This window comes from Butyrivibrio hungatei DSM 14810 (assembly GCF_900143205.1).
GTDB lineage: Bacteria > Bacillota > Clostridia > Lachnospirales > Lachnospiraceae > Butyrivibrio > Butyrivibrio hungatei.
Genome location: NZ_FRDH01000005.1, coordinates 173,015 through 230,685, shown reverse-complemented (window position 1 = coordinate 230,685; position 57,671 = coordinate 173,015). Strand labels below are relative to the sequence as shown.

Here is a 57,671-nt window from a genome sequence, read left to right as displayed (position 1 = left end):
TCGCAATAAGTTCAACACTTACCTTACCTGCATTATGTCCTTCAAGATTGGCAATCTGATATCCATCAAGGTAATAATGCATAACAGAATAGCCAACAAGATAAAACTTAAGATCAGATGTATTGTTCTTAATAAACTCAGAATAAGCCTGCTCAACTGCAGCAGAATCAAGGTTATAGATATCCTCTTCTGTAATATCGTGAGCATCTACATACTCGTAGTCGTAAGTTGTTCTGACAGTTTTAAGAACACGACCAGCAGCAGCAATACAAACATCTGTAAGATGAATATCTGTCTGCTGTTCAAGCTTTTCTTTGACAACCTTGATAGTGGATCCAACTTTACCGATATCATGGATCTGACCATCAAGCATTGCTCTTGTCTCATGTTTCTCGACACACTGGGCAATAACATTAAATTGTCCATCATTCATGTATCCGACTGTACCAACAACACTTCTGGTTCCTATATCCAGTCCGAATACAACTTTCTGATCTGCTTGTTCTAAACTAGCCATTACTTTCTCCACTCCCAAAGTTTATTATCAATCTGTTTTGCAGCATCTGACAGATCTGTACTGTTATCTATCACAAAGCTGCAATACTCCCTAAATACTTCATCACTTAGCTGATTAGCTAAGATATCAGTTATCTTTTCATCCGAATAGCCTCTAGAAGCCTTTAATCTCTCTCTTCTGGCTTCTTCAGAAGCATATACATACCACAGTTCATCAACGATCTTGTCATAACCATTTTCTATCAAAAGAGCTGCTTCTACAAAAACAAAGTCATAAACGTTATTTTTTCGTTCATTCCCTATAATATTTATAATATATGTATTTACTGCAGGATGCAAAATATTATTTACTTTTTCTAGGCTATCTTTGTCATTAAATATAGCCGCTGCCATCTTGGCTTTGTCGATCTCTCCATCATCAGATAGGATCTCTTTTCCAAGGAGCTTAACAAGCTCATCATAGGCTGGATACCCCTTCTTTTTGATCTCATTAGCTACATCATCAGAAAAGATCACAAGGCAGTTATAATTGTCCCGTATATAACCAAGAACAGTAGATTTTCCAGCGCCAACACCGCCTGTAATCCCGATTATGTTTGTTTTACCCTTAATAAGTCCCATTATCTTACTTTGCCTCGTACCAGTCTGAACCTGTGTGGCAATCAACCTCCATAGGCACAGACAAAGTAACTGCCTTTTCCATTTCTTCTGCCAACAGCTTTGTTACGGTATCCACTTCATCTGGGGCAGTCTCTATGACAAGCTCATCGTGGATCTGCAAAATAAGCTTAGACTTTAATGACAGTTCTTTTAACTTAAAGAAAACATCTATCATCGCTATCTTCATGATGTCGGCAGCAGTTCCCTGGATAGGAGCATTCATGGCAACTCTCTCGCCAAACTGCCTTAAATTAAAGTTAGAAGCCTTAAGCTCAGGAACAGGTCTTCTTCTGCCAAACATAGTCTCGCTATAGCCCTTTGCCTTTGCGCTTGCTATAACATCTTCCTGATACTTTTTAACTCCAGGATAAGTCTCAAAATACTTTTCCATATACTCTTTTGCTTCATGAGCTGATATGGAAAGATCCTGTGATAGCCCAAAAGCGCTTATACCATAAACAATTCCAAAGTTAACAGCTTTGGCATTTCGTCTCTGAAGCGGCGTTACCTCTTCAAAAGGAACATGGAACACCTTGGATGCAGTGATCCTATGGATATCCTCACCTTCATGGTAGGCATCGATAAGTCCCTTGTCCTTAGACATATGGGCAAGGATCCTAAGCTCGATCTGTGAATAATCCGCATCAGCAAAGACATAGCCATCCTTAGGAACAAAGACCTTTCTGATGAGTCTTCCAAGTTCTGTTCTCATAGGAATATTCTGAAGGTTTGGCTCTGTTGAACTGATTCTTCCTGTTGCAGTGATAGTCTGATTAAAGCTTGTATGTATCCTGTTGTCATCAGCGATAAAAGCTGCAAGTCCATCTGCATAGGTTGATTTAAGCTTAGTAAGTCCTCTGTATTCCAGGATGTCTGCAACGATCTTGTGCTCTGGCGCAAGTTTTTCAAGTACATCAGCTGCCGTTGAATAGCCAGACTTTGTCTTCTTTTCAGCTGGAAGCCCAAGTCTTTCAAATAATATCTCTCCAAGCTGCTTTGGAGAATTGATATTAAATTCAACTCCTGCAGCTTCATAGATTGCCTTTTCAAGTTCATCAATCCTTACAAGGAGCTTGTCTCCATAGGCTTTAAGCTCATCTCTTTTAACGATGATGCCTTCTTTTTCCATGGAATAAAGAATATATGAAAGAGGCATCTCTATGTTATACATAAGCCTCTCCATGCCTGTTTTGACAAGCTTAGCCCTTATAAGAGGCTCAGCATTGTAGCAGATATAAGCTATCTTGGAAGCATAATCAGAAAGCACCTTAACATCCGCATTTTCAAGTGGCTCTTTTCCAAAAAGATCAGCTCTCTTAGGGAGGGTTAACTTGAGGTACTCTTTTGCAACATCCCAAGGTTCATAGTCATTCTTAAGAGGATTGATAAGATATGCTCCAATCAGCACATCAAAGCACTTATTCCCTGACACGTCCTCATCTTTGTAACCATAGGTCCTGTTTGCAAATTCAGAAGGCTCAAAATACTTGTAGCTTTCTTTGATATCAAAACTGCAAAGGCTCATTCTCTCACTTAAGTAAGACAACTTCTTGCCAAGATAATCTGCAGTTATAAAGTTCTCAACCGGAATATATGTTACATTACTGCCATCAAAAGTAATTGAAAGACCAAGGATCTTTTCTTTATCCGTAAGGAAATAGAAAGCAGCTCTATCAGCCCTGGTTTCAAAAAGAGCTTCTACTTCATTAAGGTCAGATGTAACCTTCATAGTCATATCAAAAGAAGCTCCCTTAACTTCTCCTGATGGAGAAAGTTTTTTCAGCGCATTTTCAAGGGATTCCAAAAACTCTTTGGTCACAGCGATCTCTCCCTGACCATTTTCTTCTATGATTTCCCTGAATTTCAATATCTGAGGCTTTAATCTTTCATTTACACCATCCTCAGAAAAAGAAATACTCATATACTTATATTCACTTGTTTTTAATATTGAAATAAGCTTGAAGATACCACCATAGACACCATTTACAAAAACTCCGTCAGAGTCTGTAAAGGCTGGTGTTTTGTAAAAAGCATCACTGACCAGCTCATTACCATTAACAATTAATAGATTTTCAGACATAAACCACCAACAATAAAAAGAATTATAAAATAAACGAAAGAACTACTGTAATCACACCCAAGACTATAACAGCAAGTTCAAGGACATAGCTGGTAAACACAAGATATCTTCTGGCTTTAAGACTCTTTTTGGAATCTCTCATAAGAAGTTCAAGTTCATCTCTTAAGTTAAATGTATTACCATCCTCAAGACGCTTCATACCAACCTTAACAAGGAACTGGATAGTAAGCTCTTCTTTACATTCAGAGCAACTCTCAATATGAGAAATAAACTCAGAAAGATCCTTGTTATCAAGGTCATCATCAAGAAAAGATGGTATTAACTTTTCAATATCTTTACAAGTCATCAGCTCACCTTTTATACAATACAATCAAAGTAATTATAGCATAAAAAACACCGTATGCCCCGAAAAATCGAAGCAAACGATGTTTTTTATATATCCTCATAAGATGCAAGGCACCTATTAATTCTTAGACAATTCTTCTGTCTTTCTCTGCACAAGAGTAACTGAGATCTCCTGAAGCTTTTCATCAGTTAAGAAATACTTATTTTTAAACCAGAATATTGCAAAAACAAGTCCGATTATAGGTACGATAGTCATTGCCATTCTAAGTCCCATCTTCTGGGCAAGCGAAACACCCATTGAGTAATCGATCTCTTTTGCTGTCTCTGCAGTATCATTTGATAAAGCAAGGATCTGAAGTGAGATGGCAGCTAAAAAAGCTGAAATACCAGATGCAAGCTTAACAACAAATGTCTGCATTGAGAAGATAACTGACTCATCTCTGCGGTTATTCTTGAGATCACCGTAATCTACAGTATTAGCAAGAAATACTGTTGTAATAACTGAGAGCATTCCATTTGCTGCAAAGATAAAGAATCCAGGAATGAACAAAAGGAATACGTTATTCATTGATGTAGAAGCAAGAACAAGAAGTGAAATATAGCCACAGATTGCCATGCCCATACTGATGTAATAAATGTTGATAGACGTAAACATTTTTCTAAGGAGTGGATAAAGAATCATCATTGAAAGGATCTGAATTCCGCCTCCAAATGTTGAAAACAGTGTGTAATCACCTCTCCAGCCTGTTCCACCAAAATCATACTTAAAGAAGTAGATAACAAGGTTAGATGTGATGTAGATTGAGCAGTTAACAACAACGATAGCCACTACTACTGCCATAGCCTGATCGTTCTGGATAAGAGCCTTGAACATCTCTCCAATAGATGCTGTCTTCATATCTACTGTTGATTTCTCTTTTACAAAAATGCAACAGATAACAGTAAAGAGAACAAATAAAACAGCTATGATAATTGAAAAGTATGAAAAACCAAGTCTCTCAACTTCTCTATCGGTAATATTAGCTCCACCAAAGGCATGTCCAAGCGCTGATACGGTCATTACAGTAATGATGGTGATAATAGCTGATCCAACACCTGCACATGATCTGGCAAGAGTTGTAAGTCCTTCTCTCTCTTTGCCGCCTTCTGTAAATGCAGGGATCATTGACCAATATGGGATATCCATCATTGTGTAAGTAACACCCCATAAGATATATGTAACAGCTGCATATGTTACAAGCCCCTGACCATTAAGTGCTGGAGGTGCAGAAAACATTAGGAACAACACGATTGCATTTGTAATAGTTCCAATCAAAAGCCAGGGACGAAACTTGCCCCATTTAGTCTTTGTCTTGGCAACAATTGCGCCCATGATAGGATCATTAAAAGCATCAAAGACTCTGGCAATCATAAGGATAACTCCCATGGCAGCTGCACTGACGCCCAAAATATCCTGATAATAATACAGAACATAAGACGCTGAGAGCATGTATACCATGTCCTTACCAACTGCGCCTAGTCCATAGGAAGCTTTTGCTGCCCCTGATAAACTGATCTTCTCTTCCATCACTTATCTTCCTCCTTAAGCTTCATCGCAAGCTCAATTACTTTTTTGGCTCCATCATAGATGCCCATATTCTTATTAAGTACAATGTTGTCGCACATCTCGCAAACAAGATCTGTCTGAATAAACTGGTCTATCATCTGCAAAATATGTGGTATATCTCTGCACTCAAGTGTTCCATCGCCGATCTCAGCTGAATGGATTGCCCCCCACATCTCGTGTTTACCAACTCGTTTAATAAACAGCTTAGGAACAGGATAAAAGGCAAGTTCACTAGGCTTTGTAACAAGTACATCGCAGCTTCTCATCAAGAGATTAGTTGCATAAACTGCTTCAAAAATATTCTTATGATAGAATCCGTGGATTCCCTCTATTTCAAGCTCAGGATCAAGAGATTTCTCAGCAAAAGAAACTGTATCTTCCCAATTGTCCATATGCTCTGTCTTTAAGGCATTCATATCTGGAATTTCTTTGCAAAGCTCATCCCAGACATTTCTATAATCACCAACATTTACATAAAGAGCTGCAATACCAGATTTGATAGCTGGTATCAGATGCTTTATGATCTCAGCAAAAATCTCTTTCTGAGCACCTGCTCCGCCAATAGTCAAAAGGAAACGGATTGGCTTTCCTTTTCTATTTCTGATCCTTCTAGCTTCGCAGTCATTATCTATATTGCTGACAAGTTCATAATCAATGTAATGGCCAGTGTATACAAGTGACTGCTTTGGCATAGGCTTACAAACCTTCTTTTTATCCATGCCATTTAACACTCTATAGCCCATATAAGCATTTCTGCACTGTATAGTATGCACACTGCCCTCAGATAAATGAAGGGCCATTGGCCAGTTATCAGGAATCGCATTGACTACATACTTCATTCCTGCATGAACAGCTGCCTGCGCAGGCCATGCATGAGTTGCAACAACCGGAATATCCTTTGGGACATTTTTGTAAACAGGAGCCATAAGCTCAGCATTTTTCTGGTCCTTTGCATTATATGAAAGAGCTCTGAATCCTTCGTAGTTCATAGGTTCCCAAACGAACTTATTAAAAATTGGATTTTTGGAAAGTCTTGATCCAAGAGAATAAAGATCATTCTGAGCTCCAATAACCTTGGTACATGTAGTCTCCTTAAAAGAATTAAGATCCATCCAATAAGGAGTAAGTCCAAGATGATGCGCATATGAAGCCATAGCCATGGATATACGGTAATGACCAAACCCCATTCTGATGTTTCCTACTATAATCCCTTTTTCAGTATCTATTTTACCCTCAGAAGGTTTAGTAGAAACTTCAATGTTCTTCACTCCCAGTATAGGTCCGATGACGTTATTGTCTGTAACCTGTACGCCATAATCCACGCCGGAATCATCGCCATATTTCCTGATATAACTATTCTTGGATTTGATGGCACTGTGATAATCTTTGTCACTAATCTTGTTTCCGAAAATCTGTTTTGATTTCTCTGTCATGATCACCCATTCTGCTGGTATAGCCAGCTAACATAAACAACTTATAAGGAAACGGATTTATTTTATCTGGTTTCCTTATAACAATAATATGATACTAGGGTTTAATTAACAAGAAACGTTTTTTACAATTTTCGTTTCCAATATTTGTGCAAATTTCCTTAGATAACTGCCACGATAGATAGATTATTCTCTGATCCCAGATCGATGTATTCGCCTCCGCATTTTACAACCGGTCTGGATAAATGTTCCGCATTTATAAAGATAATATCGCCAGTCTTCCCGTTATTGAGCATAACGCGATTTGCAATGAACGTATTGGATATGTTGGTAAGAAAAGTCATGATAACATCTGCGTCAAACTTCTCAAACCCTTCCTTCTCAAACTGGCCGATAACTTCAAACGGACAAAGAGGTGCTCTGAACTTTCTCTTGCTGGTAAGCTCGTCATAGATATTGGCAACAGTTACAATGCTGGCAATCTCGTCAATCTGGTCGCCCTTTATATGGAATGGATATCCTGATCCATCACGGAACTCGTGATGCATGATGACACTATTTTTGATGTGCTGATCAATATCCTTATCCTTTACAAGCTCATATCCCTTTACCACATGCTCTTTTAACAGTCTGGATTCATACTCGGTATATGGTGTACTCTTGTCCAGAAGATCCTGTGGAAGGAGCACCTTACCAATATCGTGTAAAAGACCAGCTGCTGTAGCAAGCTGAACCTTTTCCTCTGGAAGTTTCATCCAGTTAGCAATTGTATTACAGATAAGTGAAACGTTAAGGCTGTGCATATAAACTGCATCACTGTTGTCGCGGAGATTGTGAAGCATGTCAAAGACACCCGCTGTTCCACCGGCTTCTACAAATAGGTGATAAACAGGTTCTGTAAGCTTATCAACATCAAGAGCCATAGTGCCATTTGCGATCATCTTAAATGACTCTTCAAGTTCCTTAGCATTTTCTTCGATATGCTGTTTGAATTTGATGAATTCTTCAGAATTTCTGAGCTTTTCTGCATAAGATAAAGCGACAGCCGGCTTATGTGGAGCTTCCACAGGAACAGGCTTTTTTTCATTTTCTACAAAGATATTGTAAAGTGAATGAGATCTGATCCTTGCTATATCCTTGTCAGAAAGGACAGTTCCTTTAGGAAGAACAAGTCTGTCATCAATAGTATAGATGTTTTCAGAAACAACAAGCCCCGGTTCAAGTTTATCAACAGATATTAGTTTCATACACGCCGCCCACCGTAATATTTATAAATATAGCATAGTCATTATACCATAACTCATTATATGTTACTATTTATCAAATAGAAACTATTATCATTACAGAAAGAATTTTTCAAAATAATTTAATCTTGTAGCAATATCCTTACTTGGAGTATCATCATAAATAAAAACGAATAAGCAGAGGTAGTATAGATGCAAAACAATGCCCTAACCTGGAAACTGATAAAAGAAGAACACGTAGTTCAGGACGAATGGATTGACTTTAGAAGAAATGAATACAAGCTCCCTAACGACTCCGTGATTGGTCCTGTATATAACTATTCCAAGCACAGCTTCTCTCTCATCGTAGCCACAGATGAAAGGGGACAGTATATCTGCGTCAAGCAGTACAGACATGGTATTGATGAAATCACAACTGAATTTCCAGCTGGAGCCATCGAATACAAAGAAAAAAGCGACGTTCCATACATAACAAGCAAAAACATAATCGCTACTGAAGATGACGCCTTTGAAGCTGCCAAAAGAGAACTCAAAGAAGAAACCGGATATATATCTGATAACTGGGCTCACCTTCTCACAATCCCAGCAAATGCCACATTATCAAATAGTAACGTTCACATCTACTGCGCTACAGCTTGCAAAAAAATCTGCGGTCAGGACCTTGATGATACTGAATTCCTTAACATCGAGACTATTTCAGAAAAAGAACTTCTATCTAGAATCTATGGCGGTGACTTCAAGCAATCTCTTCATGTGCTTGCTTACTATCTTTACAAGAACAAGATGTAAATAAATCTGTTTAAAAACTCCTTGAATATAATTAGCTCCTATGCTAAACTAATAAAGCTGTATTCCTCATGGGATACAGCTTTTATAAGCCGGCATGTCGGAATGGCAGACGATGCAGACTCAAAATCTGTTGTGGGTAACCACGTGTGGGTTCAAGTCCCACTGCCGGCACTATAAAAGCCTGATCTTTCGATCAGGCTTTTTCTTTACATTTTTATATTCATATCTTCGTAGGCACCAAAAAGACTCTTATCATTAAAGTCGCATCCAGTGACAACAAAGTTAGAGCTCTTGTGTCCAAGCTCTTTTCTTCCATATAGGACTAAATGAATCCGCTTATCCTCTGTCATATACTCTTCTGACACCTCATCAAAGGAGTCTGTTTTCTCTAAGACCTTCTTAAAATCTCCAAGAAAAGCAGGAATAATGACAGCGCCAATAGATTGGCCCTGATTTGGACCATATACACCCATAATCTCATGTAAAAGTCGCATACGTAATTCGTCCATAGTCCCCTCCCATTTTTCAAGGTAGTTCTGCTCTCGCTTCGCTCGACAGAACAAGCTTCGATCACGGAAATCAAAGATTTCCTATCTTAGCTTTGTATAGCTTCAACAATGTTAGGAAGTAACTGCTTCTTACGGGATACCACTCCTGGAAGGATTGCGCTGTCGTCCTTTGGAGTAACTCCAAATGCACTTCCTAATGTATGCTGTGCCTTGGCTCCAGTAAAGATAACCTCAGAAGATTCATCAATGATATTTGTAAGCATAAAGAACAACATATCAAGTCCGTCATCTGATGATACCTTGCTAAGCTCAGGCATAATCTTTTCTTTGATCTCAGTCAGCTCTTCAGCACTCATGGAATTGATCTGGCCAATTCCGATAGTAAGATCATCAACAGTAAACTTCTTGAAGTCCTGATGAAGGATCTCAGTAGCTGTCTTGCCACTTAAATTTGATCCGGCATGGAACATCTCTTTTGCAAAAGACTCATAATCAACGCCAGCGATCCTAGCTAGCTCTTCTCCTGCCTGCTTGTCTATAAGTGTGCAGGTAGGTGACTTGAACATAAGAGTATCTGATAAAATAGCAGCCATTAGAAGTCCAGCAATAGTCTTGTCAATCTCAACCTGATATTCCTTGTACATCAGATAGATGATGGTACATGTTGAGCCAAGTGGCTGATTTCTGAAAAATACAGGTCCTGCAGTTTCAATGGTACGAAGTCTATGATGATCGATGATCTCAAGGATCTCAGCTGTATCAGCACCATTTACTGCCTGATTCTTTTCATTGTGGTCCACTAGGATAAGTTGCTTTTTCTTGGCACCCAGGAAATTTCTTCGGCTGATCATACCAATATAATGATCATTCTTGTCAAGAACAGGGAAATATCTATGTCTCATCTGAGCCATTACTTCCTGAATATCCTCAATGTAATCATCCATGTGGAAGCTTACAAGATTATTCTTTTTCATTACATATTCAATTGGCATTGACTGGTTTATAAGTCTTGCCACAATAAAGGTATCATGAGGTGTTGTGATGATCTTGGTTCCGTGCTCTTTTGCCTGGATCTGAATAGTCTTGGCTACATCAGCACCTTCACAGACTATGATACAGCCTGCGTTCATCTCAATAGCACACAACTGCATGTCATATCTATTACCAAGGATTACTACGTCGCCTTCCTCAATAACATTCTCCATCATATCAGGGTTAGCTGCCGCAATAACAACCTTACCCTTCTTTAAAACGTCATCGATCTCACCCACAATAAGCTCGCCATCAAGGGTTTCTACGATATTTCTGTAGCAGGTACCTGCCTCAGAAAGGATCTTTGGATCGATAACATCCATGTATGTCTCAACGATATCATTAGTTGTAACAATGCCCTGGAGTTCTTCATCTTCAGTTACGCAAAGAGTTACAACCTCATTATCTCTCATCTTGGCCCATGCATTCTTGAGAGAAAGATTTCTTTCTGTACCCTCAAGCTGTTTGATTTCCATGTCCCTAACCTGTGTTCTAACATCCTTAACATAGCAAGGAACTTCAACTCCAAAGTGAGACAAAACAAACTGTGTCTCCTCGTTAAGATGTCCAGCTCTGCAGGCAATGTACTCGTCGCCTGTAATCTTTCTTTTTAAGTTAGCGTAAGTTATAGCTGCACAGATTGAATCTGTATCAGGATTCTTATGTCCCATTACTATAACCGGTCTGTTCTGCTTGTTCATATATATCTCCTAAAACGAATAAGTCTGTAACCCACCATCCTTATTTCATATTAACGCATTTTAGTGAATATTTGCTATACTTTTAAAAAACATATTTTATCATGCAAACTGACTGTTATAAAGATTATAATAAAATCCCTGCTTAGCTAGCAAGTCCTCATGATTTCCCTTTTCAATAATATGTCCATCCTTCATAACAAGAATTACATCAGCTTCCCTTATAGTTGAGAGTCTGTGAGCTACAATAAAGCTTGTTCGACCTTTCATCATCCTGTTAAAGGCTTTCTGAATACGTATCTCAGTGCTTGTATCAATTGATGACGTAGCTTCATCAAGTATCAGCATCGGAGGAATGCTCAGCATTACTCTTGTAATACAAAGGAGCTGCTTCTGTCCTTGAGATAGATTACCACCATTTTCAGAAATAACTGTATCATAGCCATTTGGAAGTCTCTTGATAAAGCTGTGAGCATGAGAAGCCTTAGCTGCTTCAATGATCTCTTCATCAGTAAATCCTTCTCTTCCAAGAGTGATATTATCTCTTATAGTTCCATTTCGAAGCCATGTTTCCTGAAGGACCATACCAAAGTTGTCTCTGATATCACGTCTTTTCAGCTTTCTAAGATCATAGCCATCAATCTTAATCGAGCCCTCATCTACGTCATAGAATCGCATAAGAAGATTTATAAGTGTAGTCTTACCACTTCCTGTTGGTCCAACAATAGCTACTCTCTGACCTTTCTTGATATCAAGGTCAAGGTCTTCAATAAGCTTTTTAGACTTATCATATGAAAATGCTACATTTTCAAAGTCTACAACACCTTCAGGCTCAAAGCTTTCTGGTGCATCCTTATCTTCAGGGATCTCTTCTTTTTCCTCAATAAGAGCAAAAACTCTCTCAGCACATACAAGTGAATTCTGAAGCTCTGTAACCACGCCTGTAATCTCATTAAATGGCTTGGTATACTGATTGGCATATCTAAGAAATACGACAAGTCCGCCAATAGTCATGGTTCCAGCCATACATGCAAAAGCGCCAAATAAAGCAACTGCAGCATAAACCAAGTTGTTGATAAATCTGGTTCCTGGATTAGTAAGTGATGAAATAAATGTAGCCTTGATGCTTGTCCTTTCAAGTCTGTCATTAATATCATCAAACACTTCCATATTCTCATCTTCGTGGGCAAAAGCCTTAACTACTGAGAGATTTCCTATCATCTCATCAACAAAGGCTGTCTGATCAGCCCTGGCCTCGCTTTGGCTCTTAAAATAATTAAAGGACCTGGTAGCAATGAACTTAGCCACAAGAAGTGACAGTGGTGTAAGGAAAACTACAACCAGCGCTATCTTATAGTTTTTCATAAACATGATGATAAGAGTAGCTACTATAGTTACAACTCCAGTAAAGAGCTGTGTAAAGCCCATAAGTAGTCCATCAGAAAAAAGATCAACATCAGAGATAACTCTGCTTACTATCTCGCCAGTCTGCTTGGAATCAAGGTATTCAAAAGGAAGATGCTGAAGTCTCTTGAAGGCATCCTCCCTTACGTCTCTTACAACCTGGAAGGTGATCTTATTGTTTGCGATGTTCATGATCCACTGGAAAAGAGCTATTGCAAGAACCACAAACACTACCTGATACAGGATCTTAACAATCCTTGCCATATCTACCTTGCCTGTATCAACTATGCAGTCAATAGCATCACCAACAAGAATAGGCACATAAAGTGTCAAAAGAGCTGTAACTATTGAAAGAAACAAGGATACAAATATAAGAAATCTGTATCTTGATGCATATCTTAATACCTTTTTAAGTGTTCCTTTTTTCATACTGCTCCCTCCTTCTTGAACTGAGAATCATAGATTTCCCTATAAAGGTCGCAGCTATTCAAAAGCTCGTCATGCTTTCCAATGCCAACAACTTTGCCGTTATCAAGTACCACGATCTTGTCACAAGTAGAAACTGCGGATGTTCTCTGAGATACAATAAAGGTCGTTGGTGGATCAGGCATATTGGCTATAGCTTCTCGCAAATTCTTGTCAGTCATATAGTCAAGAGCTGAAGCACTATCATCAAGTATCAAAACTTCAGGCTTTCTTACAAGAGCTCTGGCAATAGTAAGTCTCTGCTTCTGACCACCAGAGAAGTTTTTACCGCCCTGAGCAACTACAAAGTCAAGGCCACCTTCCTTGCCATCCACGATCTCTTTTGCCTGAGCTATAGATAAAGCTTCATAAATCTCTTCATCTGTGGCATCCTTCTTGCCCCATTTGATGTTGTCTCTGATGGTTCCATGGAAAAGAACTGCCTTCTGAGGGACGATTCCTATCTTATCCCTAAGGGCATCAAGCTTGTACTGCCTAACATCCTTGCCATCAAATAAAACAACGCCTTCCCTTGCATCATAAAATCTGGGGATAAGATTTATGAATGTAGATTTACCGCTACCAGTACCACCGATAACTCCAATCTTTTCACCTCTATTAACTACAAGATCTACATTTTCAAGAGAATCTTCGCTATCTCCTGCATATCTCATAGATACATTCTTAAATACAACATGCTCGCTGGTTTTTTCAAAGCTATCTGTTGAGCCATCTTCCATTGAAGACTTAAGTTCAAGAAGCTCTTGCACTCTGTTTCCAGATGCGATTGCCTTGGTAATTGTAAGAATCAGATTGGCAAACTTGATAAGCTCTACAAGTATCTGAGACATATAGTCATAAAGAGCTACCATATCACCTTGAGAAAGATCTCCTGAATTAACAACAATTGCTCCCTTGTAGATAAGAAAAGCTACAGCAAGATTAAGAATACCAAAAGTAAGAGGATTCATGAGAGCCGATACGCCTCCTACGAATTTTTGAAGATTCATAAGGGCATTATTTTGCTTATTAAAGTTCTTTACTTCCCTGTCCTCAAGGCCAAAAGCCCTGATAACACGAACGCCGCTATGATTTTCTCTGGTAAGTCTAAGAACTGTATCAAGTCCAGCCTGAATCTTGCCATATCTTGGAATGCTCCATCCCATGATAAGTGCCACTACAACAGATAAAAGAACTATTGTAACAAGGAAAATAAGTGCGAGCCTTGAATCAATAGTAAAGGCCATGACCATGGCTCCCAAAACAACAAAAGGAGACCTAAGAAGTAGTCTTATGGTCATGTTAACGCCCTGCTGAACCTGATTTACATCAGTTGTCATTCTGGTGATCATGGCTGAAGTGCCGATCTGATCCATATCTGTATAAGAAAGCTTTTGAATATTATCAAAAAGAGCTCTTTTTACCTTCTTGGCAAAGCCTGTTGCTGCTTTAGCTGCAAAGAACTGGGCAGTAACTGCACTTATAAAGCCAACAAGACATAAAAGCACCAGAATAATGCTCATCTTAATAATATATTCTTTGTTGCCAGTCTTGATACCGTCATTTATCATTGCTGCGATAACAAGAGGAACCATGAGTTCAAAGGACGCTTCAAGAAGCTTAAATAAAGGTCCTAATATTGTCTCTTTCTTATAATCTTTTAAAAATACCAGTAATTTACGCATAATTTATTCTAAGTCCCTTGGGATAATGATTCTTAAGCATACCACCTGCAGCCTTGGCCCAACCAATACTAAGGCCTGATACTGTAACAAGTGCCCAGCCCTTTTGTCCTGAAAGCTCAGCTCTTATGGTCTGTCCATTAAGATAAGCTTTGATATCATCAGAGTCTGCGTCGTGATCAAAGGCTATATTCACATCTTCCTTTTTTAGGAAAAGAGCTAGCGCATGCGAGGGCTCAAATCTGTCTTTTTTGAGAGTTCCAAGGTGAAGACCCGGGCGCATACATTTAAGTCCCATTACAGAAGGCATTTCGCCTGGAGCAAGGTACATCTGATCTCCAAACATAAATATAATGCCCTTAAGTTCCTGCCCGCTTTCAAGTCTGCAATATATATTTCCTCTCTTAAGTTCAAAGGTCTTTTTATCAAACTTTAAGCTCTCCATAACAAAAGTCTCAAATGGCTTGATACATTCAGGCTTAGCAGGAATATTTCGTCCACCTGGCACAAAAGATGAATCTTTTAAAAGCTCTCCATCTCTTTCAAGCACGCACAAAAAATGGCCCTCACCTTTAAGTTTATGAGGCCACAGCCTTATAGAATACTTGACCTGATCAAAGCTCTTTTCAAAAAGAGCTTTATCTTTAGCTTCTAATGATGCTCTAAGCTCAGGGCTAATAAGTTCAGCCCTTCCCGGATCCATGCCATCAAAGGCATCCACCTTGACTACATGATAATCAGGATGAGCAAACAGAAACTTTAGTATGCTCTCTTCATTTTCATCAGCAGCAAAGGTGCAAGTTGAATACACAAGTCTTCCTCCTGGAAGAAGCATCTTGGCTGCATTGTCTAATATTTCTTCCTGTCTTAAGGCACAGGTCTTAACGTTCTCCATGCTCCATTCATCTGCTGCATTGTCATTTTTCCTAAACATTCCTTCACCGGAGCATGGTGCATCTACTAATATCTTGTCAAAATAGCCTTCAAATACTGAGGCAAGCTTTGCTGAATCCTCATTAGTTACAAGAGCATTACTGATTCCCATTCTCTCCACGTTTAGAGAAAGAATTCGCGCCCTGTCCCTGTTTATTTCATTGGTTATAAGAATGCCCTGTCCCTTCATCTTAGAAGCGATCTGAGTTGTCTTACCTCCAGGAGCTGCACACAGATCAAGAACCTTATCTCCAGGCTTTGGATCGAGAAAGCACACCGGCGACATAGCGCTTGGCTCCTGAATGTAATAAAGCCCCGCCTCATGATAGGGGTGCTTTCCTGGAGTTACCATATTTGCTGGATCTTCATTATAATAAAAAGCTGTTTTCTCCCATGGAACATTATTTCCAAGGTAAGAAAGCATCTCTTTTGCGCTTAAAACATCGCTTTTTAATTCATTTATCCTAAGAGCCTGATATCTTTCATCAGTATCAAAAGATGAGATAAATTCCTCATACTCTTTTTCTGAAAGGTACGCCCTCATGCGTTCTTTAAACTTTTCAGGTAACAATATCTTATCCTCCAATAGTCTATGGTTATACTATCAGTTTTTATCAAAAATCACAAATAACGAGGATAAATAAAAAGAACTGGTGCAAAGCACCAGTTCTTTTATGTTAAACGTACCTGTTTAAGTTTGATATTACTCTTTTTCTTCCTTCTTTTTTCTGCCAACTAATGTCATGCATGAAGCAAGACCAGCAGCAATAAGGATTACGACAAATCTACCTGTATTATTTGTAGCATCTTCAGTTCTAGCACGTCTAGCACCAAGTACTGCCTGACCATTTGCAGCAGGATCTCTTCTAGCACCAAGTACTGCACCTGCAGGAGCTGCAGCTGGAGCAGCTGTTGTTACTGTGCCACCTTCTGCAGGAGGATTGTCCTCTCCGCCAACAGTGTAGATCTCAAGAGTACCAAATACTGTAGTAATGTTGTAGTTCTCTGCCTTAGTATTTTCCTGAAGTGTATATGTGAATGTGTTAGGAGTGCTTCCTTCACTGGAAATTGAACCAGTTACATTGTAAATTGCACCTTCCTGACCAGCTTCACCATTTGCAAATCCATCACCAGAAACTGTAACAGTGCTGTTTGTAAGAGGATTTCCATCCTGCTGCTTTCTAGCAGAAGCAGATGTAAGGGTTACATTTCTCTTTTCTACAATAAGGTTACCGATAACTACTTCTGATGGGTTAAGATCTTCTGTAACCTGCTCTTCTTCTGTAACTTTTGTGATATTGTTCTCAACTTCGATTCTAACCTGCTTGCTAAGGTCAATCTCTTTACCATCGATAACAGCACCAACAGTCATATTATCTGAATTAAGAACAACAGGATATTTACCTACGTCAGTTCCTTCTCCGCCTGATACATAGAGGTTATCTACAGTAACTTCTACGCCATTGACTTTAACTTTTTCGGCATCTACCTTCTTGCCTGCAGGAGTTTCAGGTTCACTCTCCTCTGCATGAACTACAAGAGTACCAATGCTAGTTACATTTGATAAAAGTGAGTTAAGTCTATTTACAAGATCCTCAAGACCTGATGAACTCTCAGCATCAACATATACATGAACTGTAAGGTCAGCATGCTGCGAACTTCCGTTATAAGGAAGTACTGTATCGCCACCATTTCCTTCAGCACCAAGGCGAACCTTGATAACAAATTTCTCTTCTCTATCTGTTACTACAAGATCACCAAACTCAGTTGCAATAGTGTAGTTCTCAGCCTTTGTTTCTTTTAAAAGACCTGAAGAAAGAACATAAGTAAATTCGTTCTCACCTTCACCTGTACCACCAACTTCTACTCTGCTTCCAGTAAATACTGTCTTAGAAGCATCGATTCCTTCGCCAGAAACAAATCCTTCACCTGTTTCAGCGTTAAATGCTGTTGCTGTGATGTCTTTTGCATCTGTCTCGCCAGCCTCTACTCTCTCATCAGCTGTAAGAGCCTTGAGATCAAATTCCTTTGTAAGAGTCTTAGATGTAAGTGTTACTGTTCTAGGCTTGATCTTAAGAGATCCGTTTACAACAGTTACCTTTGTTGCTGCATTGCCGCCTGTTACAACCTTGCCATCCTTAACTGTTAATGAATATTCCTTACCAGTTTCAGTATTCTTGATCTTAAGGGCTGTTATCTCATTGTTACCAAGCTTATTGTCACTTACATTTGTTACTTTATTAGATGCAAGTGTAACATCAGTTACCTCAATGTTTTTAGATGAACTTGTGTAAGTGAACTTCTCTTCCTTGTCATACTCATGAGCTGTTCCATCATAGAACCATTCCTCGTCTAATGATGTAACAACTACGTCAGTACTAAAATCATCACGCAAGTAGTAGATATTAAGTACTAACTGCTCACCATCTTCGCTTACTGTTCCTGACCAGTTACCAGCAACCTCTTCTGGAGCAACTGTATAAGTAACACCCTGCTCATCAACGATGTTTCTATCAAACATCATCTTAACGCCGCCTATTGCAGGTATAAGGTAACTTGAGATCTTTGAAGGATTACTATTTTTATATACTTCTGGAGTAACACTCTTTGTTTCGCCATCCTTCAGCTTGATTGTGAACTCTTTCTGCATGATATAGTTAGGTGCTCCATCTGTGTAGAAAGAACCATCTTCACCCTGAACGATGAAGTTCGCCTTGAATGTTACTTCCTTGTTCCACTGAGCATAAAGAACAATCTTATCATTTACCTTTATTGTCTTGTTATTGTATGTTGTTCCATACCATGTTCCTGTTCCATCAGCCTTTGTATTCCAGCCAACGAAATTAGAATTTGAATTGGTAAACATGTTGGCAAGTACGTCTGTTGTTGTTCCAAATCTAACCTTATTACCAGCAATTTCTGTCTTACCATCAGCAGTTGTTCCGCCATTATTTGCATTGTATGTAACGTTAGCTGCTACATATCCATCAATATGTCTAGAACCACCTGACTGTCTCTTATATACGTACCAAACTACATCGCTTTCTGAGAAGTTAGAACCAAATGTGCTGCTTACATAAGCGTTGATCTTGTCCTTAACACCAGTATCATATGCCCAACCTGTGTACTCCTGGTTGATACCATTTTCCCAATTATAGATAGAAACATAACCATTTGAACCTGTATATGTAGGTGTCAAAAGATCAAAGTTCTTGGCTGAACCTTTCCAATCATATTTACCACTTTCTGGATAATAGTACTTTGAATCCTGTGGTCCAGCATTTGGTACACCTGCATAAGAATCCTTAATGATAAAGAAGGCAAGGCTCTCTCTCTCTGACTTAGTAAACTTAGCATAAAGAGTCATATTAGCTGAAATAGCCTCAAGTCCATTAAACTTCTGTGTGCAAGCTTCATCTGTATAAATATCTTCAAGCTTATAGCCGTTTGAATAAGCTGATACAACATCCGATGCATCCTTGTAGGTTAAAGGAGCTCCTGACAGATATGAAGTGCTTTCTCCAAGATCCTTAGTTTCAATATGTTTTTCACCTACATAATAAAGACCCTTAAATGATACATCATTAGTAGTAAATCTAAGATCAAGATGGTACTTGAAGCTTCCGCCATCTGGGTGGCTTATAGAAGGACTATATGTGTAATCAAAAAGTGCTGTGAACTTAGAATTTGAATCTTTACCTATATCTCTCTGCACATATTTAAGATTTTCAGCAACTGTATTATTTGCGTTACCAACGCCTCCATCTTTAAGGCAGCTCTTATCGATAGCCTTAACAGCATCTAATACTGCATTAAGGTCATCCTCTGAAGTGATGTATGGAGATGTCTTTCCTTCAAAAAATGAAGCAGGAAGTTTGATAACACCTACTGGGTAATAGGAATCCCACTGTACATACTCAAGTCCAAGAATTGACTTGAACTGAGGATTTACAACAGCTTTTCCAGATCCATCTGTGGCATATACTGGAACATAAACATCTTCATCGCCCCAGATTGCATAGAGCTCTTTTCTTCCATTCTTTTCAACTACAATTGAATCTCCAGCCTTGAACTGAGGGACCTTAGCATCAGCACTCTCAGCCCAGCCAAGGAATGTATGTCCTTCATATGTTCCAAGTCCAGTATCCTCAATATCTTTTACGATAAACGTAAATGATGCAGCATGTGCTTCCTCCTGCTTGTCAGCTACAGGCTTTGTTGCAGAACCATCATTCTTGTTGTAAATAAGATTTCCAACTACTACAAACTGATCTGTAAAGTTATAGTAATAGTCAAATCCAAAAACGTCCTGGATATATCTGTGGGCATAGTAGCAGCTCTCATAAGCCTTAGCATTTTCAAGAGATGTAGGACTATAGCGATATGTCTGTCCCTTATACTCAACTTCAAATACGATTGTATCTGTTGATTTAACTGATTCTGGAGCGCCATTTACTCCAAGATCAAGTCTATATTCGTATGTTCCAAGCTCTTCATCATAACCGCCGTCAGGACCAGTTATGCCCATTTTTAATTTTTTACCATTAACAATGGCATATATCTTAGTAGATGGATCGTTCTTATAAAGTTTGAACTCCTCATCCGTAAAGCCAAGATCAAGATGGTCGTATGTCTTATAAACTGATTCTTTATAGATAAAAGTAACTTTACTATCAGCCTTTATTTCACCAACTTTTTCATCTGACCAGAATCCATCAATACGAGCAAGTACTTTACCATCTTTTAATTTGATAAGATCAAATTCTTTATCACCAAGTTTCGCCTTAGAAAATGTGTAACAAGGAATTGAAGGTGCAACAGCGCTAACAGATGTTTCATGAAAATCAAGTGAACCAAGTGAAACTGTATGAGATACATCTTCACCAATGCTCTCTCCCTTTTCATTTACCATTGAAATAGTAATTGTATTTATCTTGTTCTCAAAGATCAGATGATATTCAATAAGTGTAAGTGTATAGATTGAGAAGTGCTCAGCATCAAAACTGATCTCAGTCTCTGTAGAATTCTTGTTGCCTGTAGCAACCTTTTCTACATTCTGAACTTCGCCATCATTTTCTTTTACATGGTAAACTTCGAGGGAAAGATTCTTGTCACTAGCCTCATGAACCTGTTCGAATGTAACTCTTACAGTTCCATCCTCTGGCTGTACGTTTTTACCCTCGCTCTCAGAATAAATGTTGATATCATATGAATATGTCTTTTCAACATTTACATCAGAACCTGTCTCAGCATCAATTGCATCTTCGATCTTTTCTTCCAAAGAAGTCTCAACCTTCTCTACACGAAGCTCAGCATCTGCAGGAAGAACACCCTTCTTTGCATAAAGAGAGATCTTGATTCCGTCGATCACTTTATCCTGATCAAATTCAAGCTCTTCTACGCTACTAGCAAGTGTAGCAGCATCTTCTGAAGCCTCAGTACTTGCTACTGCACTAGCATCCTCACTTGATGCCTCTGAGCTTGCATCTACTGAAGCATCTACTGAAGTTTCTTCTGTGGATACCTCAGTGCTTTCTTCATTAGAAGTATTCTCTTCTGATGCGATTATATTAGTAGCTTCCACGCCACTTTCATCAGAAGGTTCTGTAACAACGCCTTCATTTGCATTGTCTACAGCATCGCTTTTCTCATTTACTTCTGAAAAGCTTTCAAATATATCTCCATCTTCATTTTCACCAGCAGACTCATTCATTTCCTCTACTGATCCAACCGCATATACCTTAGTGCTTGCAAGATCACTACTAAAAGTAGTAAGTATAAGCGCTAAAGCAAGTACGAATGATAAAAACCTTTTAATTTCTTTGCACATTCCCTATGCCTCCCTTTAATCTCATAAAAAATCCTTTTAAATTGTACTAAGAAGGCAATCATACAAATCATCATATTTGAAACTTTTTTTGTAAAATTGTGATTATTTTCTAGAAACTAATGAAAAAGCATGTTGCTTGCAACATGCTCGCGCCGAGCGCGGTTGCATTTATGCAACAAATACCATACGCGCGAGTGTGCATCCATAGTGGAGCGTTTTTTATATATTAGGAAATCCAGAGGAATTTCCTAATATATAAAAAACCACTTAGCAAAGCTAAGTGGCTAAATATTCTTACGTTATTAAGTATTTTCAATTTTCTTTGTGGTCTTTCACATACTTCTTGATACCCTTAAAGGTCTCAGGACTTATGATGTGTTCAATTCTGCAGGCATCAGTTTCTGCGATAGTCTCATTTACTCCGGCAGTCATCATAAGGAACTTAGTAAGATTAGTATGCTTCTCATATACATGTTTAGCAGTTTTTAGTCCTTCTTCTGTAAGAATCAGCTCACCATCATCTTCTACAGTGATAAGACCGTTATCTTTAAGTATTCCTACAGCTCTTGATACTGAAGGGCGTGAAAAATTAAGTTCATTAGCTACATCTATAGAGCGAACTGAACCATTGCGCTTCTTTAACAGATATATAGTTTCGATATAATCTTCACCAGATTCGTGCATAGTACTAACCCCTTTTCATCATTATATTTTTTATTATATTGCACGCAATCATTTTTTACAAGTAATTCTATCTAATTGAGAAAAATATTTAAAAAGAAAAAAGCTGTCCATAAGGACAGCTTTTTAATTATTTAGCATATTCAGTTGCTCTGCTCTCTCTAATAATGTTTACCTTGATCTGACCAGGATATTCCATCTCATCCTCGATCTTCTTGGCAATATCACGAGCCATAAGCACCATATCTGCATCTGAAACCTGCTCAGGAACTACCATTACTCTGACTTCACGGCCAGCCTGAATAGCAAATGAGTGATCAACACCCTTAAAGCTATTAGTAATATCCTCGAGTTCTTTTAATCTAGATGTGTAAGTTTCAAGAGTCTCTCTACGAGCTCCAGGTCTTGCAGAAGAAATAGTGTCTGCAGCCTGAACAAGAACTGCTATAAGTGACTGAGGTTCAACATCTCCGTGATGTGCCTCAACCGCATTGATTACAATCTGAGATTCCTTGTACTTCTTACAGATATCAACACCGAGCTGGATATGTGAACCTTCAAGTTCATGGTCAACAGCTTTACCAATATCATGTAAAAGTCCGGCTCTTTTTGCTACTCTAACATCGAGTCCAAGCTCTGATGCAAGAAGTCCACAAAGCTGAGCTACCTCTACAGAATGCTTAAGACAATTCTGTCCATAACTTGTTCTGAACTTCATTCGTCCTAAAATCTTGATAACTTCAGGATGAAGTCCATGAACACCTGCCTCTATCGCAGCATTTTCACCTTCTTCTTTGATCTTAGCAGCAACTTCTTTCTGAGCCTTCTCTACCATCTCTTCTATTCTAGCTGGATGGATACGACCGTCTACGATAAGTTTCTCAAGTGCTATACGAGCAACTTCTCTACGTATAGGATCAAAGCCAGAAATAACTACCGCCTCTGGTGTATCATCAATAATAAGATCTACACCAGTCATTGTCTCAAGAGTTCTGATATTTCTACCCTCTCTACCAATGATACGACCCTTCATTTCATCATTAGGAAGCTGTACTACAGAAATTGTAGTCTCTGATACGTGATCAGCAGCGCAACGCTGGATCGCATTAACAACGATTTCCTTTGCTCTCTTATCAGCTTCTTCTTTAGCCTCAGCTTCCATGTTTTTGATCATGACAGCTGATTCATGCTTTACATCATCTTCGACTATCTTTAAAAGATACTCTTTTGCCTGCTCGGAGGTTAAGCCAGAGATTTTTTCTAGTTCCTGTATTCTCTGTTCATTAAGCTTAGCAACCTCTTCGCTCTTCTTGCTGAGTGCCTCTTCACGGGCATTTAAACTCTGCTCTTTTCTCTCGATCGCTTCGGATCTCTTTTCGACGTTTTCCTCTTTCTGCTGAATCCTACGTTCGCTACGCTGAACTTCGTTTCTACGATCCTTAACTTCCTTCTCAAGCTCGTTACGTGTCTTAAGTGCCTCTTCTTTGGCTTCTAGAAGTTTCTCACGCTTTGTTTCTTCGGCATTTTTGAGTGCTTCGTCAATAATTTTTCTTGCCCTTTCTTCAGCACTTCCAATCTTACTATCAGATACCTTCTTGTGATGTAACGTAGAAAGCATCCACGCTGCAATAAAAGCGACAAGAGCTGCTACTACTGCAATAATGACATAGTTCATTACAGGAGCACCTCCTTATTCAATTTTCATTGTACAATATTTTGTATAGTAGGTCCCCTCAGAGCCCACTTTTATACAATTTTACAACACTTAAATTTTACCTTTTATAAGGTATAGTGTCAAGATATGTACATATAATCGGGCTTAAAAAAAAATCAATTTGAATTTATCACTCGTTTTATTTTGTCCAGAGAAAACCCTCTTCTAAGAAGAAACGCGATTATTTTCTGCTGTTCTTTATAATCAAGATCTTTGGAATAGTGTTTTTTTTGAAGAAGAGCTTCTATTTGAGATGTTTCTGGATCCAAATCCTCCTCTTCATAGAGTTCTTCTAAGATTGGAATAAGTATATCTTTCTTTATTCCCTTGTTACTTAGGTCTTGTACTATCCTATTTTTGCTCTTAGTAGGCATATGATAAGTAATATAGTCCCTGGCATATCTTTCATCATCAAGGTAATGATAAGATTTTACATATTCAATTGCTGCATCTATAGCTTCTTGCGGATATAAGCCTTCAGATAGCTTTTCTCTTAGTTTAGCTTCTGTATAGTCTCTTTTTTGAAGAAGGTTCATAGCACGCTTTGTCGCTCTTTTGGGAAGAAGAACAGAAATAATGGACTCATATGTCTCATCTGATATTTCAGCCTCTAATTTGATGCCATATTCACGAAATTCGCCCTTATACATTACAAAGGCAAACTCTCCATCTATAAACACCTTACTTCTTTTTTTATCAAGCTCCAGGATATCACTAACGATCATCTACTTACTCCTCTTATAAAAATCGGTGACCCGAAGGTCACCGATACAGGTCATTATTTTGATGATTTTGTTTTCTTAGGTGCTGGAGCTTCCTCTTCTGCCTTAGGAGCTGTTACAGCGCCATTTACTGGAAGTCCATAGTGAGCTCTTACCTTAGCGTCGATCTCAGCACGGATCTCTGGGTTATTCTCAAGATAGAGCTTGGCATTCTCACGACCCTGACCAATCTTCTCACCTTCGTACTGATACCAGGCACCACTCTTATTAACGATATCCACACCAGCTGCAAGATCAAGGATGTCTCCTGTAGCTGAGATTCCCTTACCAAACATGATATCGAACTCTGCTTCCTTGAAAGGAGGAGCAATCTTGTTCTTAACCACCTTAACTCTTGTTCTGTTACCGATATTCTCACCGTTCTGCTTGATAGCCTCGATACGACGAACATCCATACGAACTGATGAATAGAATTTAAGAGCACGTCCACCAGTTGTTGTCTCAGGATTACCAAACATAACACCAACCTTCTCTCTGAGCTGGTTGATGAATACTACTGTACAATTTGACTTACTGATAACAGCTGTGAGCTTACGAAGAGCCTGTGACATAAGTCTTGCCTGAAGACCTACGTGAGAATCTCCCATATCGCCATCGATCTCAGCCTTAGGAACAAGAGCTGCAACAGAGTCTACAACTACGATATCAATAGCGCCTGAGCGAACCATTGTCTCTGTGATCTCAAGAGCCTGCTCACCACTATCTGGCTGTGAGATATAGAGGTTGTCTACATCTACACCAATATTCTTGGCATATACAGGATCAAGAGCATGCTCAGCATCGATAAATCCTGCAATTCCGCCTCTCTTCTGAACCTCTGCGATCATATGAAGTGTAACTGTTGTCTTACCACTGGACTCAGGTCCATAGATCTCTATAATTCTACCCTTTGGAATACCACCAAGACCAAGCGCGATATCAAGGCTTAATGATCCTGTAGGGATAGTCTCAATATTCATAGTATCAGATGAATCACCAAGCTTCATTACAGCTCCCTTACCGAACTGCTTCTCAATCTGTCCGAGAGCTGCCTCTAATGCTTTTTGTTTTTCTTCTCTTTCCATACTAATCTCCTTCTCAAAAGAACATTCGTTCTATCCATGAATTTATAGTAAAACAAACGTTCGATTATGTCAATAAATATTTTTTGATTTTTTTACTTTTGAAATCTTCAGCAGAATCACTGTAAGAATCAAAGAATCCCCGTAGAACACACACAAGTCATTACTCAGAAAGAGCAATGACTTGTTTAATTTATCATAAATATTTTTTTATGTCAAAAAAAAGCTTCCCCCTAGACTAGTCCATTATTAGTTGGTAGCACTCATATCATACTGTCTGCAAAGTGCACTATATTCCTGGTTGATAAGCTGAACCATATCATGGTCTCCACTTATGTTATCAGGATGGAACATCTTCATAAGATCCTTGTATCTCTTCTTGAGTGTAAGTGGTGTATTGGCACCTCTAAAGAGCAGATCAAGGGCGTCATACTCATTTTCTCTCTGATAGACTTTCTCACGTTCAAGTCTGCAATATTCTGTCTCAAGTCTCCTTCTGTCATTGTTAAGTTCATCAAAGCCATTATTGAGTATTTTGAGCCTCTGCTCAAACAAAGCTTTGTCATTATTTAATTTTTTCTGCGCGTTTTCAAGCTTTCTTTCAGCCGCATCCATCTTTTCCTTAAAAGCTATCTCATCAGCTTCTAACTTAGCATAACGTTCTGAAAGAGCACTTTCATGATTCTCTAAGCGAACACTTTCCTTAAAAAGCCATACTCTTAACTCAGCAAGCTCATCTTTACTGCCGTTTAAGATAATTTCTTCAAGATTTCTTCTCTCGTCCATAAAGGTACCCCTGCCTTTCTGGATTACTTTTCCTCATTCTCCGGAAAAGCAATATCTACTGCTGATTTGTCATCCATGATTTCTTCTTTTTTTGAAAAACGATCCACAATATCAGGTACGAGATCTAAAACCTTTGTTACTGCATCCTGGTTTTTGATATTAACTAGCTTGGTAGATCCGTTCTTTATAACAAGGACTGCGCTGGGAGACATCTTTGCACCAAATCCGCCTGCGCCACCATCCTTTTTATCTGCATTTGTTGAACCAGCTCCTACACCAAAAGAAACATCTACAAGAGGAAGAATGATAGTATCTCCTACCTGAGTTGCCTCTCCAACTACTGTCTTTGTTGCAAGTATAGAATTCATTCCCTTTAAAAGGGATTCAACAACACCACTAAAATTTGATTCTGCCATATTACCCTCCAGCTTATCAGGATTTCATGATCTTCTTGAATCTCCTGATCACTTTTTTCACATCTTTATTAAAATAGCAAACAGCTACACAATACACTACTGTAAAGCATGTTACATGGCCCTTTAGATGAGCCTTAAGTTCAATAACACTCTCTTCAAAAACAGGGTCCATATAAACCTTACCTGCAAGCACTGGATAAAGTGCTCCATAGGCTGCCATAACCTCTGCTGTCTGAGCAGGATCCCCTGTTCCAAGTGTGATCCTTATATCTGTTTTGTCAGGTAGGATCATCTTGACAAGCTTTATGATTTTGCCTTTTACAAGGGCATATGCTCTTTTAAATATATCATTTTCAAGCGTGGTTTTGATCATATCTATCTTACCACAAACTCTAGATATTGTATATTGTATTTTCGAAAACACATTTTGTGGCGTTTCGATAAGTTTTTTCACAAGATCTATGACCTTCCAGATAACATCCAGAAAGCTTTTGGAATCATCACCATCCACATCGTCAGATGTGGTCTCTTCTTTTGCTTCATGAGCCTCGTCTGACTGCTCTGATTCAGCGCTTTCAGATGCCTCTATATCTTGTTCCTGTAAAGCTTCCTCATTTTGAGGTTCTTCATGCTCCTCTTCCTTGGGTTTTTCTTCCATGTTACTCATTTCGATGACACCCTCAGATGGCTTGTCCTCAATATCTTTATCGGTCTTTTGAGAGGTCTTTTTTACTTTTCCTGGAAACACTTGGATCCCAAAAATTTTCACTTCAAACTCTTTTTGCTTGGGATACGTGATCCCGGCATTTATAAAATGCAAAAGCCAGGTAATTCTGGCGTTTAGGAACATCTTTTCCATGTCAAAGCCGCTTTGCAACTCGGTTCGAGGTATATCAATATCCAGTTTGTATCTAAGTGGTACAAATAAAACCAATAGGATAATGGCAATAAGTAGTACTAATATCACAAGTAATACTATGCCAATTATCTTTAATACTGTAAGAATTCCCGCCAACATATGTTACTCCGTTATTCTCTGTCAAGATACGCCAGTAGCCTGCCTTCATATCCATTCTGAATTGCCTCATCAGATATCTTTACTACAAGTTCTAGCGCTTCATCATAGCTTTTGGCAACGCCATATATCATAACCGGATGCTCAAGATAATAAGACTGTTTTAAAAAGGCACAGTGAATGATATCAAGCTGGTCTCTGTCATTCATAGATCTTGTGATGCAGAAGATATTAAACTGTCCTCTTCCGTGTACAAGCCGCCATTTTATAAGAGAATGTTTTTTTAATGAACTTCCCCAGTAAAGATTTTTGTAAAAAATACAAAATCCTCTTTTTTTCATAAAAATATATGTCTCCCATGTGCAGAAAATCTATCCAAAACAAGGATTTTATATTAGAATAAATCCATGATAAGTATATCACATGACGGAATGATATGGAGAACTAAATGAAAGCAGTCGCTAGAATGGAATTAAAGCCCGGTATGATCACCGCGGAAGATATTCTTAATTACAAAAATGAGATCATTGTTTCTGCCAATACTAAAATAACAGAAAACATCATCAAAAAACTTGCCAGACATTCTATAATGGTAATTCAGATCAAGGAAGAATCAGATTTTATCACTACTCACTTTGAGAAAGTCAGACAGAGTGAAGGTTTCAAGAAATTTGAGTCCACCTATAATATTTATTTCCCTGTATTCAAAAATCTTACGCTTACATCTGTAAACAACAGACAGCCTATCAACATGGGTCAGCTGATGGAGGTTTACAGAAATATCATAGTATGCGCCAAAAGTGGTGAGCTCCTTTTGGATTACCTTTACAACATGCTTCCAAGTGAAGATGATCTTATCTATGCTCACTGCCTGAACTCAGCACTTATTGCCAGCGTGTTTGGAACATGGCTTGGTCTTTCAAATAAAGATATAGACCTTCTCATATACTGCGCTTTTGTTTACGACATTGGTAAGCTCAGTATTCCATATTCTATTTTGTGGAAGCCAGAAAAGCTCACCTCTGAAGAATATAGGCTTGTTATGCAGCACACTACTATAGGACACGATTTTCTTGCTTCATTAGGAGGATTTGATGAGCATGTATTAAATGCCACTCTTCAGCACCACGAAAGATGTGATGGCACTGGTTACCCAAAAGCTCTTAAGGATCAAGAAATAGACAGATTTGCTAAATATATAGCTATCATTGACACCTACGAAGCTATGACTTCACCAAGAGCCTACAGACAAAAGCTACACCCATTCCAGATCATAGCCAACTATGAAAATGAAGGTCTGACCAAATACGACTATGCATCCATTAAATCAATACTGTCTCACCTTGCTAACTCACAGCTTGGCTTTAATGTCCAGCTAAATAACGGCAAGATTGGTGAGATCATATTAATAAATGAAAGAGCGCTCTCACGCCCTCTCATTAAAATGAACGATGATTCACTTATAGATCTTTCTACCAGAAATGATCTGTTTATCATATCAGTATTCTGATCATTCTACTCCAAAGTATGCATCGAATATTCTCTTTGCAATTGGAACTGCGTAGCTTCCACCACTTCCTGCGTTCTCTACTATGATAGTGACACATATCTCAGGATCATCAGCTGGAGCATAGCCTGTAAACCATGCATGTGAATCAGAATTTGAATTAAACTCTGCTGAACCGGTCTTTCCTGCCGCTGTGTAGGAAAGGCCTTTTAATTTGCTGGCAGTTCCCTTAAGAACTACCTGCTCCATCATATCTCTAAGTATCCCTGCTTCTTCGCTAGAAATCAGTCTCTTTACCTTCTCTTCCTGGAATGTATCTACTACTTTTCCATTGGCGCATTTAACTTCAGAAATAAGATAAGGTTTCATGAGCACGCCATCATTAGCAATGGCTGATGTGATCATATTGATATGAAGTGGTGAAACTGCTGTTGTTCCTTGTCCAATAGATAGCTGCATCACATCTGCTGTTGACATGCCTGCAGTATATTCAGCACTACTCTTTGAATATCTAAAGTCAACAGGAAGGTCCTGCCCAAACATGAGCTTATCCAGGGTATCATTAAAGGTCTTTTGATTAACAGAAAGACCTATATTGGCGTAGGAAGAGTTACAGGATTCAGCAAAAGAACCGTAAAAATCAAGGTTTCCATGATTTTCTCCATGATAACATGAAATCACATCACTTCCCTTTGCAAATTTACCATTACAGCTAAATCTGTACTGAGTATAATCTGTAGGATGCTCCGTAAGATACGCTAATGAAGTTACTATCTTAAAAGTAGATCCAGGTGGATAAAGCCCCTGAGTTGCTCTATTTAGGAGCTTGGCGTCTCCTGATGTGTCTTTTAACATGTTATCCCACTCTGTCGCTATTGTATTAGGATCAAAGTCTGGCTTGGAAACCATAGCAAGGATCTCACCTGTTTTAGGATTAGTTACAATGATAGCGCCTTTTCTGGAAGCCAGTGCATTGTAAGCAACTTCCTGAAGATGAGTATCAAGGGTTGTGATAACGTTGTCACCAGGGTACTTCTGACCCGCTTTGTCAAGCGCTGCCTTCTCAGAAAGCTCAATACTTGTGTTTATTAGGTAATAATTGGCAAACTCCTCTATTCCGGACTTTCCATTTGTTGAATAACCTACTACATGAGCAAACTCTTTTTCATAGGGATATTCTCTTTTTTCTTTGCCTTCAGCATCAAGCTCTGTAGTTGCCAGGACTTCACCATCTCTAGATAGTATGTCGCCTCTTTTATTCTTGGCTGTCAGTATCTGCTGTCTTGTATTGTACTTGTTATTCATAAACTCCTGCTTGTTTGTATAGGAGTAATAACAGATATATCCAAGCATTGATGCAAACAAAAGACAATAGACGATTGATAATACTATGATCGGATATGATCTGATTCTTTTTTTCTTTTTAGTCTCGCCGCGAAGCTTTTCTTCTCTCATTATCTCTTTGCCTTCTAATACGTTCTATTGCTTCTTTCTTTTCATCGGTCCTGATCATACTGATTCCTTCAACTATCATGATCATTATGATAGTAACAAGGACAGAGGATCCACCGTAGCTAACAAAAGGAAGTGTGACACCTGTTAAAGGAATGAACTTAGCTCCACCTCCAATAGTTAAGAAAGTCTGGAAAATATAAGCCACTCCGATACCGCATACCACAAGCCTGTAGTATTTGTCACGAAGAAAATATCCTATCCTCATGATCTCAATAAAGGTGCTGACGCAGATAAGTGCCATTGTTACAGCAAATATAACTCCAAGTTCCTCTGCTATAGCTGAAAAGATAAAGTCCTGCTCAACAAATGGTATCGAGGAAGGCGAGCCACCATATAGACCAACGCCAAACCAGCCGCCGCTGCTTATACCGAACAAAGACTGTGATACCTGATAGCCTGAGCCTTCGATATCAGTGAAAGGATCCATCCAAGCTCGTACTCTCACCTGAACATGAGAAAAATGCTGGTATGCCACTGCACTTGCAAGAGTTGCAAAACCAAGTCCCATAGCAAGATAGCCTATATTCTCTGTTGAGATATAGATCATGGCAAGGTATATCACAAAGAAAATAAGCGCACTTCCAAGGTCTTTTGACAAGACCAGAATGATAACATGCACAGATGCCACAAATGAAGTAAGTAAGAGCTGCCATATATTTTCTGAGGAATAAAGCGCACCTGCCATAAAGAAAAGGAAAAGTATCTTAACTACTTCGGATGGTTGGAAGGTAACACCGCCAACCGTGTATGAGATCTTAGAACCGTTTGTAACAGCTCCAAGCAAAAGAACCACTCCAATTGCTGTAACGCCAAGTGCCGCATAGATCCAAGTAAACTTCTTGAGAAAATCAAACTTAAATATGATCTCTGGAACAAAAAAACCTATAACAAATGATGCAACTATGATAAAGAACTGTCTCACCGCTCTGTCGTAGGAAAGCCTTGTTAAAATAATCATTCCTATCATAAGAAGCATGCAGCTATTGTTGATAATTAGCCTGTTGCCTTCGGGATAAATGATATAAAAAAGCATTATCACCGAAGCAAATATTATGATCTGAAATGCGAAGAAAAACAGATAGACTGCTTTACCAGTTCTAGCCATTATCTGCACAAAACATGCGATCTGAACCGCAAACATCAGTATGATCTGTCTGGCATACAGCCATTTTCTCTTTTCTTCATTCTTAAATCTAAACGCCATGAAGGCCTCTAATGAATATAGAAAAAGAAGTCCTGCAATGACGTATTTTGATATTTCAGTAATATAAACTTCCATCTATTTACTCTACTCCGCGCTTAAAATGTCCTGTCGTATATTCTGCATTTTCAAAAATGTCAGACACACTCTCACTCTTTAAGCTATCAAGATAATAGCTGATGATATCTGCACATTCTTTTTGACTCTCAACAGACATATCTATTCTGTAATGGTCAAAGCATCCCGCATCCTGTATGTTTGTAAGCTTCTTGTGAAGAGAAGTAGGATGTGCATTCCAGATTATATTATAACAATCAAGGCAATTAGTAGTGATCTTAAGCTCATTGTCCATTCTGTCATAAATTGAAAGTTTCTCAGAATGCAGTTTATTCTGAAAACCGCTACAGGTGCCAAGCGTCTTCTTAACACAGCCGGCACTTATCATCATAGGTGTGTATCCATAAATATTATAGGTTTCAGGAAGACCTGTCTTTTGTCGTACCTTTTTAGAAACCTCTTTAGCCTCATGGAATGTAAGTTCATAAGGAATCGATGCCTCACAAGCCAGATCTTTAAGCATTTCAGCCGCCTGCCCATTCCAAATATAGATTCCATAATCAAGAATAACTTTGCCAGAATACTTTCTGTCATGTAAAAATCCAAGCTGTTCAAGGTTTCTGACTAGTACTCCATCAAATCCCTTATCTCCAAGTGAATCTAAGATACGCTCTATCTCAGAGACTCCATCATACTGCTCAGTTCTTGTCATATATGGAAGCGCCACCATAAGCTCTAGTCGGCCTCGACTTGAAGGAGTGTTACCAAGAGACTGATATAGATTACTGTCAACGTAGATCCTTGTAATATCGCTATACTCATCAGCTTTTTTTAGTGCCACTTCAAGCTGATCCTTTGTAGTCACAAGTATATGCACGTCTCCCTTTACATTCTCCGGAAGGCTTTCTTTTTCATTAGCCTGACTCTTACCATAGTCTTTTTTGATTGTTTCCACATGTTCATCTGTTAAAAGAGCTTTCTCCAGCTCTTCACACAAAGTTCTTCTGAGCTCATTTAACTCACTAACAGGCACAAATATTCCCGCACCATTTCCTTTATCATCAATAGATATAGAAATATTCTCAGCTTCAAAAGGAGTATTTCCAAGTCTTGAAAGCTGCTTGTATACGCTCTCTTTATCCATAGGCCGCTTCGATGCAGCCTGAACCTTACTACCTCTGATCTCCTTAACTATGCGCTCTGCTCCTTTAAAGGCAGACATAGTGATATATATATCCTCATCAAGTGAAAGCTTACAGTTAATATCACACTTGATCTTAAGCTCTCCCCCAAGAAATCTGTCTTTGATATCAGCAAGTACCGCATCAGATGTTCCGTTATAGGCTGGAGAAGCCAGTGTCACCATGTCTTTGCCGTTATGCTTGTGGTAATAACCCTGACTTATCTCTGTTCTTAGATATAACGATCTTAAGATCTCCATATCTTCACGGGAAATCTCATGTTTTTTATCTGGTTCCTTATAATAAAGGTCAATATACTTTCTATAAATATGAGTTACACCTGCAGCGTACTCAGGCTTTTTCATTCTGCCTTCGATCTTAAAAGAATCAATGCCTGCCTCAATAAGCTCTGGAATCAGATCCACTGTGCACATATCCTTAAGACTAAGTGGATACTGCTCTTTATTTTTACCAGTAAGATCTGAGCGATAAGGAAGTCTGCAAGGCTGAGCACATCTACCTCTATTGCCACTTCTGGTGCCGACCATACTGCTAAATAAACACATTCCAGAATAGCAATAACACATTGCTCCATGAATAAAGGCTTCTACTTCTATGTCTGCTTTCTGCTTTATGCTCTTCATCTCAGAAAGGCTAAGCTCTCTTGCAGGAACAACTCTCACGCAGCCAAGTTCCTTTAAAAGCTTTGCTCCGTATACACCAGTAACAGTCTGCTGGGTACTGCCGTGAAGCTCTATTTTCGGAAACTCATCTCTTATGAGCTTCATAACGCCAAGATCCTGAACAATAACACCATCAAGCTTCTTTTCAGCAAATGGAAGCATGAAGTCGTATACTTCTCCATACTCTCTTTCCTTAACCAGCGTATTAACTGTCATGTAGATCTTTTTTCCATGTAAATGGGCATAAGAAATGGCATCCAGAACCTGCTCTTTGTCAAAATTGTCAGCATAGGCTCTGGCTCCAAATTTAGAACCGCCAAGATAAACAGCGTCAGCACCTGCATTAAATGCTCCCACCATTGTTTCATAGCCCCCAGCAGGGGCAAGTAATTCAACCATAATAATTCCTATCTAAATATCTAACTAATGAAAAAGGCTGTCAAAAGACAGCCCTCAAAGTCTCATTTCTTTGCACTCTTGACCTGTGTCTCAAGCTGAATGATCTTCTTAGATGAATCATCAAGCTTAGTCTGGAGTGACTTACTATTTTTCTCTGTGTTCTCAAGCTTCATCTGAGTTGCAATAAGCTCATGCTTGATATCGTACAATTCTTTTTCTTTTTCGGAAAGCTGCTCTTCCATAAGCTCGATCTGCTTCTTGGACTTAAAATAGTCATCAGCAATGTTAAGCTGTAAAAGAACATTCTGTGTATCAATAGGCTGTCTCTTAAAACCATCAATCTTGTTGTATTCGGATATCTTGTTGTTAATATATGAAGCAACCTTCTGAAGATACTCCTCGCTCTCATATCCGCTAAGAGTAAATACTTTTCCGCCTATAATTACTTCGGTATCTGTTTTAGATGCCATCTATCTTTCCCCCTCGTAATTGCATGGTAAAATTATAAATCACAGAGACTTTACTTTTCAAGTCCTAAATGTGTAAGTGCAAGATCCGTGACTACACGGCCTCTTGGCGTCCTATTGATAAGTCCATTCTTGATAAGATAAGGCTCATAGACATCTTCTATAGTGCCTGCATCTTCGCCTATCGCAGCTGCCAAAGTATCAAGTCCTACAGGGCCACCGCCAAACTTATCGATCATTGTCATCAAAAGGTTTCTATCTGTATGATCAAGTCCCATCTTGTCAACGTCCATAAGATCAAGAGCCACATTAGCAACCTTCTCAGTAATAACGCCGTCATATTTAACCTGAGCAAAATCCCTTACTCTCTTAAGGATTCTGTTAGCAAGTCGCGGCGTTCCTCTACTGCGTCTTGCCATCTCTTTTGCTCCATTGGCATCAACCTCAACTCCTAGAATCCCTGCAGACTGCATGATGATCGTACAAAGTTCATCGATATCATAGAATTCCATCCTGTGGATCATTCCAAATCTGTCACGAAGTGGTGCTGATAGCATACCTGCCCTAGTAGTTGCACCTATTAGTGTGAAGTGTGGAAGGTCAAGCCTTATAGATCTCGCGGTAGGTCCCTTTCCGATCATGATATCAATGGCATAATCTTCCATTGCAGGATAAAGAACTTCTTCTACCTGCCTGTTAAGTCTGTGGATCTCGTCAACAAAAAGGATATCACCTTCCTGAAGATTATTAAGGATTGCAGCCATATCACCAGGTTTTTCAATTGCAGGGCCACTGGTAATCTTGATATTAACGCCCATCTCATTAGCTATAATACCTGCAAGAGTTGTCTTACCTAGTCCTGGAGGTCCATAAAATAGCAAATGGTCAAGACTTTCGCCTCTTCCCTTTGCAGCCTCAATATAGATCTTAAGACTTTCCTTAATTTTCTTTTGTCCTATGTAGCTATCAAGACTCTTTGGACGAAGGGAACCTTCTATCCTTGAATCTTCTATATTAGCTTCTGCATCAATTCCCCTTGATGTTACTATCTTTCTTTTTTCCATACTTATCAAAAACTCTCCAGTAGTAATTATCAGAACATTTCCTTAAGTGCCTTCTTAAGAAGTACTTCTGTATCAGATGCTGCATCAGGATCAGTTGAAAGAACTTTTCTAACTGCCTTAACTGCCTCTGATGAATTATAGCCAAGAGCCACAAGCGCTGCCACAGCTTCATCCTTAGAAAGAGATGCCTCACCAGACAGATCTTCACTACCGGCAGATCTGTAAGAAAGCATATCATCTTCTGTAGCCTTTATTTTATCCCTAAGCTCAAGAGTTATCCTCTCAGCTGTCTTTTTTCCTATTCCAGGTGCCTTGGCAATAGAAGCGCTATCTCCTGCGATGATCGCAAATCTAAGATCATCAGGACTCATAACAGATAAAATAGAAAGGCCACCCTTAGGTCCAATTCCATTAACAGTAATGAGCATCTTAAATAAATTCAGCTCATCTCTAGATAAAAATCCAAATAATGTAAAAGCATCCTCTTTTACATTTGTATATGTATAAAGCTTAACAACTTCTCCGATACCAGGCATCCTGTCCATAGTATTGCCAGAGATGTTCACATTATATCCAACGCCATTAACATCTATAACAGCATTCCCCTCTTCAATATTTTCAAGGATTCCATTAACATATGCTATCAAGCTAAAATCTCCCCACTTTCTCCTAAACTCCTTATATTCTACCACATTGAATGTATAAAAAAGAGGGCAAAAGAAAAATTCTTTTGCCCTCAAATACACTAAATTATTATTCTATAACGTGGATCCATCCCTCTGGAGCAGGAACCTTACCCATCTGGATACCTGTAAGAGTATCGTAGAGTTTCTTGATAACTGGTCCCATCTCATCCATTCCACTTGGGAAGCAGATTTCCTTGCCGTGGTCATTGATCTTACCAACAGGGCTGATAACTGCAGCTGTTCCGCAAAGTCCCATCTCAGCAAAATTCTCAACCTCTGAAAGCTTAACAGGTCTCTCCTCAACATCAAGTCCAAGAATCTCTCTAGCTACATATACGATAGATCTTCTTGTGATTGATGGAAGTATTGAATCTGTGTGTGACTTAGGAACTACAAGTCCACCTTCCTTAGTAACGAAGATGATGTTAGCTCCACCGGTCTCCTCAATATATGTTCTTGACTCAGCATCAAGATAAACATTCTCAGCAAATCCTTCTTCATGAGCTGTAACGATAGCATGAAGGCTCATAGCATAGTTAAGACCAGCCTTGATGTTACCTGTTCCATGAGGTGCTGCTCTGTCAAAGTCACTTATCTTAACAACGATAGGCTTAGCACCGCCCTTGAAGTATGGTCCAACAGGTGTTACGAAAATTCTGAACTGATACTCATCAGCAGGTTTAACACCAATAACATTTCCTGTAGCGAACATAACAGGTCTGATGTAAAGAGTTGCTCCACTTCCGAAAGGTGGAACCCAATCTTTGTTGGCTGCTACAACTTCTTCTACAGCTTTGATAAATCTATCAGCCGGGAATGGAGGCATCTCAAGTCTCTTAGCAGAATCTTCCATTCTAGCAGCGTTCAGGTCAGGTCTGAAGGTTACGATCTTACCATCTTCTGTCTCATAAGCCTTAAGTCCTTCGAAGCATTCCTGTGCGTAATGAAGAACACCAGCATCCTCTGAAAGTGTGACCATGGAATTCTCTGTAATGACACCGTCATCCCACTTTCCATCTTTATAGTTAGATACAAATCTCTTATCAGCTACCATATAGCTGAATCCAATATTTGCCCAGTCTAAATTCTTCTTACTCATTTCTTCATCCCCTTCCAAACTTTAACACGCCAAAGCGATAATACATAACATTATAGACCTTTGTAATCAACCGTCAAGCGTTATCATTATCCTTTTTTTCAGATTTCTTATCTTCTTTTCTTGATCTTTTTTCACCTAGTTTTTCTTTGATGCCTTCAAAATTAAAGATCTTATTGAAAGTATCTGCTTCTTTGCTGGCGTTGAACTTATTATTATTCTTGTCGCTAAGGGATTTCTTTTCTCCACCCTCGATATAGGCAAGATCATAGTAATCCTGTGTAGAGGTACTTAAGTTTTTCTTTTCAAGAAGCACATTGGTGATCTTGGCTATAAATGCATAGAATACTGCAAAGATAGGAACACCTATAAGCCATCCCACTATTCCCCAAAGCTTACCAAACAAGGTAATTGAGAAGATAACCCAAAAGCTTGAAAGACCTGTTGAGCTTCCAAGAATCCTTGGTCCTAAGATATTGCCATCAAATTGCTGAAGTATAATGACAAAGATAAGGAACACAAGTGCCTGGATAGGATCGATCAAGACAAGTAACAGTGCACCTGCTATTCCACCGATGTATGGGCCAAAGAATGGAATAATATTGGTTACACCAACTATCACAGAAATAAGTACCGGATAGTCAATGTGCAGTGCAAATGCACAACCTATATAACAGATAACACCGATGATAAGTGAATCTATAAGTTTACCACCAATAAAACTCTCAAAGGTGTTGTTTGCAAATCGGAAGCCACCAATAAGTTCGTTTGCAAAATCCTCTCTGAATGTAGCATAAGCCATCTTTTTGCCGATAGTTGAAAAACGTTCCTTGGAATTAAGAACATAGATAGCAACAATAACTCCGACAACTATATCAAGAACACCTCCAATGATCGAAAGAAGACTCTTGGATGCAACCTTCACCATAGTATCAGCTGAAGGAAGCATAGGAAGGAGCTTCTTGGTCATGAATTCGCTTAAGTTCTCATAGTACTGATCCAGCTGTGAATCAATGATCTTTTGAAGATCTGGATTGTTACTAAGGAACATATTAGAATACTCATCCATATTTCTAATATAGATAGGCAAATTTGTTGCGATCTCTTTTATACTGTCTATAAGCTGAGGAATGATGATCCTAAACAGTCCATAAATAATAAAGAGGAATATTATCATAGTCAAAAGAACTGCTATCTTTCTGATAGTTCCTCTTACCTTCTTGTCCTTTTTATCAAAAACAGATACTTCCTTGCCGCAAAGCTTAAACAATGGATACAGTATCTTTTCCTCAATACCCTCAAGTAAAGGAATGAGGATATAAGCAATAACGATGCCAATGATGATTCCTGACAGACCATTTATGATATCTGTAAGGCTTTTGGTCAGAGTCTTGCCATGAAATATGACCGAATATGCCAGCATAACTGCAACACATAATACAAATATGGTAATGCCCCATGTTACTTGATTTTTTTCTGGTTTCATTTTCATAACACTTTTCTCCGAACAGTAAGTTTTTATTCGATCATTCCTTCAAGGATATATACAAGACTATCAAGATAATCTTCCTTCATATCTTCAATCTTGCCTGCATCACAAAGAGAAGCAAACTGTGGATCAAGAGGAATTCTGCCAAGAACACTAAGGCCATTAGAAGCTGCATAAGCTTCAAGACCGCTCTCACCAAAGATATTAAGCATCTCTCCGCAGTGAGGGCACTTCATATAACTCATATTCTCAACAATACCAAGAACTGGAATATTCATCATATTGGCCATGTTAACAGCCTTCTCAACGATCATGTTAACAAGTTCCTGAGGAGTTGATACAACAATGATTCCATCTACAGGAAGAGACTGGAAAACTGTAAGAGGCACATCTCCTGTTCCAGGAGGCATATCTACAAACATAAAGTCTACATCGCCCCAGTTAACATCTGACCAGAACTGCTTAACAATACCTGCTATTACAGGGCCTCTCCAGATAACAGGATCAGTCTCGTGATCCATGAGCATATTAAGAGACATAACCTTGGTACCATGCTCTGTTACTGCTGGAATAAGACCATTCTCATCGGCAACGTTCAATTTGCCGATTCCAAACATCTTTGGGATTGAAGGACCTGTAATATCAGCATCCATGATTGCTGTTTTGTAGCCCTTTCTGTTCATATATGTGGCTGAAAGGCCTGTAACAAGGCTCTTTCCTACGCCGCCCTTACCACTTACGATTCCGATAACTTTCTTTACATGTGTATTAGCACCAGGAGCAACTTTAAAATTCTCCTCCATCTGCTTCTTAAAGTCTTCTGGTTTCTTGCCGTGTCCGTTTGCCATTTTATAAAATAAACTCCTATCTTTCTTTATCTTTTGTAAGTATAATTTGCGATCTCAACATCCTCTTCATCACCGATATAATCTCTGATGATAAAGCGAGGCCTATTTTTGGTCTCAAGGTAGATCTTGCCAATGTACTCACCAATAACACCAAGGGAGATCATAATAAGTCCGCCAATTGCCCAAACAGAAAGAACTGTTGTAGTCCATCCAGGAATAGTATGACCTGTAAAATGTCTCACAAGTGAATAGATAAGTACAATGATGCTCACAAGGAAGATGCTAACGCCAAGGCCTGTGATCATCTTGATGGGCTTGGTGCTAAGACTTGTAATACCTTCCATAGCAAAACTGAGCATCTTGCGAAGAGGATACTTACTCTCTCCGGCAAATCTCTCTGCTCTTTCGTAGTAAACAACATCTGAGTTAAAGCCAACCATAGGCACGATTCCTCTAAGGAACAAGTTGACTTCACCAAATTCAGAAAGCGCCTGAAGTGCACGTCTGCTCATAAGTCTGTAATCAGCGTGGTTGTAGACAGTATTGGCTCCAAGACTATTCATAAGCTTATAAAAAGACTCTGCTGTGAATTTCTTAAAGAATGTGTCAGTAGCTCTTTTTGATCTGACACCATAGACTACATCTGCTCCATTAAGGTATTTTTCCACCATCTCATCAATTGCATTAATATCATCCTGAAGATCCGCATCAAGAGATATTGCTGCATCGCAAAGATCCTTTGCAGTCATAAGACCAGCTAAAAGAGCATTCTGATGTCCCATATTTTTAGATAAGTTTATCCCCTGGAATAACTCACTTTTTTCATGAAGTTCACTAATGATGCTCCAAGTCTTGTCTCTAGATCCATCATTTACAAATAAGATCCTACTATCTTCTGCAATCTTACCTGCAGCAACAAGGCTCTTTATCTTGGCTTCAAGCCTGCTTGCAGTTTCATGAAGTACTTCCTCTTCGTTATAACAAGGAATAACACAAAATAATCTGTTCATATCGTCCTCCGTATTCATACCCTTACAATAATAATATAAATCAATATTTTTTTAAAGGCGACAGCCAAAAAACAGGGTGGCTTTTTCTGCCACCCTGAAAAGTTTATCTTACTTTTGATTTATGTAATTTATAAGTCCCTCTGAGTCTATTATCTTTTGCATAAATGGAGGGAATGCCTGGCCTTTAAATGACTCTCCTGTTGTCTCATCTGTAATGATGCCTGAATCAAAATCGATGTTCACAACATCTCCAGCCTTTATTGCCTCGGCGGCTTCTTCACATTCTATGATAGGAAGTCCAATGTTTATACTGTTTCTGTAAAAGATTCTTGCAAAACTCTTAGCTACAACGCAGCTGACGCCTGCGCACTTAATAGCAAGTGGAGCATGTTCTCTTGAAGATCCACAACCAAAGTTTTTGTCAGCAACTATGATATCTCCAGCCTTTACCTTAGAAGCAAAGTCTTTGTCAATATCTTCCATGCAGTGCCTTGCTAGTTCAGAACCATCTGTGGTATTCAGATATCTTGCCGGAATGATCACATCTGTATCAACGTTATCGCCATATTTAAAAACGGTGCCTCTTGCTGCCTTCATCTTATCTTTCCTCCTCCATTAAAGTCCCAGCTCTGATGGCTGTGATATTTTGCCTGTTACTGCGCTTGCCGCTGCAACAGCAGGGGAAGCAAGATAAATCTCAGAATCGATAGCTCCCATTCTTCCTACAAAGTTTCTGTTTGTAGTAGATACACATCTCTCACCTGATGCAAGAACTCCCATATAACCACCAAGACATGGTCCGCAGGTTGGAGTTGATACGATAGCTCCAGCCTCTACGAAGGTCTTTAACAGTCCCTCTTCCATTGCTGTAAGATATATCTTCTGTGTAGCAGGGATCACGATACATCTGATTCCCTCTGCTACATGACGACCTAAAAGCACTTCAGCTGCTATTCTAAGATCATCGATCCTTCCGTTTGTGCAGGATCCAATTACTACCTGATCTATCTTGATATCTTTTATATCATCAAAGGTATGAGTATTCTCTGGAAGATGTGGAAATGCAACTGTTGGTTTCAAGATACTAAGATCAATTGTATACTCCTCATCGTACTCAGCATCCTCATCAGCTTCATATACTGTAATCTTCTTGTTTGGCGCATGTTCCTTAACATAAGCCATAGCAACATCATCCACAGGGAAGATTCCGTTCTTGCCACCAGCCTCGATAGCCATGTTAGCAATCGTAAATCTATCGTCCATAGAAAGATTCTTTATACCCTCTCCAACAAATTCCATTGACTTATAAAGAGCTCCATCAACACCGATCATGCCAATGATATGGAGAATGACATCCTTACCACTTACCCATTTTGAAGGCTTGCCAACAATATTAAACTTAATGGCTGATGGAACCTTGAACCATGCCTTACCTGTAGCCATTCCTGCAGCCATATCAGTAGACCCGATACCTGTAGAAAATGCTCCTAAAGCGCCATAGGTACAGGTGTGTGAATCAGCACCGATTATAAGGTCTCCTGGAACTGTAAGTCCCTGCTCAGGTAAAAGAGCATGCTCAATGCCCATCTTACCTACTTCAAAATAGTTAGTAATCTTGTTCTTAATCGCAAACTCCCTAACACATTTGCAGTTCTCAGCAGATTTAATATCTTTGTTTGGTACAAAATGATCTGGAACAAGCGCAATCTTGTCCTTATCAAATACTCCCTCTTTTGTGAACTTTGACATTTCTTTGATAGCTACAGGGCTTGTTATGTCGTTGCCAAGGACTAGATCAAGATCAGCCTCTATAAGCTGTCCAGCCTTAACCTCTGAAAGTCCCGCATGTGCTGCCAAAATCTTCTGGCTCATGGTCATTCCGCTCATACTGTCATATCTCCTTGCCTTAATTTATATCAAAAACAATATAGTAAATATAACATAGTAAAAGGAAGTAAAACACATAACAAATTTAATCGTTTTTCTTGATTATTTTTAATGTGTATGTGCCATAAACCAAGAGAATAATGAGGGCTATCAAACTAAGAATGCCGCCATTCTTGAATCCTTCTGGTGTATATGTAACTCTTATCTCATGAACACCGCCAGATACAGGTATTGCCATAAGGCCATAATCAGCTCTTACAATCTCTGTCTCTTTTCCATCTACAGTGCAGCTAAAGCCCTCTGTAAATGGTACTGAGAAGAATACCAAAGTGTTGTCCTTGAGTATTGAGGTTGTAGCACTAAAGCCGTAAGTATCTGTAATAAAGCTTGAGCATGAAGTTGCTTTTCTGTTTTCACACTCTTTTTCAAATCTATAGTAGTTCATCTCATCATTTAAGAGATCTTCTGCTGTAAGCTCAGTCATAATGAGGCTATCGCCATACTTAAGGGCATCATCATCAGAAATGATAAGTACCCTAGAAAGGTCATAGTCATGGTCTTCAGGATCAAGGTCTTCCCACTCAGACTCTGTTATGTAGTAATCATAGGTAAATCCCATTGGGATAAAGTTCTTATTTTCAAATACGTCAAAACCATTCTGTGTATCATGAAAAACGTATCCATCTGTACCTTCGCCATTATTGAAGATCCTGTTCTTACTGATAATAGCATTTTCCATATAGTATCTTGCAGATAGGATAGCCCTTGCTCCTACTCTGTTAACAGGAATAGTGGTCTCTACTGTTCTGTTAATATCAAGTGTTCCATGTAGGAAATCAAAGATCTCAGATGGAACCGTACTAAGGAAGCAGTGAATTGAAGGGATTCCCCAAGCCATATCATAGTTGGTGGAAGTACTATCCACTTCTCCTCTGCAGAAATCACTCTGATCAACAACTGTCTTATTAAAGAGCATCTGCTCCTGCCATTTGGTCTTACCCTTATCGCTTATGATAGAGCTTCCGTTCTGAAGAGGTATAAAGGTTGACAAGATACAGCTTGCTATAACTGTAAAGAGTATGATCCTGTCTCTTATGGTTATAGGAAATCTGTCTTTTTTACCGATCTTCTTTGGAACCACAAATACCAGTATAAGAAGGATAAAGCTCATGATAGCTGTTCCAAGAACATCCAAAAGGAAGATCTTGCTGTTCTCAGTCATGTTAAAGAAAACTGTTTCGCCCGCATCATTCTTGGATGGGAAAAAATATACTCCCACAAAGAAAAGGAACATGACAACAGCAACAACAGTACCAACCTTAAGCTGGTGAGACTTACCTCTTTCTGCAACCTGTGCCGTCATAAGGCACATAATGAGGATTGGCATGTAGAACCATCTAGCATAATATGAGCTATTGAACATGGAAAAAGATGCATTAAGCACCGGGATCACAGCCATAACTGCGCATACGATAAGGATAGTCTTTTCCCAGTTTTTCTTCTTTTTGTTAAGTAAAAAGAACGCAACAACACCTGAAATACCAAATAAAGGAATATATGCTGCAAGGGAAGCATTCTTGACCGTTCCTGTATAGAACAAGGTCCCCTTACCAATGATATCAGGAAGCATAGAAAGGCTCTTTACGATATCCCACAAAAGCTTCTCACTTGGATAAACAAGGATATCATAGCCATTTATGAAATTATCAAGTCTTGAGTTACCCTGAATTCCTGCAAAGGCCTGCAACAGGAAAAATGCAGCAAGCATAACACCTGTAATGCCACCAAGAAGGGCTCTAACAAACATCTTGCAGATAGTCTTAAAGTTATTACCCTGTGTGTATCTTACAAAGAAATAGATAACAAGGAACAACACCTGTCCAAAGAAGAAATAATAGTTAACTATGGACATAAATGCAGTTATAAGCGCAAAAAGAATAAATGGCTTACCTGAAAGCTTAAAGGCGCCCTCTTCATCCTTGTGATCCACTGCCATAAGATTTTCAAAGGCCATAAGGAACAATGGGAAAAATGCTACTGAATCAGTAAAGTGGTTAAATACGATGTTGCAGGCGTTAAAACCGGAAAATGCATAGAGATAGCCACCTACCATTGCATAGGTATATTTGTGGACATAACGTGAAATATAAAGATATGCACATGTAGCAGCTGTAGCATATTTAAGTGCCATCAGAAATGGCATAAGATATGGAATCGCACTCTCATCAAAGAGCATAGTGATCCAAAAGAATGGACTTCCCCAAAGATAAAAGGCAAAGTCGCCAAACATAGTACCACCAAGATCAATATTCCAGTTCCAGAAAAAATCACCGTTTTCTACTGCTCTATGGGCAGCAAGATAAAATGGGATCTGCTGTACGTTATAATCGCCATAGTAAAAGAAAGGCAGACCTCTCCTAACAAAAATAGGAAGTGCCGCCAGCACATACATAAGGAATGCGCTCAAAAACATCACTATAGGCACATAATACTTCTTTTTCTCAGATTTTTTCTCTTCAGACATTTTCATAATACCTCTTAACCAAACACATAATAAAAGGGTGTCATCATAAATGACACCCTCTCTATATTAGTCTATATTTGTAACATTTTCAAATTAGTTGTTAATAAGCTTGTCTGACTCATTATTCCAGCTGTAAAGCTTTCTGATCTCAGCACCAATCTGCTCTGATGGATGCTCAGCGTGAAGCTTTCTCATAGCCTTGAAGTGAACCTGTCCGCCAGCTTCTGACATATCAAGGAGGAATTCCTTAGCGAATGTTCCATCCTGGATATCTGAAAGGATCTTCTTCATTGTCTTCTTGGTCTCATCTGTGATGAGCTTAGGACCTGTGATGTAATCACCATACTCAGCTGTGTTAGAGATTGAATATCTCATACCAGCAAAGCCAGACTGATAGATAAGGTCAACGATAAGCTTCATCTCATGTACGCACTCGAAATATGCGTTTCTTGGATCATAACCAGCCTCAACAAGTGTATCGAAACCAGCCTGCATAAGAGCACAAACACCGCCGCAAAGAACAGCCTGCTCACCAAAGAGGTCTGTCTCTGTCTCTGTTCTGAATGTTGTCTCTAAAAGACCAGCTCTTGCTCCACCGATTCCAGCACCATATGCAAGTGCAAGATCAAGAGCCTTACCTGTTGCATCCTGCTCTACAGCAACAAGACAAGGTGTACCCTTTCCAGCCTGGTACTCAGAACGAACTGTATGTCCAGGAGCCTTAGGAGCGATCATTGTAACGTCTACATCCTTAGGAGCCTTGATAAGTCCAAAGTGAACGTTGAAACCATGAGCAAACATGAGCATGTTGCCTGGCTGAAGGTTTGGCTCGATGTCCTCTTTGTACATCTTAGCCTGCTTCTCATCATTGATGAGGATCATGATGATATCAGCCATCTTAGCAGCTTCTGCCGTGTTATAAACCTTAAGTCCTTGAGCCTCAGCCTTAGCTTTGCTCTTAGAACCTTCATAAAGACCGACGATTACGTTGCATCCTGAATCCTTGAGGTTAAGGGCATGAGCATGTCCCTGTGAACCATAACCAATAATAGCAATTGTCTTACCCTCAAGTAATGAAAGATTACAATCTTCCTGATAAAAAATTCTAGCATCCTGTGACATTTCTTCTTCCTCCTAAAAATGTGGTATGGGCGTAATGTATATGCGTTTTGGTGACGCTCCCGCTCTAATTAAAATGCAGCGGTACTAATGCCCTATAATACAGGGCATAAGTACCGGCATTTTAAAAAGCACCAAAGCCGCATATACATTTACGCCCATATATACGTTATGAGAATGTAAATAGATAAAACTTCAATAAATACTTAAATATGATTACTCATCAAGGTAAATAACCTTGTCTGTGCCTCGACCTAAGCCAGCAATACCTGTACGGGCAAGTTCGAGAATCTCGTAGCCTTCAAGAAGCTTTAAGAAGGCGTCAATCTTGGACTGATTACCTGTTATCTCGATGATGAGTGAATCTGGACTTACATCAATGATGTTGCCTCTGAAAATATCAGCAGTAGCAAGTATGCTCTGTCTCTGATCAGCTTCTGCTCTAACCTTAACAAGGGCTAGCTCTCTATAAACACTGTCCTCAGGCAGAAGTTCATGAATATCCCTTACGTCAACCAGCTTGGATACCTGCTTCTCAATCTGATCAAGGATCACATCGTCTCCAGATGCAACGATAGTGATACGTGTGAATCTAGGATCTGCGGTAGTTCCTGCTGTTATGCTTTCAATGTTGTAGCCTCTTCGTGAAAACAAACCTGAAATTCTTGAAAGTGTACCAGGATTGTTATCAACTAAAAGCTGAAATACCTTTTTACGCATTTTTTCTCCTCAAAATATGTGGTTCAATTGCAGTGTTGGTGCCTATACTTTCGCACTTTAAACTGTGAATGTTTTATATACCTTGTCACGTGGCTTTTGAACCATATTTACGATTATTAGTCCGCTAAATCCAACTAATTTAATCAAATTATACTCTTTTGCCTACTTATGTCAACAAAAAAATCTTTAAAACTTTAAACTTGCAATATTTTACCGCAATAAAGCGTACTGTTCAAATAAAAGATCAGTGCACAAAACACTGATCTTATTTGCTTAATCTGGAACTATTATCTCTATGTCTCCTTACACTTAGTAAGTGCTACAGTTCCAGTACGAGCAATCTCCACAATGCTGACACTCTTTAACATCTCGATAAAGAGCTCAATTCTTTCGGAAGTATCACATATCTGTATGATCATCATGTTCTTTGACATATCAACTATCTGGGCATTCATGATCTCGCAGTTTTCCATGATATCTCTTCTGTTATCTTTGTTGTATTTAACCTTTATTAGCATAAGTTCTCTGTTGATACTCATGCTTTCTTTGAAGGTCTTAACCTTGATAACATCAATCTTTTTATTTAACTGTTTCTCAATCTGCTCAATAGTCCTCTCATCACCAGTTGAAACGATGGTCATGCAGGATACACTCTTATCATTGGTCTCTCCTACAACCAGTGAATCTATATTAAAATTTCTACGGGAAAAGAGTCCTGATACCTTAGAAAGTACTCCGGCTCTATTTTCAACTAAAACAGAATATATTCTTTTCATATGATCTTTGCCCTTTCATATGTAAAATAACGCTTGTTTCGATTATTTTGTAAGTGCCATCGGATCTACAACCACTTCCATAAGAGAAGATTTATCATCCTTTAGGAACTTTTTTATATCCTTGACTACGTCGCTATTTCCATCAACCTTCATGTATTCCATTCCATAAGCTGATGCGATCAATGAAAGATCCGGATCTCCAGAAAGTTCAACCATTGAATAATTATCGTTGTAAGCAAAATGCTGATGCTCTCTTACCATTCCAAGATAGCCATTTTTCATGACCACGATCTTTACAGGTATTCCATACTGTCTCATGGTAGCAAGCTCCATCATAGACATCTGAAATGCGCCATCACCGATCACAGCTACCACCTGTTTGTTTGGAGCAGCAATTTTGGCACCCATAGCAGCAGGAATAGAATAACCCATAGTTCCCATTCCTCCTGATGTAAGGAATCGTCCATCACGAACCTTACTGCACTCACAAGACCACATCTGATTCTGACCTACATCAGCTACATAAATTGCATCATCCTTCATGCATTCTGAAAGCTTACAAATAAAGTCCTTAGGATCTAGATATCCATCTTTACTTTCAATCTTTTGAGAAGTGTTCTCTTTCTTATATTTTTCAAGAAGCTTAACCCATTCTCTATGATTATCAGCATGATCATCCATTTCCAAGAAGTCATGGAAAATATGCTTGATATCACCTACAAGAGGAATTGTCGGACCAACATTTTTGCCAATCTCAGCAGGATCAACATCAATATGGACCATGACCTTATTCTCTGTTATAAGATCTGGCCTGTTAACTGCTCTATCAGCTACTCTTGCCCCTACCATAAGAAGTAGATCTGACTCATTCATAGCTCTGTTTGCATAAGCCTGACCATTATTTCCAACCATGCCAAAATACAAAGGATGGTCAGTTGGCATAACACCTATTCCCATCATAGTGGATACAACAGGAACATCATTAAGCTCAGCAAACTTTCTTAGTTCTTCTACCGCTCCGCTTAAGTGAACACCGCCACCAGCACAGATAATAGGGCGTTTTGCCTTTTCAACTTCTTTTATGACTTTCTTGATCTGAGCCATATTTCCATTAACAGTTGGCTTATAGGTTCTCATTGAGATAGACTCAGGATAGTTAAACTTAGTAGTAAGCTCAGATAGCTGAATATCATAAGGAATATCAATAAGAACAGGGCCCTTTCTACCTGTACTGGCAATAAAGAAGGCCTCCTTAAAGATCCTTGGAATATCATTTACATCACGAACAAGATAGCTATATTTAACAAAAGACTCCACAGCACCTGTTATATCGGCCTCCTGGAAAACATCACTTCCTATCATGTCACTATTTACCTGACCAGTAATGGCCACAAGAGGAATACTGTCTGCGTAGGCAGTTGCTATACCTGTGATCAGATTAGTAGCACCAGGGCCTGATGTAACAGCACACACTCCTACCTTGCCGCTGATCCTAGCGTATCCACTGGCGCAGTGAGCTGCATTTTGCTCTGTTCGGATAAGGACTCGTTTTATATCAGAAGCCAGCATCTTGTTCCAAAAAGGATCAATAGCTACACCTGAATACCCAAAAATAACATCTGTTTTTTCTTTCTCAAGGCATTTTACTATCGCCTCAGCTCCGATCATAGGTTCTTCCTCCTCAAATCATTCTATGTTCAAGATCTGCTTAACTACTCTTACTGCATCTGCAGCATCAGATGAGTATCCATCTGCCCCAATCTCATCAGCATAGTCCTGCGTGACAACAGCTCCTCCTATAACTATCTTGCTATCTACATTTTCCTCATGAGCAAGATCAACCACGTTCTTCATTTCCTTCATGGTAGTAGTCATAAGTGCAGAAAGAGCTATAATACTAGCATTATTTTCCTTGGCAGCCTTTATGATTTCTTCCTTCGGCACATCTTTTCCAAGGTCTATAACATTAAAACCATAATTCTTGAGCATAAGAGCTACAAGATTCTTGCCTATATCATGAATGTCACCATGTACAGTTGCGATCACGATAGATGGAAGGCTGCTTCCACTTCCGCCCTCCTGCTGTAATAGTGGCTCCAAATATCCAATAGAAAGTTTCATTGCCTCTGCTCCAGCTATGAGCTGAGGAAGGAAATACTTTCCTTTATCAAAAAGATCTCCCACTTCATTAATGGCAGGCATCAGCACAGTGTCAAGGATTTCCCTTGGATCTATCCCCTCGCTTACTGCCTTCTGCGTATCTTTTACAATAGTTCTCTTGGAACCATTTAATACATCCTGTTTAATTATATCAAGAATATTGTCACTAGTTGCAGGTGCATCCTTAACTTCTTTTACGGTATTAGTAGCATTTGCCTCATCGTATCTCTGCATTCGCTGAATATATCTGATGTCTGCGCCTTCCTTGTTGCGTAAAAGATCTGACGCAAACGCAGCGTTTACAAGCATCTCCTGGGAAGGATTTGCAATTGCCATGGATAATCCTCTTGAAATTGCCATAGTCAAAAATGCTGTATTTACGTTCATTCTCTGTGGAAGACCAAATGAAATGTTGGATAATCCACAAATAGTAGCATATCCATTGTCATGACAATAGCTGATCGTATCAAGGGTATTGATCGCAGCATTAGGATCTGCACCAACTGTAGCTACAAGACCATCTACTACAATATCCTCCTTGTTCATTCCAAGCTCATATGCCATTTCAGAAAGGGCATTTATATTTGAGATCTTTTCCTCTGTATTCCTTGGAAGTCCCTCTGGATTTAATGGTAAAAGAATAAACATAGCGCCATATTTTCTGGCAAGAGGAAGGAATTTTTCAGCCTTACCCTTCTCCAGAGAAATAGAGTTCATCAAAGCTCTTCCCGGATAGAGACGTAGTGCTGCCTCCATTACTTCTGCGCTGCTAGTATCAATGCAAAGAGGAAGGTCCGTGATAGACATAACCTCTTCCATTACCTTTAGCATCATATCCTTCTCGTCAATTCCGCTCATGCCGACATTTATATCAAGAACTGATGCTCCGTCTTCTTCCTGACTTCTAGCAAAATCTGATACCATATCGAGATTTCCTTCACGAAGTTCTGCCTGAAGCTTCTTTTTACCAGTTGGATTGATCCTCTCTCCTACTATCATGAAAAGATCATCCATTCCAAAGGAAAGACTCCTTCTCTCAGATGAAAGATATCTTCTTCCTGAGATCTTTCTTGGAATATCTTTATCTATCTTTCTGTCTCCATAGACCTTTTTTAATTTTTCAATATATGCAGGGGTTGAACCGCAGCAGCCACCAAGAATTGACGCTCCTGCACCTATAAGCCTCTCTATTTCTTCAGTAAAGGTGTCTGCATCCATGTCATACTCTGTATTGCCGTTAGCATCCACAGATGGAAGTCCAGCATTTGGCTTGGCGATAATAGGAATACGAGTAACCTGTGCCATATTCCTTATAACCTCTTCCATCTTGTCAGGACCTGTTGAGCAGTTGGCCCCAATAGCACTTGCTCCCATAGCCTCTAAAGTTATGGCACTTGCAGCAGCATCTGAACCGTATAAAGTCCTACCGTCAGCTTCAAAGGTAAGTGTAACCATAACAGCCATATCCGTTATTTCTGAAGCGGCAATAAGAGCAGCTCTGCATTCCTGGAGACTCATCATAGTCTCAACAACAAGAATATCGCAGCCTGCTTCTTCAAGAATTTTAATCTGCTGTTTATAGACATCCACGAGTTCTTCAAAATCAAGATCCCCAATAGGTTTTAACTGCCTTCCTGTCATGGTAATGTCACCAGCAACCAAAGCCTTATCTCCTGCAGCCTCTTTTGCCAGTTTAACAAGCTCTGTATTTATCTCTTTTATCTGGTCATTAAGACCATAGTCAGATAGCTTGATCCTATTTCCGGTAAAGGTTGGAGCATAGATGATATCTGAACCGGCATCCACATACGCCTTCTGAAGCTTTAGCATTACATCTTTGTGCTCTAGGATCCACTTTTCAGGGCACACTCCAGCTGGCATTCCAGCCTTCATAAGGTTAGTGCCTGTTGCACCATCAAGGAATACCATTCTATTTTCACAAAATTTCAAAAACGCTTCTTTGTTCATTTTATCTTTCCTTTACTCTGTATATATGATGGGATAAACCATATAAAAAGTATGCAGATCACCATTATCAAAACAGGCTTAACGTTCATAGATATCACTGGAATATAGCCCATATTAGAAAGCTGATCGATCAAACTTATCAAAAGCACGTGGTAAAAATAGATGTTAGAAGATCCCTCTTTGCCAATCTTCCATAGGTATCTTCCGCCGGAAATCCCACTTTCAGACAAAAAGAGGATTCCGATAACAATAAGAAGTGACCCCAAATATACTTCCTTTTTTCCAAAAATGATAAACTCTATAACGCCAGATATCAAGCCTGCAAATATAACCACTTTTCCCAAAAGTGCCCATTTTTCAGTTAAAGATTTATACTCCGCTTCTGAAAGTGCTTCTTTTTTGCCTGCCACATAGTCTGAAAACAGTATTCCTAAGAGCACAAAAGGCATTCCAACAAAGAGCCAGTTTCTCATGACATACCAGGTGCATATGCTGATTCCAAAGGGTCTTATTGGATAATAATTTTGAAGGAGCTGTCCAAAGAATAAGAAAAACAGCAAAATTCCAATAAGTGCCTTGTACCATTTCCTTAAAACTGGTGCAAAGATATAGATCAGACCATATACATATATAAGTGCAAACAGATACCACATATGATCAAAGGTAAAAGAGCCATCATATATGAACTTGCCTGAATTAAAAAGGAAAAACCATCTGGCCTCTGAAAGATTATACTTTGAAGAAAGCCATCCAAAAAAAGACTCACCAATGCATAGATGATAGATCAGTGAATAGATACTATAGACTAAATAGACTACGATAGTCACCTTTAAAGTTTTAACTAAAGATTTCCCTACTTTACGCCTGATATCAGGTGTTTGTGTCATCTCATGAGGAACCAGAAATCTACCTGAAACAGCAAAAAAGAATGGAACTGCAAATCTAGAAGTAGCATCCACAATGTCACCAAACACACCGCTAAAGCGGGTGTGTATTGCAATGACACACATGGATGCTATAAATTTGATCAAATATAAAAATGTATTCATTCTTCAGAACTTGTCGCTACTGTAGAGAACTGATAGGACTCTTCGGTAGTAACAGTTACTCCCTCTCCTGATGGAACTTCTCCATGAAGAACCTGTAAGATTACATGAGCTCTGCTGTTAGCTCTCTGATAATACTGAGAAGCAAGTGCCTCACTATCCTCATCAAAGTCCCCATCATATGCCTGATGATAAAACTCATTAGCCATCTGCATGTAATCTGCAGCTTCTTTTGCTATATCTGATATACCAGAAAACTGATCAGGTATCTCATACTCTGCCATTTTCTTGTACTCTTCATTCATCTCATCAAGATAGCCTAAAAGCTCTGCCTTGGCCCCCTCTGAACTGGTGTCTATTGAATTAATGGCATTGTCATAATAAGCAAGCTTATCATAAAAATTAGACATGTTTGTCTTATATGTATCAAGTTCCTCTGACTTCTGCCCCCCACAGCCTGCCATAACAAAGCACATAGCCATGATCATAATGCTAGCTAAAATATTTTTTTTCAACGAAATCAAATCTCATTCCCCACTTAGTCAGTATACTTAGATGCAGCCTTAAGTCTTGAAAGAGCTCTTGCAAGTCCTGCTTGCGATTTCTTGAACTCTTTGATCGACTGCTTTTGTGCCAAATGTTCCATGGCAAATTCATAGGCTTCCTGAGCTCTTCTCTTGTCAATATCCTCAGGTCTCTCAACAGTATTAACAAGAACAATACATCTGTTGTTTGCAACCTGAACAGAGCCAAGGCTCACTACACCTACAAGCCATTCTCCTCCTGGCTTTTTTATCTTAATGATCCCATCAGACAAAGCAAGTATCATCTCCTCATGTCCTGCTAAAATAGCAAGTTCGCCATCTTCACATGGAAGAATGATCTCTTCTGCCCTGTCATCATAGAATACACCATTTACTGATATAACCTGAAGTCCAAAGGTAGCGTTTGTTTTATCACTCATATATTACGCCTCTATCTGCTTTGCCTTCTCAATTACTTCATCGATAGTTCCAACATTAAAGAATGCTGCTTCTGGATACTGATCCATCTCACCATCAATGATAGCCTTAAATCCCCTTACTGTCTCAGCAAGTGGAACAAACTTACCCTGAAGACCAGTAAACTGCTCAGCAACATGGAATGGCTGAGACAAAAATCTCTGAATCTTACGAGCTCTGTAAACCGTACTCTTATCCTCATCACTAAGTTCTTCCATACCAAGGATAGCAATGATATCCTGAAGTTCTTTGTACTTCTGTAATATCTCCTGCACCTTCATGGCTGTTTCATAATGCTCTTTTCCTACGATATCCTCTTCAAGGATACGGCTGGAAGATTCAAGAGGATCAACAGCTGGATAGATTCCCTGTTCAACGATCTTACGAGAAAGAACTGTTGTAGCATCAAGGTGCGCAAATGTTGTTGCTGGTGCTGGGTCAGTAAGGTCATCTGCAGGAACATAAACAGCCTGTACAGAAGTTACAGAGCCAAATCTTGTAGATGTGATCCTCTCCTGAAGAGAACCAAGATCTGTAGCAAGTGTAGGCTGATAACCTACGGCTGAAGGCATTCTTCCAAGAAGTGATGATACTTCAGAACCAGCCTGAACAAATCTAAAGATATTATCAATGAAAAGAAGTACATCCTGATGCTTAACATCTCTGAAGTATTCAGCCATTGTAAGACCAGTCTCAGCAACTCTCATACGAGCTCCTGGTGGCTCATTCATCTGTCCAAACACAAGGGCTGTCTTGTTGATAACTCCAGACTGCGTCATTTCAGACCAAAGATCATTACCTTCTCTTGAACGTTCTCCAACACCTGTAAATATTGAATATCCACCGTGCTCAGTTGCGATATTCTGGATAAGTTCCTGAATAAGAACTGTCTTACCTACACCAGCTCCTCCAAATAGTCCGATCTTACCGCCTTTAGCGTATGGAGCAAGAAGATCGATTACCTTGATGCCTGTTTCCAAAACCTCAACTACAGGGCTCTGGTCAACAAGCTTAGGTGGCTCTCTGTGAATATCCCATTTCTCAGAGGTCTTGAGATCACCTTTTTTATCAATAGGCTCTCCAAGAACGTTGAACAGTCTTCCAAGAACCTCTTCTCCAACAGGAGCCTTTATGGGACCTCCCGTAGGGAAAACCTCCATATCCTTGGCAAGACCTTCACTTGGAGACAGCATAATGCAACGAACAACGTCATCACCTATATGCTGTGCTACTTCCATAACTCTTTTTTGATCTTCTACATAAACTTCCAAAGAATCGCTTATGTATGGAAGGTCGCTATCATCAAATTTTACATCAACTACAGGTCCCATTACCTGTAAAATCTTACCGTTTTTCAAGTGCCGCTCCTTTTTTCTTTGCTTCCTTACTACGTTTAAGAGCTTTTGCTCCGCTGACAACCTCGGTGATCTCCTGGGTTATCAAAGCCTGTCTTGTACGATTGTAAGTCCTTTGAAGATTATCAAGCATCTTCTCAGCGTTCTTGTTGGCTGAATCCATAGCCATCATTCTGGCGCTCTGAACACTACAAAAGGCTTCAACAAGTGCTCCATATATAAATCCTGTAATATAGTTAGGTACGATGTTATCAAGGATCGCTGAAGGGCTTGGTTCCATAAGGAACTCTTCTCTCATTACACCAGCTGGCTGTTCCATCATCTGAATATCAGTAATGATATCAAGTGGAAGGAGCTTTTCAAATCTGGTCTCGCAGACATTTCCATGAACCGTTGTATAGATAACATAGAATTCATCAATCTGTCTTGAATAGTAGTAATCCAATATCTCAGCCGCTATTTTTCTGGCTCTGTGAAGTGTTGGATTCTGAGATGTGAAAAGAAATGACTCTTCAATATCCATATTCTTGGAAGCAAAGTGAAATCTTCCAACTTCACCAATGACAAAAAGCTTCCATTTATCGCCGTCATTTTTGATATGCTCTTCAGCTACATCCAAAACGTTATGGTTATAAGCACCGGCAAGTCCCTTATCATCGGTAAATATAATGTATCCTTTTCTTCTTTCTTTTTCAGGAATATCAAGCCTTGTCTCAAGAAAGATATTTTCAACGCCCTCTGGAAGATGACGCACAACTCTTGATATCATAGCCTGAGTAGCAAAGAAAAATGGCTCAGTTTCAGTGAGCATCTTCTTGGCCTTTCTAAGCTTGGTAGAAGAAATAAGATACATCGCATTTGTAATTTTCTTGGTATCATTGACCGAATTTATTCGATCTCTGATCTCTTTAATTGTTGCCATGACTCTTTTCTATCTCTTCCTTAAGTAGCTTGTTCTCAGCATCATTAAATTCATCAACACAGTCAAGTATTCTCTTCTTTAACTGTTCTGACAGATCACCGCTCTTTTGAAGCTCTTCACAGATATCTGAGTGCTCTGTATTAAAGAATGTAAGAAGCTTTTCCTTATATTCTTTTACTTTCTTTACAGGAACCATATCAAGTCTCCTTGCACCTACTGCCACAAGGATAATAACCTGTTCATGCATAGCAAGTGGATGTTCCAAAGGCTGTTTTAACAGTTCCATAAGAACATCGCCATGACGAAGCTGATTCTTGGTAGTCTCATCAAGGTCTGAACTAAACTGAGTAAATACTGCCATTTCTCTATATTGAGCAAGATCAACTCTTATGCTGCCGGCAGCTTTTTTCATAGCTTTGGTCTGAGCCGCACTACCTACACGGGATACAGAAAGACCTACGTTAACGGCTGGTCTCATACCTGCAAAGAACAGATCACTTTCAAGGAAGATCTGCCCATCAGTAATAGAGATAACGTTAGTAGGAATATACGCTGATACATCTCCACCAAGAGTCTCGATAATTGGAAGGGCTGTTATAGAACCGCCTCCAAGCTCTGAAGAAAGCTTACTTGATCTTTCAAGAAGTCTTGAATGAAGATAGAATACGTCTCCAGGATAAGCCTCTCTACCAGGAGATCTCTCAAGCAAAAGAGAAAGTGCTCTGTAAGCCACAGCATGCTTGGAAAGGTCGTCGTAAACAATGAGTACATCCTTGCCCTGATGCATAAAGTACTCAGCAAGAGCTGTTCCTGAGTAAGGTGCGATATACTGAAGTGGTGCCATATCAGAAGCAGTTGAACTAACTACTATTGAATAATTCATGGCTCCTGTCTTTTTAAGTGTCTGTATGATCTTGGCAACTGTAGATGCCTTCTGACCTATAGCTACATAGATACAGATAACATCCTTGCCCTTCTGATTGATGATAGTATCAAGGGCAATTGAAGTCTTACCGGTCTGTCTGTCACCAATGATAAGCTCACGCTGTCCTCTACCAATAGGGAACATAGTATCAATTGACAAGATACCGGTCTCCATAGGCTCATTAACAGACTGTCTCTCAATGATTCCAGGCGCTGGCTCTTCTACTGCTCTATATCCTGATTCCTTGATATCTCCAAGTCCATCAATAGGAGCACCAAGAGCATCAACAACTCTTCCTATGAAGGCTTCACCTACTGGGATACCTGCCTCTTTGTAGGTTCTGACAGCTCTTGTTCCCTGTCTGATACCTGTATCATTACCAAAAAG

General features: G+C 39.2%; 47 protein-coding genes and 1 tRNA gene (2 of these 48 running past the window's edge). 3 read left to right on the top strand and 45 right to left on the bottom strand.

Annotation, left to right across the window (positions count from 1 at the left end; all coding sequences use genetic code 11):
• The 7 genes from BUA02_RS07525 to BUA02_RS07495 all read right to left on the bottom strand — a co-directional run.
• Window positions 1-517, bottom strand: the start of a protein-coding gene (locus BUA02_RS07525) for a cell division protein FtsA (RefSeq protein WP_072702351.1). 1,643 nt of this gene lie to the left of the window's left edge; the window shows 517 of its 2,160 coding nt (coding positions 1-517); it begins with the start codon at window positions 515-517; the stop codon falls past the left edge of the window.
• The gene (gene coaE, locus BUA02_RS07520; protein WP_083385847.1) at window positions 517-1,137 is read right to left on the bottom strand and encodes a dephospho-CoA kinase; all 621 of its coding nucleotides are present in this window, start codon (window positions 1,135-1,137) and stop codon (window positions 517-519) included. The genes BUA02_RS07525 and coaE overlap by 1 nt, the downstream gene beginning before the upstream one ends.
• Window positions 1,138-1,141: 4 nt before the next feature.
• Window positions 1,142-3,256 carry a DNA polymerase I gene (gene polA, locus BUA02_RS07515; RefSeq protein WP_072702348.1) on the bottom strand — a complete coding sequence of 705 codons (2,115 nt, stop codon included), beginning with the start codon at window positions 3,254-3,256 and terminating at the stop codon, window positions 1,142-1,144.
• A 22-nt stretch (window positions 3,257-3,278) separates the two neighbouring features.
• Window positions 3,279-3,602, bottom strand: coding sequence for a zf-HC2 domain-containing protein (locus tag BUA02_RS07510; RefSeq protein WP_071176238.1), 324 nt, complete (start codon window positions 3,600-3,602; stop codon window positions 3,279-3,281).
• Between the two features lie 117 nt (window positions 3,603-3,719).
• On the bottom strand, window positions 3,720-5,168 hold the full coding sequence (locus tag BUA02_RS07505) for a glycoside-pentoside-hexuronide (GPH):cation symporter (RefSeq protein ID WP_242946491.1): 1,449 nt from the start codon (window positions 5,166-5,168) through the stop codon (window positions 3,720-3,722).
• Window positions 5,168-6,640 carry a DUF6937 domain-containing protein gene (locus tag BUA02_RS07500; protein ID WP_072702345.1) on the bottom strand — a complete coding sequence of 491 codons (1,473 nt, stop codon included), beginning with the start codon at window positions 6,638-6,640 and terminating at the stop codon, window positions 5,168-5,170. Before BUA02_RS07500 ends, BUA02_RS07505 begins: the two co-directional genes overlap by 1 nt.
• Before the next feature lie 158 nt (window positions 6,641-6,798).
• Window positions 6,799-7,884, bottom strand: a complete 1,086-nt coding sequence (locus tag BUA02_RS07495) for an HD-GYP domain-containing protein (RefSeq protein ID WP_072702342.1) — start codon at window positions 7,882-7,884, stop codon at window positions 6,799-6,801.
• A gap of 189 nt (window positions 7,885-8,073) precedes the next feature.
• Here BUA02_RS07495 and BUA02_RS07490 point away from each other — a divergent pair, with 189 nt between their 5' ends.
• Complete coding sequence (locus BUA02_RS07490) at window positions 8,074-8,670, top strand: NUDIX hydrolase (RefSeq protein ID WP_072702339.1); 597 nt, start codon at window positions 8,074-8,076, stop codon at window positions 8,668-8,670.
• Between the two features lie 88 nt (window positions 8,671-8,758).
• Window positions 8,759-8,841: transfer RNA gene (locus tag BUA02_RS07485), tRNA-Leu, on the top strand.
• Window positions 8,842-8,876: 35 nt separating this feature from the next.
• Here the strand turns inward: BUA02_RS07485 and BUA02_RS07480 are convergent.
• The 14 genes from BUA02_RS07480 to BUA02_RS07415 form a co-directional block, all read right to left on the bottom strand.
• Window positions 8,877-9,179, bottom strand: coding sequence for a hypothetical protein (locus tag BUA02_RS07480; protein ID WP_071176242.1), 303 nt, complete (start codon window positions 9,177-9,179; stop codon window positions 8,877-8,879).
• An 86-nt stretch (window positions 9,180-9,265) separates the two neighbouring features.
• On the bottom strand, window positions 9,266-10,912 hold the full coding sequence (locus tag BUA02_RS07475) for a putative manganese-dependent inorganic diphosphatase (protein WP_072702334.1): 1,647 nt from the start codon (window positions 10,910-10,912) through the stop codon (window positions 9,266-9,268).
• Between the two features lie 99 nt (window positions 10,913-11,011).
• The gene (locus tag BUA02_RS07470) at window positions 11,012-12,742 is read right to left on the bottom strand and encodes an ABC transporter ATP-binding protein (RefSeq protein ID WP_072702331.1); all 1,731 of its coding nucleotides are present in this window, start codon (window positions 12,740-12,742) and stop codon (window positions 11,012-11,014) included.
• Window positions 12,739-14,463, bottom strand: a complete 1,725-nt coding sequence (locus BUA02_RS07465; RefSeq protein ID WP_072702328.1) for an ABC transporter ATP-binding protein — start codon at window positions 14,461-14,463, stop codon at window positions 12,739-12,741. The genes BUA02_RS07470 and BUA02_RS07465 overlap by 4 nt, the downstream gene beginning before the upstream one ends.
• The gene (locus BUA02_RS07460) at window positions 14,456-15,964 is read right to left on the bottom strand and encodes an RsmF rRNA methyltransferase first C-terminal domain-containing protein (protein WP_083572692.1); all 1,509 of its coding nucleotides are present in this window, start codon (window positions 15,962-15,964) and stop codon (window positions 14,456-14,458) included. The genes BUA02_RS07465 and BUA02_RS07460 overlap by 8 nt, the downstream gene beginning before the upstream one ends.
• Window positions 15,965-16,096: 132 nt before the next feature.
• Entirely contained in the window at window positions 16,097-21,223 is a 5,127-nt protein-coding gene (locus tag BUA02_RS07455) for an InlB B-repeat-containing protein (RefSeq protein WP_072702325.1), read from the bottom strand.
• A 312-nt stretch (window positions 21,224-21,535) separates the two neighbouring features.
• Window positions 21,536-21,907 (bottom strand): metal-dependent transcriptional regulator, encoded by a 372-nt coding sequence (locus tag BUA02_RS07450; RefSeq protein ID WP_072702323.1) that lies wholly within the window; start codon window positions 21,905-21,907, stop codon window positions 21,536-21,538.
• Between the two features lie 127 nt (window positions 21,908-22,034).
• Complete coding sequence (gene rny, locus BUA02_RS07445; RefSeq protein WP_072702320.1) at window positions 22,035-23,579, bottom strand: ribonuclease Y; 1,545 nt, start codon at window positions 23,577-23,579, stop codon at window positions 22,035-22,037.
• Window positions 23,580-23,734: 155 nt separating this feature from the next.
• Complete coding sequence (locus BUA02_RS07440; protein WP_072702317.1) at window positions 23,735-24,343, bottom strand: regulatory protein RecX; 609 nt, start codon at window positions 24,341-24,343, stop codon at window positions 23,735-23,737.
• A 53-nt stretch (window positions 24,344-24,396) separates the two neighbouring features.
• Window positions 24,397-25,464, bottom strand: coding sequence for a recombinase RecA (gene recA, locus BUA02_RS07435; protein WP_071176250.1), 1,068 nt, complete (start codon window positions 25,462-25,464; stop codon window positions 24,397-24,399).
• A gap of 246 nt (window positions 25,465-25,710) precedes the next feature.
• Entirely contained in the window at window positions 25,711-26,247 is a 537-nt protein-coding gene (locus BUA02_RS07430; protein ID WP_071176251.1) for a J domain-containing protein, read from the bottom strand.
• 23 nt (window positions 26,248-26,270) lie between these two features.
• Window positions 26,271-26,663, bottom strand: a complete 393-nt coding sequence (locus tag BUA02_RS07425) for a GerW family sporulation protein (protein ID WP_071176252.1) — start codon at window positions 26,661-26,663, stop codon at window positions 26,271-26,273.
• A gap of 16 nt (window positions 26,664-26,679) precedes the next feature.
• A complete protein-coding gene (locus tag BUA02_RS07420; RefSeq protein ID WP_072702314.1) occupies window positions 26,680-27,681 on the bottom strand; it encodes a hypothetical protein in 1,002 nt (333 codons plus the stop codon).
• 11 nt (window positions 27,682-27,692) lie between these two features.
• On the bottom strand, window positions 27,693-28,019 hold the full coding sequence (locus BUA02_RS07415) for a hypothetical protein (protein ID WP_071176254.1): 327 nt from the start codon (window positions 28,017-28,019) through the stop codon (window positions 27,693-27,695).
• 107 nt (window positions 28,020-28,126) lie between these two features.
• Between BUA02_RS07415 and BUA02_RS07410 the strand changes: the two genes are divergently transcribed.
• On the top strand, window positions 28,127-29,188 hold the full coding sequence (locus tag BUA02_RS07410) for an HD-GYP domain-containing protein (protein WP_072702311.1): 1,062 nt from the start codon (window positions 28,127-28,129) through the stop codon (window positions 29,186-29,188).
• Here the strand turns inward: BUA02_RS07410 and BUA02_RS07405 are convergent, their stop codons facing one another.
• The 24 genes from BUA02_RS07405 to atpA form a co-directional block, all read right to left on the bottom strand.
• On the bottom strand, window positions 29,189-30,640 hold the full coding sequence (locus BUA02_RS07405) for a peptidoglycan D,D-transpeptidase FtsI family protein (protein ID WP_072702308.1): 1,452 nt from the start codon (window positions 30,638-30,640) through the stop codon (window positions 29,189-29,191).
• Window positions 30,609-31,979 (bottom strand): FtsW/RodA/SpoVE family cell cycle protein, encoded by a 1,371-nt coding sequence (locus BUA02_RS07400; RefSeq protein WP_072702305.1) that lies wholly within the window; start codon window positions 31,977-31,979, stop codon window positions 30,609-30,611. Before BUA02_RS07400 ends, BUA02_RS07405 begins: the two co-directional genes overlap by 32 nt.
• Before the next feature lie 4 nt (window positions 31,980-31,983).
• The gene (locus tag BUA02_RS07395; RefSeq protein ID WP_072702302.1) at window positions 31,984-34,221 is read right to left on the bottom strand and encodes a peptidase U32 family protein; all 2,238 of its coding nucleotides are present in this window, start codon (window positions 34,219-34,221) and stop codon (window positions 31,984-31,986) included.
• A gap of 62 nt (window positions 34,222-34,283) precedes the next feature.
• Entirely contained in the window at window positions 34,284-34,691 is a 408-nt protein-coding gene (locus BUA02_RS07390) for a cell division protein ZapA (protein ID WP_071176259.1), read from the bottom strand.
• 50 nt (window positions 34,692-34,741) lie between these two features.
• Window positions 34,742-35,752, bottom strand: a complete 1,011-nt coding sequence (ruvB, locus tag BUA02_RS07385; RefSeq protein ID WP_071176260.1) for a Holliday junction branch migration DNA helicase RuvB — start codon at window positions 35,750-35,752, stop codon at window positions 34,742-34,744.
• Window positions 35,753-35,781: 29 nt separating this feature from the next.
• Window positions 35,782-36,399, bottom strand: a complete 618-nt coding sequence (ruvA, locus tag BUA02_RS07380) for a Holliday junction branch migration protein RuvA (protein ID WP_072702461.1) — start codon at window positions 36,397-36,399, stop codon at window positions 35,782-35,784.
• Window positions 36,400-36,505: 106 nt separating this feature from the next.
• Complete coding sequence (locus BUA02_RS07375; protein WP_071176261.1) at window positions 36,506-37,537, bottom strand: branched-chain amino acid aminotransferase; 1,032 nt, start codon at window positions 37,535-37,537, stop codon at window positions 36,506-36,508.
• 73 nt (window positions 37,538-37,610) lie between these two features.
• The gene (locus tag BUA02_RS07370; protein ID WP_071176262.1) at window positions 37,611-39,026 is read right to left on the bottom strand and encodes an AI-2E family transporter; all 1,416 of its coding nucleotides are present in this window, start codon (window positions 39,024-39,026) and stop codon (window positions 37,611-37,613) included.
• A gap of 26 nt (window positions 39,027-39,052) precedes the next feature.
• Window positions 39,053-39,871, bottom strand: coding sequence for an Mrp/NBP35 family ATP-binding protein (locus BUA02_RS07365; RefSeq protein WP_072702299.1), 819 nt, complete (start codon window positions 39,869-39,871; stop codon window positions 39,053-39,055).
• A 26-nt stretch (window positions 39,872-39,897) separates the two neighbouring features.
• On the bottom strand, window positions 39,898-40,881 hold the full coding sequence (locus tag BUA02_RS07360) for a glycosyltransferase family 2 protein (RefSeq protein ID WP_072702296.1): 984 nt from the start codon (window positions 40,879-40,881) through the stop codon (window positions 39,898-39,900).
• Between the two features lie 108 nt (window positions 40,882-40,989).
• Complete coding sequence (gene leuD, locus BUA02_RS07355) at window positions 40,990-41,478, bottom strand: 3-isopropylmalate dehydratase small subunit (RefSeq protein ID WP_072702293.1); 489 nt, start codon at window positions 41,476-41,478, stop codon at window positions 40,990-40,992.
• An 18-nt stretch (window positions 41,479-41,496) separates the two neighbouring features.
• A complete protein-coding gene (gene leuC / locus BUA02_RS07350; protein WP_072702290.1) occupies window positions 41,497-42,768 on the bottom strand; it encodes a 3-isopropylmalate dehydratase large subunit in 1,272 nt (423 codons plus the stop codon).
• A gap of 85 nt (window positions 42,769-42,853) precedes the next feature.
• Window positions 42,854-45,292, bottom strand: coding sequence for a YfhO family protein (locus BUA02_RS07345; RefSeq protein WP_072702287.1), 2,439 nt, complete (start codon window positions 45,290-45,292; stop codon window positions 42,854-42,856).
• Window positions 45,293-45,385: 93 nt separating this feature from the next.
• Window positions 45,386-46,414: a ketol-acid reductoisomerase gene (gene ilvC, locus BUA02_RS07340; RefSeq protein ID WP_072702284.1), complete on the bottom strand. Its 1,029-nt coding sequence runs from the start codon at window positions 46,412-46,414 to the stop codon at window positions 45,386-45,388.
• Between the two features lie 213 nt (window positions 46,415-46,627).
• Window positions 46,628-47,131: an acetolactate synthase small subunit gene (gene ilvN, locus BUA02_RS07335; protein WP_072702281.1), complete on the bottom strand. Its 504-nt coding sequence runs from the start codon at window positions 47,129-47,131 to the stop codon at window positions 46,628-46,630.
• Window positions 47,132-47,424: 293 nt separating this feature from the next.
• Complete coding sequence (ilvN, locus tag BUA02_RS07330) at window positions 47,425-47,907, bottom strand: acetolactate synthase small subunit (protein WP_072702278.1); 483 nt, start codon at window positions 47,905-47,907, stop codon at window positions 47,425-47,427.
• A 42-nt stretch (window positions 47,908-47,949) separates the two neighbouring features.
• Window positions 47,950-49,575, bottom strand: a complete 1,626-nt coding sequence (gene ilvB / locus BUA02_RS07325) for a biosynthetic-type acetolactate synthase large subunit (protein WP_072702276.1) — start codon at window positions 49,573-49,575, stop codon at window positions 47,950-47,952.
• Window positions 49,576-49,593: 18 nt separating this feature from the next.
• Complete coding sequence (locus BUA02_RS07320; RefSeq protein WP_072702273.1) at window positions 49,594-52,035, bottom strand: homocysteine S-methyltransferase family protein; 2,442 nt, start codon at window positions 52,033-52,035, stop codon at window positions 49,594-49,596.
• On the bottom strand, window positions 52,032-53,084 hold the full coding sequence (locus BUA02_RS07315) for an acyltransferase family protein (protein ID WP_072702270.1): 1,053 nt from the start codon (window positions 53,082-53,084) through the stop codon (window positions 52,032-52,034). Before BUA02_RS07315 ends, BUA02_RS07320 begins: the two co-directional genes overlap by 4 nt.
• Window positions 53,081-53,596 (bottom strand): hypothetical protein, encoded by a 516-nt coding sequence (locus BUA02_RS07310; protein ID WP_072702267.1) that lies wholly within the window; start codon window positions 53,594-53,596, stop codon window positions 53,081-53,083. Before BUA02_RS07310 ends, BUA02_RS07315 begins: the two co-directional genes overlap by 4 nt.
• Window positions 53,597-53,619: 23 nt before the next feature.
• A complete protein-coding gene (gene atpC, locus BUA02_RS07305) occupies window positions 53,620-54,045 on the bottom strand; it encodes an ATP synthase F1 subunit epsilon (protein WP_072702264.1) in 426 nt (141 codons plus the stop codon).
• 3 nt (window positions 54,046-54,048) lie between these two features.
• Window positions 54,049-55,440 (bottom strand): F0F1 ATP synthase subunit beta, encoded by a 1,392-nt coding sequence (gene atpD / locus BUA02_RS07300; RefSeq protein ID WP_072702261.1) that lies wholly within the window; start codon window positions 55,438-55,440, stop codon window positions 54,049-54,051.
• On the bottom strand, window positions 55,427-56,359 hold the full coding sequence (atpG, locus tag BUA02_RS07295) for an ATP synthase F1 subunit gamma (protein ID WP_072702258.1): 933 nt from the start codon (window positions 56,357-56,359) through the stop codon (window positions 55,427-55,429). Before atpG ends, atpD begins: the two co-directional genes overlap by 14 nt.
• On the bottom strand, window positions 56,346-57,671 hold the 3' portion of the coding sequence (atpA, locus tag BUA02_RS07290; RefSeq protein WP_072702254.1) for a F0F1 ATP synthase subunit alpha. The gene runs 468 nt beyond the window's last position; 1,326 of the gene's 1,794 nt are visible here — the last part of the coding sequence; its start codon lies beyond the right edge, outside the window; the stop codon is at window positions 56,346-56,348. Before atpA ends, atpG begins: the two co-directional genes overlap by 14 nt.

Coding starts and splice junctions, on each gene's coding strand:
- BUA02_RS07500 (WP_072702345.1), bottom strand. CDS start 6,640: ATGACAGAGAAATCAAAACAGATTTTCGGAAACAAGATTAGTGACAAA.
- BUA02_RS07510 (WP_071176238.1), bottom strand. CDS start 3,602: ATGACTTGTAAAGATATTGAAAAGTTAATACCATCTTTTCTTGATGAT.
- leuD (WP_072702293.1), bottom strand. CDS start 41,478: ATGAAGGCAGCAAGAGGCACCGTTTTTAAATATGGCGATAACGTTGAT.
- BUA02_RS07345 (WP_072702287.1), bottom strand. CDS start 45,292: ATGTCTGAAGAGAAAAAATCTGAGAAAAAGAAGTATTATGTGCCTATA.
- BUA02_RS07370 (WP_071176262.1), bottom strand. CDS start 39,026: ATGAAAATGAAACCAGAAAAAAATCAAGTAACATGGGGCATTACCATA.
- BUA02_RS07400 (WP_072702305.1), bottom strand. CDS start 31,979: ATGGAAGTTTATATTACTGAAATATCAAAATACGTCATTGCAGGACTT.
- ilvN (WP_072702278.1), bottom strand. CDS start 47,907: ATGAAAAGAATATATTCTGTTTTAGTTGAAAATAGAGCCGGAGTACTT.
- BUA02_RS07390 (WP_071176259.1), bottom strand. CDS start 34,691: ATGGCATCTAAAACAGATACCGAAGTAATTATAGGCGGAAAAGTATTT.
- BUA02_RS07450 (WP_072702323.1), bottom strand. CDS start 21,907: ATGCACGAATCTGGTGAAGATTATATCGAAACTATATATCTGTTAAAG.
- rny (WP_072702320.1), bottom strand. CDS start 23,579: ATGAACTATGTCATTATTGCAGTAGTAGCAGCTCTTGTCGCTTTTATT.
- BUA02_RS07470 (WP_072702331.1), bottom strand. CDS start 12,742: ATGAAAAAAGGAACACTTAAAAAGGTATTAAGATATGCATCAAGATAC.
- BUA02_RS07375 (WP_071176261.1), bottom strand. CDS start 37,537: ATGAGTAAGAAGAATTTAGACTGGGCAAATATTGGATTCAGCTATATG.
- BUA02_RS07480 (WP_071176242.1), bottom strand. CDS start 9,179: ATGGACGAATTACGTATGCGACTTTTACATGAGATTATGGGTGTATAT.
- ilvB (WP_072702276.1), bottom strand. CDS start 49,575: ATGATCGGAGCTGAGGCGATAGTAAAATGCCTTGAGAAAGAAAAAACA.
- BUA02_RS07405 (WP_072702308.1), bottom strand. CDS start 30,640: ATGAGAGAAGAAAAGCTTCGCGGCGAGACTAAAAAGAAAAAAAGAATC.
- BUA02_RS07465 (WP_072702328.1), bottom strand. CDS start 14,463: ATGCGTAAATTACTGGTATTTTTAAAAGATTATAAGAAAGAGACAATA.
- ruvB (WP_071176260.1), bottom strand. CDS start 35,752: ATGGAAAAAAGAAAGATAGTAACATCAAGGGGAATTGATGCAGAAGCT.
- BUA02_RS07490 (WP_072702339.1), top strand. CDS start 8,074: ATGCAAAACAATGCCCTAACCTGGAAACTGATAAAAGAAGAACACGTA.
- BUA02_RS07475 (WP_072702334.1), bottom strand. CDS start 10,912: ATGAACAAGCAGAACAGACCGGTTATAGTAATGGGACATAAGAATCCT.
- ilvN (WP_072702281.1), bottom strand. CDS start 47,131: ATGCGTAAAAAGGTATTTCAGCTTTTAGTTGATAACAATCCTGGTACA.
- ilvC (WP_072702284.1), bottom strand. CDS start 46,414: ATGTCACAGGATGCTAGAATTTTTTATCAGGAAGATTGTAATCTTTCA.
- leuC (WP_072702290.1), bottom strand. CDS start 42,768: ATGAGCGGAATGACCATGAGCCAGAAGATTTTGGCAGCACATGCGGGA.
- BUA02_RS07395 (WP_072702302.1), bottom strand. CDS start 34,221: ATGGTTGAATTACTTGCCCCTGCTGGGGGCTATGAAACAATGGTGGGA.
- BUA02_RS07495 (WP_072702342.1), bottom strand. CDS start 7,884: ATGAAACTAATATCTGTTGATAAACTTGAACCGGGGCTTGTTGTTTCT.
- coaE (WP_083385847.1), bottom strand. CDS start 1,137: ATGGGACTTATTAAGGGTAAAACAAACATAATCGGGATTACAGGCGGT.
- atpC (WP_072702264.1), bottom strand. CDS start 54,045: ATGAGTGATAAAACAAACGCTACCTTTGGACTTCAGGTTATATCAGTA.
- BUA02_RS07430 (WP_071176251.1), bottom strand. CDS start 26,247: ATGGACGAGAGAAGAAATCTTGAAGAAATTATCTTAAACGGCAGTAAA.
- BUA02_RS07440 (WP_072702317.1), bottom strand. CDS start 24,343: ATGATCGTTAGTGATATCCTGGAGCTTGATAAAAAAAGAAGTAAGGTG.
- BUA02_RS07415 (WP_071176254.1), bottom strand. CDS start 28,019: ATGAAAAAAAGAGGATTTTGTATTTTTTACAAAAATCTTTACTGGGGA.
- atpG (WP_072702258.1), bottom strand. CDS start 56,359: ATGGCAACAATTAAAGAGATCAGAGATCGAATAAATTCGGTCAATGAT.
- BUA02_RS07365 (WP_072702299.1), bottom strand. CDS start 39,871: ATGGCAAACGGACACGGCAAGAAACCAGAAGACTTTAAGAAGCAGATG.
- BUA02_RS07505 (WP_242946491.1), bottom strand. CDS start 5,168: ATGGAAGAGAAGATCAGTTTATCAGGGGCAGCAAAAGCTTCCTATGGA.
- polA (WP_072702348.1), bottom strand. CDS start 3,256: ATGTCTGAAAATCTATTAATTGTTAATGGTAATGAGCTGGTCAGTGAT.
- BUA02_RS07425 (WP_071176252.1), bottom strand. CDS start 26,663: ATGGCAGAATCAAATTTTAGTGGTGTTGTTGAATCCCTTTTAAAGGGA.
- recA (WP_071176250.1), bottom strand. CDS start 25,464: ATGGAAAGAGAAGAAAAACAAAAAGCATTAGAGGCAGCTCTCGGACAG.
- BUA02_RS07420 (WP_072702314.1), bottom strand. CDS start 27,681: ATGTTGGCGGGAATTCTTACAGTATTAAAGATAATTGGCATAGTATTA.
- BUA02_RS07360 (WP_072702296.1), bottom strand. CDS start 40,881: ATGAACAGATTATTTTGTGTTATTCCTTGTTATAACGAAGAGGAAGTA.
- BUA02_RS07455 (WP_072702325.1), bottom strand. CDS start 21,223: ATGTGCAAAGAAATTAAAAGGTTTTTATCATTCGTACTTGCTTTAGCG.
- BUA02_RS07410 (WP_072702311.1), top strand. CDS start 28,127: ATGAAAGCAGTCGCTAGAATGGAATTAAAGCCCGGTATGATCACCGCG.
- BUA02_RS07315 (WP_072702270.1), bottom strand. CDS start 53,084: ATGAATACATTTTTATATTTGATCAAATTTATAGCATCCATGTGTGTC.
- BUA02_RS07320 (WP_072702273.1), bottom strand. CDS start 52,035: ATGAACAAAGAAGCGTTTTTGAAATTTTGTGAAAATAGAATGGTATTC.